This is a genomic window from Emticicia sp. (assembly GCF_043780375.1).
Classification (GTDB): Bacteria; Bacteroidota; Bacteroidia; order Cytophagales; family Spirosomataceae; genus Emticicia.
This window is the reverse complement of the sequence record NZ_JAYWCU010000066.1, coordinates 1-50700: the sequence shown is the minus strand read 5'-3', so window position 1 is coordinate 50700 and position 50700 is coordinate 1. Positions and strand designations below refer to the sequence as shown.

Below are 50700 nucleotides of genomic sequence, written 5' to 3'. Positions count from 1 at the left end.
CTCATTTGAAATTTCAAATGAGGCTTTTTTGTACCAAAAGCCCATGGATGATAGTTTCACTAATTTAATTATAATCTATCATCGACTATATTATTTCTGAACTGAAATTAAATCACACAAAATCCGTTCAGATTCGGTCAATATGATATCTTTTTCTTTAGTATCTTTTTCTCCCGAACTTAGTTTATTTACTGCTTTTCTACGTTTTTCGTTTTCATCACGCTCTTTTTTGCGTTTTTCTTCATTGAGCGAAATAATCGTAACATCTTTGGTTTTTCTATATTCTACCAAATCTTCGGTCAATTGCTTCATTTCGGAGTCTGATTTCAAGCGAGCTTGATATTTTTCTTGTATTTTGCTTAGAATCTTATCTGAAATAGCGGTCGTCTTTTCGTATTCCGATGTTTTTATTTGGTCATAAGGCAATGCACTTGGCTGTGAACTTTCGCCCATTTCTTCAGGGTCAAATGGTGTTGGTAGATTAATATCAGCCAATACCCCTTTGCGTTGTGTGCTATTTCCTGTGATCCGATAAAACTTTTCGGTTGTCAGTTTCAATTGCCCGTATCTTTCTTTTTGGTCGAAGCCAACGGCTGCCCCAGCTTTTTTATCATTTGAAGCTGTGCGAGGAGAAAGCAAAAACTGGTCTAAATCAACTAATTGCTGCACTGTACCTTTACCAAAAGATTGTTCACCAACAATCAAACCACGCTTATAATCTTGAATTGCTCCTGCAAAAATCTCAGAAGCTGAGGCACTGAAACGATTTTGTAGAATAACCAAAGGTCCATTATAAACTAACTCTGGGTCTGTATCGCTTTCTATGTCTACACTTCCATTGTTGTCACGACGTTGCACAACGGGGCCTTTTGTAATGAATAAACCTGTTAAATTAATAGCTTCGGTTAACGAACCACCGCCATTATTTCGCAAGTCTATAACCACTCCATCGACACCTTTTGTTTTAAATTCATTCAAAAAACGCTTTACATCTTTGGTTGTACTCTGAAAATCTCCACCTTTGCGGGCATCTTCAAAATCACGGTAAAACATCGGAATGTCAATTATTCCCAATTTATAATCTTTACCATCTTTTTTCATTGGTACAATTTCGCCTTTAGCTACTGCTTCTTCAAGTTTTACTTTTTCACGAACTAATCTTAATTCTTTAGTCGGCGAACCCGCAGGGGCATCGCCAGGCAGCAAACGTACTCGCACAACGGTTCCTTTTGCACCTCTGATTAGTTTCACAGCATCGTCAGTTAGCCAACCAACAATGTCCTGCCAAGTTCCGTTTTCACCTTGTGCTACGGCTACGATTCTATCATTTTTGGTAGCTTGTCCACCTTTAAACAATGGACCTCCTGGAATAATTTCGGCAATTTTTACATAATCACCTTCGTTTTGTAAAGAAGCTCCTATTCCTTCAACAGACTGACTCATTTCAATGTTGAATTGAGCAGCTGTACTCGGAATCATGTAGCTGGTATGTGGGTCAATTGCTTCGGAAAAAGAGTTCATAAACGACTGAAAAACATCATCAGCTCTCCATTTGGAGATGCGAGTTTCCCAACGTTTATATCGATCCTTTAGAGTAGCTACTGTGGCACTATCTTTACTACCGCTCAATTTAAGGTCAAGCACTTGGCTCTTTACAATTTTACGCCAAATATCGTCTAATTCTTCATCAGATTTTGCCCACTTTACTTTTTCACGGTCAGTTTCATAAATTTCATCTGTCGTAAAATCAAAAGGTTTATCAAGCAATGACATAATAAATTCATGACGTACTTTGTAACGTTTGCGATAAAGATTGAAAACTTCAAATGGAGCTGTTAAATCTCCTTCGAGTAAGTCTTCGTCTATGCCATCACGGTATTTTTCAAAAGCATTTATATCGGCTTCTGTAAAATAGGCGTGACTACCATCAACGTCTTTCAAGAAATTATCCCATACTTTTGATGAAAAAGCATCGTCTAACTTGAATTTTTGATAATGATGATAGCTCAAAAATTGTGTAGCAAATTGCTCCACCTGCTCTTGTGTGCGGTTTGGTTTTAAGTCGTTATAGCCATAAGTGGGCGGCGAACTTTGATTTTGAGCTTTGTTTTCAAAACAGCCAAAAAGTCCAGTTAAGGTGAATAGAACGATGATTCTTTTCATATTTTGTACCATAAAACCCAATTCCTAAAGGGAAGTTCATTAAATATTATATTACATACTTACGAAATAACAACTACTATCTCAAAATCGTTTATTTTCATGATTAGAGATTGAATAAAATTATTTAACAATATCCAGTAATTCTACTTCAAAAATCAATAATTGGTTTGGTCCGATACTTGGTGGACCTTGTGGCCCATAAGCAAGATTTGCAGGAATGAACAATTTCCATTTTGAACCAACAGGCATTAATTGTAAAGCCTCTACCCAACCCGGAATCACTTGCGTAACACCAAATTCGGTGGGTTGCCCTCTATCAACCGAGCTATCAAAAATTGTTCCGTCAATAAGCGTTCCATGATAATGTACTTTTACTTTATCTGTCGAGGCTGGTTTTGTACCTGTCCCTGCTGTCATTATTTGATATTGCAAACCGCTTGGAAGCGTTATTACGCCTACTTTAGTTTTATTTTCTGCTAAAAACTTTTCGCCGACCTTCAAATTAGCACCGCCTTTTTTCATAGACTCATTCTGAAAATAACCTTGAATATAAGCATTTGCTGCGTTAGCTTCCATCCATGTTGGCTGCCCGTTTAGGATTTGGTCAATGGCTTTTGCCATCATTTCAGAATTTACTTTTAGGTTTTGATGTTTCAAATTTCCTGCAATATTCATACCGATTGCATAACTAATCGAATCAATACCATTTTTCATGCCATTACTACTTGTTGCAGTCGGAGAAATAATAGCGGCTTTGTTTGCTGTAACTTGTTTTGTTGCTGGAGCTTTGGGCTTTGCTGGAGCTTTTGACACTTGTGCGTAAGAAAATTGTACAAAAAGAAGACTTGTAGTGAAAGCAATAATTGATTTTTTCATTTTTCCAGAGATACTTAATTTTTATTAAAGTTTTTATGAATAACAAATAAACGTACTTTTAACCTAAAAATTAGTATTTCTATAAAAAAACTACGTAAGTATTGCAACTTTCGATGAAAATCAGCGGTTTTGTTTACAGTATAAGTATTTTCCTAACCAGTCATTGAGAATTAGATAAACTTTAAAATGCTTAATACCGAGGAATATCAGCGATATAACCGCCAAATGCTCATGCCAGAATTTGGTTTGGCAGGACAAGAAAAACTCAAAAAATCAAAGGTTCTGGTTATTGGTTGCGGAGGTCTTGGCAGTCCAATTTTATTGTATTTAACTGCTGCAGGAATTGGTACTTTGGGTATTGTCGAAAATGATGTGGTAGATGTTAGTAATCTTCAAAGACAAATTTTATATAGTTCATTGTCGGTGAATTATGCAAAAGTGGACGAAACCGAAAATCGTTTAAAAGACTTAAATCCTTTTGTCAAAATTAATAAATATCCTACACGCTTGACTTCTAAAAATGCCTTGGAAATCATTAAAGATTATGATATTGTGATTGACGGAACCGATAATTTCCCAACCCGATACTTGGTCAATGATGCATGTGTGCTGCTAAATAAACCCTTTGTTTATGGAGCGATTCACCGTTTTGAGGGGCAAGTTGCAGTTTTCAATTATCAAGGTTCGGCAACTTATCGAGATTTATTTCCAAGCCCGCCACCACCTAAGCAAGCACCCAATTGTGCCGAAGCGGGAGTTTTGGGCGTACTTCCAGGTATTATTGGTTCGATGCAGGCTCTTGAAGCAATTAAAGTAATTGCCGAAATTGGCGAGCCATTGGCAGGAAAACTCTTAGTTTTAGATACACTTTCAATGCAAAGTCGTATTATCAAAATCCCCAAAATGCCAGATACCATAAAAATCACGCAAATGATTGATTATGACGAGTTTTGTTTAGTGCAGAGTGCAGAGTTTAGAGTGAATAGTTTGCCCCCTAAAAATGAAATTACCTTTGATGAACTCAAAAACCTTTCAGATTATCAACTAATAGATGTGCGAGAGACGCATGAATATGCTATCAAAAATTTTGGTGGAGAATTGATGCCACTATCGGAATTGGAAAAATATTTATTTAATATCAGTCGAGAAAAAACAGTAGTTGTTCACTGCCAAAGTGGTGTTCGTAGCATGAAAGCAATAAAACTACTACAAGAAAAATATGGTTTTGACAATTTATTAAACCTAAAAGGGGGAGTGAACGCAATTTTGAAGCGGAACGCCGCCCGTTCAGAGTGATAGAATCTTGCTATTTTATCATAATTTTCATATACACACACACATTTCATTCATTGTATTATTAATCCCTATGAAATCAAAGCTTTTAGAAAAGATAAAATTGCTCATCGAAAAACGAATGGATACTTCGTGGCAGGCGATGGAAGCGGCAAAAAACTCGGCAAATGAAGAGGGTAAAAGTTCGGCAGGAGATAAATATGAAACCGCCAGAGCAATGGGGCAACTTGATCGTGAAATGAACGGCCGAATGTACGAACAAGCACGTCAAGAACGGTTATTACTTGATAAAATTGACCTACAAACGGTTTTCTCAAAAGTTGCTTTTGGGGCATTGGTTGAAACTTCTATGGGGCATTTTTTAGTAACAATTGGCGTAGGAATTGTTGAATTTGAAGGAAAAAATACAATGGCTATTTCTCCTCAATCACCTATTGGTCAGGTAATTGCAGGAAAAGTAGCTGGAGATTCTTTTGATTTTCGAGGAAAAATGCAGAAGATTATTTCTATTAGTTGAATTAAAATTAGAGACTAATCACTCAATGCTTTCAAACAAACCACTGAAAAAGCTTTGAAATTGGCTTGGCATAAAGTGTGTACCAACGAGGTTTTAAGCCATTCATTACCCATGCACGGCGGTCTTCTTTGTTTGCTCTTATGCGGTTTTTTAGTGAGGCATTGCTGTTTCCACCAGTTCGCATTTTCATTAAAACTGCTGGAATATAAAAAGATGAAACATTGTGTTTATACAACATTCTGAGCATTAACTCGTAATCACCAGCACTCTGGTAAGAAGTATCATATAAACCATAGGTATCGTAGGCAGATTTTTTCAAGAAAAAAGCAGTGTGTGGGGGCATCCAACCATTCAAAAATCGCTCACGATTATATTTCCCTGATTTCCAGTTTCTAACAATTTTATTAGTGTCTTTGGCATCAACATAGTACAAGTCGCCATAAATCGAATCTGCTTTTGACACTTCAAATGCTTTAGCAACTTTACTAATTGCTGTATTATCAGGATAAAAATCATCAGAACCCATAATCCCGACTACATCGCCAGTAGCCATTTTTACACCTTTGCTCATGGCTTCATAAATACCACTATCTTTTTCGGAAACCCATTTGATTTTATCTCCGTAGGATTTCAAAATTTCGACAGTGCCATCTTTTGAACCACCATCGGCAACTATATATTCGATGTTGGGATAATCTTGCGAAAGGACACTTTCGATAGTATCTTTAATGGTTGCCGCAGAGTTATATGCAGCAGTAACGATTGATATTTTCATTCTTTTTTAGGCTTCGCTTTCGAGTAGTCGCTTGACTATTTGATTTTTAACGCCTCAAATTTACTAACATCAAGCGTAGGAATAACAGTTTTTAGGAAATTTTTATAATTTTCGTTGATTGATTTTATAATTTCATTGGCAATTACTGCCGAGCCACGTGGCGTTGGATTGATGCCATCTAAGCTAAAAAAATTGCCTGTTAGCAACGAATTACTCAATTTAATTCCATTGCCAGCATTATAATTATTATTTTGAATTTGCTTGTAAATGCTATTTAAATCTACTGATGCAATACCACGTTTTTCGGCTTCCAATTTCAAAATTCCGTTAAAATCAGTCAGGCGAGAAGCTACTGAATTGACTTCATCTTTATCTAAAACTTCTTCATTTGTAAGTGGATACATTGTAGAAGTGCCTTTTTTCTGCCCAGAAGCATTATTTTTTCCTACATTTGGAATTGCATCTAATAAAATTCGGTCATTGGTAGTTGCTAATCTCACGATACCATTGCCAGTGGTAATATAAATGCCTGAAACGCCTATATTTTTTGCCAAATCTTCAAAAGAATAAAAATTGAAATAAGGAAAATCAATTACATTGGGTAGATTTGTGATGATTCCTTTGGCTTTGTTTGCCACCAAAGCATCTAATAACTTTTGACAGTTGAGTGCAAAAACTGAAGTCTCTGTCAGCGAGCTTTTTCCACCTGATGTTGCAAAAGCCAACATATCATACTCACCAATACTTACTGTAAAAAATGTTGGATTACTTTCTTTGACAAAATCTGGATAGGTAATATCTTCTTTTCCAGTAGGCAAAATTCGCTCAAAATAAGGGTTAAAACCCTGCATTTTTACATTTCCTAATCCAGCTTTCCCCATATCCGACATTCGCAAAGTTGCTACACCAAAATTATTTGATTTGCCCGAATATTTAGTTAAAAGTAGGGGAGAAGTGCTAATAATACCTGTTTTTTCAATTATTTTGTCAAATTGGGCAGAGGTATTCCCTGCCGAAGTTACTAAATATCCTGTGCCATTCTCTTGACCCATTGGAAAAAGTGCTTGCTCAAACTTTGCTCCAGTCTGTTGAGCTATTAAGTTAGGATAAGATGCCAACTGACCATCTCGGTATAATCCGCCATTGGTGTAGCCAGCCACCATCGAACTACCAACAGCTATATATTTTGTAAAATCAAGCATTTCGGCTGTAGCTGGTGCGAGTGCTGGATTTTCAATTTGGGTTTCACAGCTTGTAAGCATTGTAAGCCCCGAAAAAACAGATAGAAAAGTTTTTAATGATGGTTTCATACTTAACGCATTTTAGAGAAATTATCTTACCAATACAATGATTCTATTTTGTAGAAAAAGGTTGTAAGTTGCTTAAAATATTAAACTTTGTATGCCGAAAAAACAGATTTGTAAAATTAATAGCCACAAGGCAATGGGGTTATCTTTTCGGAATTTTAGGGAATGAAACAAAGTTAATAAAAAAGCCGAAGTAATAAACCAACCTACGTAATTTTGTAAAGGTGGAAGTGTGTTCTGCCACGACCACATATTTAAACGAATGGCGATGGGTTCTGCTAAAAAATCGAACATAGTCATTAATAATGCCCCATAAATCACTTTAAAGTATATAGGTTTGGTAACTCGACAAAATGAACTCCCTACACAATAAACTAACAGTAACCAATTAAGACCAATCACAGGGGGAACATTCAAAATCTTAAAACCAAGTGTGGTTTCATATTGATATTCTCCGAAAATCATGCCAGTTTTTACGCCGACTACTTCTATGAAATAGCCTATTAGCAAAGTTAATGTAATAAATATTAAGAAATTACGATTCCATTCTTTATGAAAATACAATAAAATACCGCACGAAGCCAAAAGATTGAATGGTGTAAGAAATCGGAAAAATTCGGCAGTGGCATTGATATTTAAGCCAATTATTCCTGCCACATACATTGAAGTCAGGAGATAGAGATAGGGTTTTGGTTTCACTTAGAATGAGCGTTGATGTTTTGCCAAAATTAATGACCTCGTTAATGGTCTAATTAAGCATTGTTTTTCTACCAAATAATTTTTACTAAAGTAAATAATTTTTCTAAATATATTATAGCTATTGGCAATAAAGGCAAGTCTAAATTGTCGATTTTTTTCTGATACGAGGCATGAACCGCCATATTTGCAAACTGATATTTGCGGTTCATTGTTTTTCTGTGGTAATGATGATCGCTCTAATATCCGCTAAATAATTTAGAAACGCTGCTATAGGCAGGCATTTTACTGTCGTCAAGTTGTTTCATCATTTTCTACTTGTGTTTTAAGTGTCAGTTTGAGAAAGATAAATCCAATTGTCCCCGCAAGAATTGAAGCAATAATAATTGCAATTTTTGAATTGTTTACGATGTCTGCATTGTCAAATGCAAGAATCGTAATAAAGATTGACATTGTAAAACCGATACCGCCTAAAAAACCTGCACCAATTATATTTTTCCATTTCAAGTCGGTCGGCAATACACAAAGTCCTAAGCCAACACCGATAAATGAAAAAAGCCAAATGCCCAAAGGTTTTCCGATTACAAGTCCTACAATAATTCCTAAACTGTTTGTTTGTCCTAAACTTTGCCAACTGTCGCCAACTGCAATGCAAGTATTGGCTACTGCAAACAATGGCAGAATAAAAAAAGCAACAGGCTTGTGTAAGATATGTTGAAGAATATATGAAGGTGATTTTTCGCTACCATTGCCAAACGGAATTGCAAATGCTAACAAAACACCTGTTATTGTAGCATGAACACCGGAGTGTAACATAAAATACCACATTGCTACACCACCAATTAAATACGGAATTAAGTTGTGAACTTTCAGTCGGTTTAGAATGAGTAGAACTCCAAAAATGCCTAATGCTATAAATAAATTTACATATGCAATTGAGGCAGTGTAGAAAATTGCAATAACTATGATCGCTCCCAAGTCGTCCAATACAGCCAATGCTGTCAGGAATATTTTGAGTGAGGTAGGAACACGATTACCTAATAGAGATAAAATGCCAATGGCAAAAGCAATGTCTGTCGCCATTGGAATACCGGCACCGGCTTGAGTGTCTGTTTCGAAGTTGAGCAAAAGAAATAGACCTGCCGGAACAAGCATACCGCCTATTGCTCCAAAGATTGGTAATGAAGCATTTTTTATGTCGGACAGTTCTCCGTGATAAATTTCCCGTTCTAATTCCAAACCGATAAGTAGAAAAAAAATGGTCATTAGCCCGTCATTGATCCAATGAACTAAACTGTGCTCGCCCAATTCAAAATGCCAAAAATTGATATAGTCTGCCTGCCAAGCAGAATTGGCAAGAACAAGTGAAATAACTGTCACGAAAACTAAAATTAGTCCGCCTGCTTTTTCACTGTCAAAAAAGTTATTGAAAAGTCTGGTCAATTTCATTTTGTTGTCTGTCGATGTCGAGACTGCAATGCTTTTATCTAACGGTTTGCAGCTTTGTGTTTTGATGGATTATGCATTATACTTTTTGCTCGCACAATGTTTATTAAATAAACAACTGGATTAATCAATAAATCAAACTCGCCAATCAGTTCGTGTTTGATTAGAGCCGAAACAAAACCTGATATCGATATGCAGCCCATTGTTACGACGTCTCCGCCAGCATAGACGCAAACCCAATGTTGGCTGCTGGGCTTCCTCTCGGTCATCATTTCTGTTTCTTGTCAGTCCAATTTTGGTTTACTTTTTTTGGACAGATGTGCTCTTTTTACTTACTTTTTTCTTCGTCAAAATTGTCGAAGTAAGTAAAGTCTTTTGTAATAACTCCTTTTTCAATTGTCAAAATAGTACATATTGCTAATTCAAATTTTGCTTTGTCTGGCCCCGTCCCACTTGATACAAACTCCACAATTATATGCTTGTTTCCCGAAGGATAAGTTTGAATAACTTGGTCGTGAAGGTCTGGGAAAACCTTATTAAGTTCTGAATATTTGTCTATAATTTGTTGTCTGGTCTGTTTTACAATTCCTTGCCCTAATGAAGGGTCTTTAAATTCAGAAATTTCGGCATACATATTCGCCATTTTTGTCCAATCATGGTTATTGAAATGTTCAAAATATAGTTTAACTATTTTTTCATTATCTGATGTTTCTATAGTTTTTTCTTTTGTGTTGTTACAAGCAATTAAAGATAAAATTGTAAAAAATAGTGTCAATAGTTTTTTCATATTTCTCTATTTTAAAATTTGATAATTTTTTTCAATTCGTTCTGTTCAACGTTTGTTTTAGCTTGACGCTAACGGATTGCAGCTACCCGAAGGGCTGGACTTTTACCACAAAACTTGATTTGAAAAACTAATGTTTGATTAACTACAAAACTGTCTTTGGAACACGAAACCCCGCCTTTTGGGTAGGTGCTGTTATAGGGCGTTTTTCTTTCAGTTTTAAGGATATTTTTCATAAGCCAATTTGCTGATTTCAGTTTCTTAAAGTCCTTGCTGTCTGAGTTGTCCGAAGTAGGTTGCTCGAATTCCTGCTAAGTCGTCAAATGGGTGAATTTTTAAAATGCTTTGGTGTTCGGCATTTTCCTTTTGTCTCCAATTGTAGTTAAGCTGTCCAAGTAATTCTTCTTGCTTGTCAAACGTAATTCGTCTGCAATCCTTGTCTTCAATTCTATTTTTTAGTTCATAGTCGGAAGCCATAGAAAAAGTCACATTAGCAAAAATCCAATAAAGTAAATCGTCAATTTTGTCAGTCATTTTCCTTTCATATTCTTGTCCACGTTCTGAGATGATGTAAAACATAAATCCCAAGTTGTCGACTTCAATGTATGGATGTGCGTCCCAAGTTTGCTGTCCGTAACTCGGTAGTAAATTTGTCGGTGCGTTGATTTTTAAAGCCAATTCGTCAATTATTTTCTTAATGTCGTCAAGCGAATATTTCGTCATTTTCAATTGTCGTATGTTGTTTTGTCGTCTTCTAAAATGCCCTACAACGATTGCATAAACGCCATACGCCCTGTTTTTATGATTTATGGCGGTTATATTTCATACTATTTGCACTTAATAGCACACAACGGTTGTATAAACGCAACTAAAAGATAAAAATCACTGATTATCAGTTAATTACAATTGCCTGTTTTGTGTTATTCAATATGTTGATAAATTTCGTATTTTGTATTGGTAAATCATTCAATTTTTCCACAATATCCCAATAAAACTATCCTAAACCTAAGAATCAAAAACAAATTTAGCAAACGGTAATTATTCTCTCAAAAGCCTACGAATTGCCACCAAATGAGCAAATAAAACCAAAGGCACAACTACACTCGGCAGTAAGTTGAATGGAAAATAAAGAACCGCAATATTGGGCTGCTCAAACGCAAATTGTTGGAAAGGTAGTGGGGCTGATAGTAAGGCATTTACCACAATATTGAGCAATAAAGCAAGGCAAGCAAAATTCCACAATAAAAGCATTTTTCTGCTCATGTTATGCCTTACAAATACTAAATAATAGACAATTGGTGCGGTAATTCCTGCCAAAATATCGAAGTTTCTCCCTTCGAAAGTCATAAGTTGAGGAATGGTTTTTTGCAGAAACAACCAAAATAAAACTATCTCAACGGGAACTCTGATGGTATGAAGCAAAGTCAGTTTTTCGATACTTAGGCTATCAATGAAGGCTCTCCCTTTTGAGGTATTGAACAACACAATAATCAGAAGGATGGCAGGGGCTATTAATAATAAAAAGCGTGGAGGAAAAGAATCAAGGTTTGTATAAAACCCCGATAAAGCTACAAAACTCTGAAAAATCGCCCAAATAAAGAGAATAACCAAGGGCATTATTGAATAATTGGTAGCTCTCAGAAATAGCCAAATGGTCAGAAGTGTAGTGCATATAAAAACAATGCCGATGTATGAGGGAAGGTCTTGCATATATCAAAGTAAAGATTATTGAATTAAGAATGTCTTTTTTTTGACACATCAATATGGTCAAAATCACCCAGCAAAAAGCCATAAGGTCTTAAATCTTCAATCGAATCGAAAATAACTTTGATGATAGCAGTCAAAGGCAAAGCCAGTACTAAACCACCGACTCCCCAAAGATTCCCAAAAATGATTAATGCAATAATTGCTGCCATCGAATTGACACTTACTTTCGAGCCAACGATATAGGGCGTAATAAAATTTCCTTCCAACATCTGAATACCAAAGAAAAGGGTAGCAACTCCAAAGGCATACCAAGTCGAATCTTTGGTAATTAAAGCAAAAAGTATGGGCAAAAGTGAACCAATTGCAATGCCAATGTATGGAATCAGGACTAAAAATGAAGCTAAAAAACCGAAAAATATAGCGTGTTCGATGCCTAAAAGGTATAAACCAAGAGTATTTAATGTGCCAATAATACCAATAACCATCCCCAAGCCAGCCACATAGTTGATTACCACATCCTTTACTTTTTTCAAAACTATGTCAATTCGGTGGCTATTTACTGATTTGAATATTTTGTAAAAGAATACCCTAATAAAGTCTCTGTAAAGCAAAAGTAAGAAAACATATAAAGGAATAATTGTCAGATTTCCAAGCAAACCGGTAGTCGTTGAGACCGTATTACCAATCATATCGCTGTTGTTTTTCAAAAATTCGGTCAGATATTTTCGTCCCTCTATTTTTTGCTGTGTACGACTAATATTAAAGTTTTGACGAATAAATATTTGTATTTTTCTGTACCATATTTCGGCTTTCTCGGTGAGTTGTGGCAATACTTCTTCCAAATTCATTACTTGGATATAAACCAAATAAAAAAAGAGCGTCAGAATGCCCACTGTTAACAATATGACTGCCGTAATTGCCAACCATCGAGGCACTTGATGTCGTTCAAGAAACTGGCAAATAGGCATTAAAAGTAAAGCAAATATAACCGCAAATATTAAAGGAATGAGCAAATCACTTAGCATATACATTCCGTATATAACTATCACCAATGAAATCAGGATGTAGGCAAGGCGAGCATTGAATGGCTGTTGATATGGTTTCATGGTTTGGGATAATTGTTTTTACTTTTTCCAAAATTAACTAACTTGTTGCCAAAATTCAAACTTTTCAATAGTGATTTAAAAAATCGCTTCACAAAACTATGTTCCTTTATAAATTTTATATGTTTTTGTTTTCTTTACACATTGCTACTTGTAATTGCCATTCAGAAATTCGGAAAGATGGTTTTCAGCGAGCAAAAGCTGAATATGTGGTTACAAAAACAGGGCGAATGCCCGTTTGCATCAACGAAAACTCAGGGGTTATTCGTGCGTGGCAAGACGATTTCTACTGGACTCACAACGATAGCGGTGGAAATACGGAATTGTATATGATTAATCAAAAAGGAAGGATTTTTGATACATTATTTGTCAATGACTCAAAAAACATTGACTGGGAAGACCTCACCAAAGACGATAAAGGAAATATTTATGTGGGTGATTTTGGTAATAATAATCAATCTCGCAAAGATTTATGCATTTATAAGCACCGAAATGGGAAAACAGAAAAAATCACTTTTCATTATGGCGACCAAGACCGTTTTCCTGCTACACAAAAGATTTTTGACTGTGAAGCCTTCTTTTGGTATGAAGGAAAACTTTACTTGTTTTCAAAAGATTGGTCGAGAAATCACCAAACGCAACTCTACGTTTTATCCGACCAAGCAGGAGATTATATGCTGTTACCCGAACAAAGTATTTTTCTCAAAAGTCCCGTTACAGCTGCCAGTATTAGTCCCAATGGAAAAGAATTTGCTTTACTTTCCTACGGAAAAATCTTTGTTTTTGAAGTTGTTAGTGGCAAAATAGATTTTTCAAAACCGAAATCATGTATAAAAATCGGGAGAAACCAAATGGAAGGTCTGACTTATATAAATGATACCGATTTTATAATCACCAACGAGCAACGGAAGATTTATTCAGTAAAAAGGAAGTAAAAAATACTTAGAATATTCAAGCTCTATAAATGATTTATATAAAATGACTGGAAGCAATACAAAAACAATAAAATGGGGTATCATCGGTGCAGGAGATGTCTGTGAAGTAAAAAGTGGCCCAGCTCTACAAAATGTCGAAGGTTCGGCTTTAGTAGCAGTTATGCGGAGAAACCCCGAATTAGCTCAAGATTTTGCACAAAGACACGGCGTTTCCAAATGGTATAGCGATGCCGATGATTTGATAAATGACCCCGAAGTCAATGCAATTTATATTGCAACGCCTCCAAATACACACCAATATTATGCCTTGAAGGTTGCCGCCGCAGGCAAAATTGTATATGTAGAAAAACCCATGGCTCGTAATTTTGCCGAGGCTCAAACTATGATTGAGGCTTGTAAAAAAGCTGATGTGCCATTATATGTTGCTTTTTATCGAAGAGCATTACCGAATTTTCTAAAAATTAAAGAATTACTTTTAGAAAAGGCAATTGGCGATGTACGCTTCGTAAATATCAGTTTATATAAACCCATAAAACCCGATATTGTAGGAGGCTCTGCCAATGAAAAAAATTGGAGAAACCAACCTGAAATTGCAGGCGGTGGCTATTTTCATGATTTAGCTTGCCATCAATTAGATGCTTTAGATTTTCTTTTTGGACCAATAATCAAGGCGAATGGTATTGCTAAAAATCAAGCAAATGCTTATTTGGCAGATGATATTATTATCGGAAATTTTGAGTTTGAATCGGGAGTTTTGGGAACAGGCACTTGGTGCTTTTCGGTGGCACAAACATTAGAAATCGAAAAAACGACCATAGTTGGTAGTAAAGGTCAGATTTCATTCTCTTATTTTGGAGACCACTCAGTTTTGCTTGAAATTGAAGGAAAAGAATCTCAAAAATTCACTTTTGATATTTCGAAGCATATTCAACAACCATTTGTACAGACCATGATAAACGAGCTCAATGGCGTTGGAGAGTGCCAAAGTAATGGTATTTCGGCTGCACGTACAAGTTGGGTGATGGATAAAATTTGTGGAATTGAGTAAAACCTCGCAAAAATGACCATTAATAGAGGTTTGCCAAATGAAAGAGTGCCCAAGAACTCAATGTTGATTGTCTAAAAACCAAGAAGTAGTCTTGAACTCAAAGCCTTCTTTTTGAAGAAAAGCCATTAGTTTATCGAATCGTTCTTGCATTTTTTTGCCGTTATTTCGGAGTAAATAAAATGGGTATTTTGCTCCATTTGGCAAGTCAGTATAATCAGTAAATTCCCACGGATGAAAGTAAAGATGCAGGTATCCATCAGTTTCTACTACTTTTTTGCATAAATAGAAGAAATATTGTAGCGGGAAATTATGAAAAGCTATCCAAAACAATGGAATTCGGTAAGCGGGCGAAACAGATGCAGGTACATGAGTCAGTCCATTTTGATTGAAAACTGTACGAGGAATATGCCGATAATCGTACCTACCAGGCAAATAAGTTGGGTTATACGAAGCATTATAGGTATAGCCAGCTTCTAATAAATCGAGGTCTGAAACAGGTGCCATGCGAGGCATTCGGAAACCTCTCACTTCTTTTTGTGTAATTTGTTCCAATACTTTTTTTGAGGCAATCAAATCATCTTTTTTATGGGTAGAATGAAAATAATTGTGTGAAGCAATTTCGTGGGACTGACTTAATACTTTTATTTTTTTGGACTGAGCCAAAGCGTAAACACCAGTACAATAAAATGTAGCTTCGGCGTGATATTTTTCTAAAATAGCAGTGAGCGAAGCCAAACCTTTGGTTGAAGTGGCAATTTGTTCTTCCATACTGGGGTTCCCCCCAAACTCAAAAGGCATATCAAACTCTTCTATATCGAAACTAAGTACGGCTATTTTCATTAATATTTTGTTCTTGAATAATGTAGAGCGGGCGTTCTTTATTTTGGATTAAAATATTACCGATATACACACCCAGAATGCCCAAAATTATCAAATTTAACCCTCCAAAAAAAGCAATTGTCAATAAAACCGAACTCCAGCCATTTTCATAACTACCAAAGTATAAGCTGTAAAGTACGTAAGGTAGATATAAAAATGATAAAAAAGCGATGGTAAAGCCCAAGTAAATTGCACCATGCAACGGCTTTACACTAAAAGAAGTAATGCCTGCTAATGCCAATTTAAACATTTTTGAAAAAGTATATTTACTTTCGCCTGCATACCTTTTTTGTGGTGTATATTTCATTTTGGCTTGTTTATAGCCAATCCACTGTATCATTCCTCGTAAAAATACATCATTTTCTTTAGAATTTTTGAGGGTTTGACAAGCCTGTCGGTCTATTAATCTAAAATCGGCTTGTCCAGGTTCTAATTGCAAATCACTAATTTTATTCAAAATTTTATAAAACCATTGACTTGATTTTTTCTTGAACCACGACAATTCTTCGTCTTCTTCTCGTAAGGTATTAACAATATTTACTTTTTCAGTTTGCCAGATATCAATTAGTTTAGGAATTAATTCGGGCGGATGCTGCAAGTCGCAGTCCATCATAATGATAGCGTCGGCATTAATGGCATCAATTCCTGCTTTTAGAGCTATTTGTTGTCCAAAATTCCTTGAAAAAGATATGTATTTTACAGTAGCATCTTTTTCTGCTAAAGATCTAATCACCGAGAAAGTATTGTCTATGCTACCATCATTCACAAAGAAAAATTCACACGAATAAGGTAGATTTTTTATTGCTTTTTTAGTAGTTTCATAGAAAGTATCAATATTATGCTCCTCATTATAGGCTGCCGTAAGAATACAAATTTTTAGTTTTGAAGTGTTCATATATGCCTTAATTTGCTTCTGATTATTAATAGACTTGTTGAAATGGAAGATTATTCGTTTTCACTTGTTTAAATCATAGAAATCTGTCCGATTGCTCTTCGTTTATATTTTCGTCCTTAGCTTCACTACGAACTCAAATTTAAGCCTCAATCAAGCAAAAAATGACTTGATTTTATAAATCGAAACTCCCATTGCAACAAGTCTAATCTTTATTTCTACTTAAAATTGTTATTGCATCTTTTTCGGCATAATCATTTTTTAATAATTGATAAATGCAAACAAACCAAACTAAACAACAAGGGAAAGCCTTGATAGAATATAAAATAAACATCATCCGTATGGCTTTTGGGAAAATATCGGTTGCTGAAAGCGAAGTGCCGACTATGACCAAAATCATTAAAGCCCAAACCCATCGCTCGACGGGGTGTTTTTGCGTGATAAACCAAATGGCAACGCCCGAAGTGGCAATAATAAAAGTAGCAGATTCGGAGGACGAAGAGAAAATGACGACAAAAATTAATAACGAAGCCAAATAACGTAATTGAAAACTTTGCGTTTGATAAAACTTGAAGCGTAACAAAGGTAAGAGTTGCAACAAAAATCCAGGGACAAGAAAAACCAAATTTGAAATATCGGGGTAGCCACTTAGTCGCCTTACTAAACCCATCAACGAAACATCTTGCATGGTACTGATACCGTTAGTTAGGGTTTGATTTGCAATGTTTTTTTCGACCAAACTATTGTACCAATCTTGGTAAGTTTGAAGCACAAAACTTGGCGAACTGATAAACATAGGCAATACCAAAAGCACAGCTGTCCAAAAGAAAGCATAATAGATATATTGTACTTTGTGTTTCGAAAACAACCAAAAAACTAAGCCTACAATGCCGTATAGCTTCACAAAAGTGCCAATCATTACAACTAACACGGCCCAAAAGTCTTTTTCTTTTTTGACAAAATACCAAGATAAAATAATCAAAGCGGCAACACTCGGATTGACTTGAACATTGTGCGAGGAAGTCATCAAGTCAACAATGCAGATTGACAAAACAAACCATTGATTAGAACGCCGCAAAGGCAAAATCATTAAGGCTCTATACAAAACAAAAGCATGAAAAACCACCCATAACACAACACCAATCGAATCGGGAAATGCACAAAAAGGCATGATAATTAGTCCGAATAATGGGCCATAATGGTTGCTATCAATATATTCTTTGGGGTAAAGACTATACAAATTTATTTGCTGAAAAAGATGCCAAAATACACCTTTATAGATAGCATAATTATTGATATCTTTACGTAACACGTGGGCAAATCCTGCTAAAGCGGGCAGCAGGAACCACAAGATACGGGTAATGTCTTTTTTTTCTTTATAAATTGTAAGCATTCTGTAAGTACATTTCCACAAAAATATGCTATTTTTCAAGTAAACACAAAGGTATAAGATTAAAATACAAGATACTGATAGTTAGATAGTTATAAAATATGTTTAAGCATTTTTTATAAGGCCTTAAACGTAAAAAGCGATAGCCTACAAATAGACTATCGCTTTTTATTTGGTAATCAGACATCAATATTTTATATCAATAATCATCTTCAATCAATTCTTCTGATGCTGTTGTTACTTCTTGTTTTTTATGTTCAACTTCATTTTTTTTGTCTTTAAACTTTTTAATCTGAGTTTTGAGAGCTTCGAGAGCAAGGTCGGTCGCTTCTTCAAATGTAGTTCCTTTTTCTTCGGCAAAAATCGTATGACCGGGTACGTTTAGTTTGACTTCAATGTGCTTTTTGTGGATTTTACTATTTTCTCCTTTGTCTAATTTTAGAAAAACTTCACCACTAATAAATTTGTCGTAGAAGGTTTCTAATTTGTTTAACTTGTTTTGAATGAATCCGACCAATTTAGGGTCGATGTCGAAATGGACTGCATGCACATGAATCTTCATAACACACTAATTTAGAGTGAATAATTACGTAAACTGTTGAGATTCAAGATATTAGCATAAAGATTGGAGATTAAAAAAAATCATATCTCGTATCTTATACCTTGTTTCTACTTTTCAAAGAACTTTCATTAATCTAACGTAGTGAAAAAAACAATACAAGTCAAGAACAAATGGAAGAAAATTATCGAATGAGGATAAATGGTAAGGCATTTTTGAGTTTTCTTTTGCGGTGGTACAAAAAATAGTAGATTTGTAGCAAATACTTCATCACTTATTATAGAACTATGAAACGCTACCTTTTACCCTCATTTTTATTAATTTCAATCATCACTTTTGCCCAAAGTCCATTAATTGAGCAAGCACGTAATTACCGAAAAACAAAGGAACACGCCTTGCTCGGAGAATTTATGGGTTTGCTTTCTATTCCAAATGTTGTTTATGATACAGTCGGAATACAAAAAACTGCAGCTTATATCGTAAAAATGATGGAAGCTCGTGGCATAAAGACACAAATGTTAGACGGAAAAACCAAGGGTGTTCCACCAGCAATTTTTGGTGAAGTAAATGTGCCAAATGCAACCAAAACAATAGTTTTTTATGCCCATTACGACGGTCAGCCTGTCAATCCAAACCAATGGGCTGAAGGGATTGAACCTTTCAAATCGGTATTTTTAGATGCTTCACTCGAAAAAGGAGGAAAGATAATTCCTGCTCCGAAAGCTGACGAAAAGATTAATCCTGAATGGCGAATTTATGGCAGAAGTGCCTCAGATGATAAAGCAGGAGTGTTTTCTATACTCTCGGCTTATGAAGTGCTGACAAAATTGGGTATTCAGCCATCGGTCAATATCAAGTTTTTTTTTGAAGGAGAAGAAGAAGCTGGTTCGATACATCTTGCAGAAATTTTAGAGAAACACAAAGACAAGCTCAAGTCTGACCTTTGGATAATTTGTGATGGTCCTGTGCATCAATCGGGTAGAAAACAAGTGGTTTTTGGTGTGCGTGGAGATGTAAATATGGAAGTAAAAGTTTATGCCTCAAAGCGTCCACTTCATAGCGGACATTACGGAAACTGGGCTCCCAATCCTGCCATGCTTTTAGCAAAATTATTAGCTTCGATGAAAGATGATAATGGACGAGTTTTGATTAAAGGTTTTTACGATGATGTGATTCCATTTACTGAAATTGAGAGAAGAGCAATTGCAAAAGTACCTTCGGTTGACGAACAAATGAAAAATGAATTGGGCTTTATGCGTCCAGAAGGTGGTGGAAAATCTTTGGTCGAATTAATTAATTTACCTTCGCTCAATATCAATGGGTTTTCGAGTGCAAATGTTGGAAAAATGGCAGCCAATGTCATTCCAGTTTCGGCAACCGCAGCTTTAGATTTACGTTTGGTTTTAGGGAATGATGCCCAGCGACAAGTTCAAAAAGTAATTGAGCATATCAAAGCACAAGGTTATTATGTTACACAAAATGAAAGCATAACTGACGAAGAACGCATAAAATACCCATTGATTGCTCGTGTGCAAGCTCAAAAAGGCTATAATGCTCAACGAACAAAAATGGATTTGCCGATTGCTCAAAATGTAATTAAGGCTGTGCAGTCGAGCACCAACGAAGAGGTAGTTTTGATGCCAAGTTTGGGTGGAAGTTTGCCTTTGTTTTTATTTGAAAAGTATTTGGCAACGCCCACAATCACAGTTCCAATTGCCAACCATGATAATAATCAACATGCCGAAAACGAAAATATCCGCATCCAAAATATATGGAATGGTATCGAAACTTATGTGGCTTTAATGAAGATGTGAGGATGTTCTCAGTATTTTTTCATTCGGATGGCTTGCCACATTATTTATTGACCGATTGAGTTACTCCGCACTAAAATCCTTAAAAACTTTTTTGATATTGGCATCTGTTGGCTTGTTTTTGGGTTCCCAAGTGGCATCCAAATCAAGTACAACTAAGCCTTTTAGGCTCATTGCATTCATAAAATCATCAACTTTTCTAACAAAATCGGTTCCTCGGCGAGAAGATTTTAAGGCATAGTCACGAGAAAAAATATCACCTTTACTTTGAAGTTCATTCTTTTTTTCAACGATATAATTGAGGCGGTCAATGAGGTCTTTCATGGAGCGACCAATGACTTCGGTAGCTTCCAAAGTACCGATTGTCAGTACGGTTGTTCCTCCCAATGTCGAAATTAAGCGTTGTTGGTCTGGTTTGGTTTTCGGAACAAAAACCGAAGATAAACTGGTAGTTGCTCCCAAAGAAGCATTAAGGATTGAACGATTTTTTTTGCCTTTTTTTGCTTGATTATATGATTTTTTCAACTCTGTTTCTTTCTCTTTCATCTGCTCAAGCAATTCCCAGCCTCGTTGCAGAGTTCCTCGATACAAATTGTATAATTTCAAGTCAGTTTCGGCTTCATTGATGGCATTTTTTACTACAAATCTGATGGTTTTTACATCTCTTTTTTTAGTTTTATCTAATACAAAAAAATCAATATTGAAAGCGACTGAATCGAGGGGGTCTTTCACAAAATCATAACTTGGATGCCAAGTAAATTCGTATTGATTAGAGGTATTTTTTATCAAAGATTTTTTGCTAACTTGTTGATTATCAGTTAAAAAATCGAAATCTTGAATGTCATCATCACCATTTGGGTCGGATAAATAAAAGCGGAGATTAACCGTTTGATTTTCTTTAATTTTAAAAACATTATCTCTCGGTACAACTACTATTTCGGGGGCTAAATCTTGCTGTGTAGCTTCAATTTTCAGTTTTCCTTTGGTTTGAGATTTGTTAGGTTGGTCTTCTACATAAAACTCAATATATAAAGGTTTCTCCTTCAATTGTTTATACTGCGTAAATGATGGCATCCATGAAATTTCGCCTTGAGAAGATACCTTTAGTCCTTCAGGTAGCGATTCAACCGACGGAATAATAACGATAGGGTCATTATCTTCATCAATAACAAAATAGCGGTCGATTTTATAAATATTGGTGGTATTATACTGTACATAAAAAGGCTTCAAATCTCTAACAACTGGACTCCGATTGACGTGCTGGATACGAAACTCAACTTTTGCCGAAAGGGTTTCAGTAGTTGAGTCGCATTTTGCCTCAAATATTACTTGGTGAAATTTATAAGAATCTAATCTGTCAACCAAAGTAAAAGGTGGTGTCCAAGTAAATTTTCCTGACGAATCGAAAGCCATTCCGTCCAATTTGCCTTGTTGAATCGAAAACCGAAATTTCCCACAGTTTTTTCCTTCAACATTTAAGTCAAAATCTACTTCCTCGCCTTCTTTTAATTGACTCCAAACTGTTCCTGAAGGAAGAATTATTTTTGGTGTATCTTGGGCAAAAGAATGTGTTGAAAATAAAACTAATATATTGATAATCAGTAATTTAACTCTCATTTTGTTGTTAATTTTTTTTGCAAAATATATCAATTAATCATTACTTTTAGTAATCGTTAATTGCTTATTGTCAACTGATTTAGGAGAACCATCTACTCCAGGTACTACCACACACGGAAAACCAAATAGACAACGGTCTTTTATCATTTTTATTACCTCATCAGGTACGTTTTCTTCCCAGCCATCTTCGCCTTGTTTAATCAATTCAAGGGTTTTATTGGTGTTGATGTTTAGGTTGGTTTCGTTATAGTGATGAATGTCTTCGATTTTATTATTGGCAATCAAATAGCGGTACAAGTCTATCAGGTGCATGGGTGGGTTGAACCGCATGCAGTTCATTATATTGCTATTTTGGTAAGTTGGATAAACAAAAAGCTTGAGATTTCGACTAAAAAGTGTGGCAAAAGATTCCAAAATCCCACCTGCTAAATCTTTATAATGGCTTTCTTCAAAAATATATTCCAGATTTGGATAGCCAATAATTAGACCCATTTTCAGCTTAGTTAATTTTGAAAGATAGGCTACTAACTTATAATATTCTTGATAATTTGAAATCATTACCATTTGTCCGAGCGAACAAAGAATATCTACTCTATCCAAGAAATCTTTTTCGTCAATTTCAGCATCATCTTGTTGTAATCCTTGAAGTGTTATTTCTGAAAGCACTACTACTTTGTCTTTATCGACATCGGGTTCACGCATAAATTGTTTGCGACCATTGGCAAGCATATCGAGATGAACATTGACCAAAGGACGGAAACGCCCACGAAGCACCAAAGCATGTTTTCTGAAAAGCACTTCTGAAGGTTGCAGGTTTTGGCCATCAGCTCCAAATAAAGCAATATCCGAAAAACCATATTTTACCAAATGTAAACTCATGAGGCGGTTATCGACGTGTTTAAAGTCAGACCCTTCAAAGCGGATCATGTCGATCTGAATGCGGTCTTTTGAGAGGTCGTCCATCAACGATAAAAGTAATGTTTCGGGGTCTTGGTGATAAAAATAACAACCATACATGAGGTTTACACCCAAAGTTCCGAGGGCTTGTTGTTGGAGAATACTATCGTTATCCAGCATTTTTACGTGAATAATAATATCGTTGTAAGCTCCATGAGGTGTTAGCTGAAACCTAATGCCCATCCAACCATGAGCATCATTATTTTTGTGATAATTTAGAGCAGCTACAGTATCAGAAAAAGCAAAAAAAGTAGAATTATCGCCACGTTTTTCGTCTAAACGCTCAATTAGAAGTCCATATTCATGGTCGAGCATACTCATTAAGCGAGGCTCACATACATACCTGCCGTTTTCCATGACTCCATAAATAGCATCAGAAAAAGTCATGTCATAAGCCGACATCGTTTTGGCTATCGTATTTGAAGCACCGCCTGCTTTAAAAAAATTGGCGGCTACATCCTGACCCGCACCAATTTCAGCGAAACAACCATAGATTTGCTTATTCATGTTGATACGTAAAGCCTTTTGTTTTGTTCCGAGGTTTTTTTCGTGTATGATTTCCATTGCACCAGTATTTTTTTGACTTCCAATAAATATCTCTTTTACTCCCTTTTTTTTCAGGAATCTGTGAGCAAATTGTTCACAAATATAAATTCAAAGATATGGATGAATTTGTATTTTTTCAAGTAAATAATTCAAATATACCATACTTTCTGCATAATACATAGGATTTTAAGAAGGCATATATTTAATAGAAAAATATTTTTAATCAGATTTTAACACCTTTTTAATAACGATTAAATTGTAGTACTGCACTTTTGCAGCCTTAGTAAGAGGCTCAATTTTGCAAGACATTAAAAACAATTATACCAATAAATGAGAAAAACACTTAATCAGTGAAGCCAATTTATTTTAGTGCGTTCTCAGATTCTTTTCACATAACTACATTATTGAAAAAATATAAACCAAGTATAGCACAATGAAAGTAAAACATATAGGGCTCGGCGTTATTTTATTTATTTGCCAAATAACTTTTGCACAGAAAAAACTTGATTTGAGTTCCTGTGAACAACAATTTGTGAAAAACAACCTACTGTTACTTGCCCGACACTATAATATAGACGCAACTAAAGCCCTCACTATACAGGCTAAAATTTGGGACTTACCCTACCTTTCCGGTGAGTTCAATGCCATTAATCCACCCAATAGTAAAGTTTTAGATGTTGGAGGAAAAGGGCAAAAAGCACTTGCGATTCAGCAGTTGATCTATTTGGGAGGAAAAAAGAAAAACCAAGTAGCATTGTCTAAAGTCAATGAGCAAATGGCAGACCTTGATTTTCAGGATTTGCTCAGAGTTTTGAAATTTCAACTCCGAAAAAGCTTTTTCACACTTTATTTCAACAACAAAAAAATTGAAACAACCGATGTACAAATTGCTCATATTCTTGATTTAGTGAATGCTTATACCGTTCAAGTTCAAAAAGGCAATGTGCCACTAAAAGAATTAGTTAGGCTACAATCACTTTTGATTTCTTTTCGAAATGAAAGAATCGAAATCATAAATAGCAATATTGAAGAACAAAATAACTTGAAACTACTGCTCAACGAAACTGCGAATATTACGCCAGTTTATGATGAAACTACATTCAATAAATATTTGAAAGAAACCGTGGGTGACACAAAGGTTTTGGAAGGCTTGGCGACTGAAAATCGTGCAGATTATTTGTTAGTAAATAAAAACATTGAAGCCAACCAATGGAATGTAAAGTGGCAACAATCATTAGCAAAACCCGATGTGAATCTTGGTCTTTCTTACGACCAACGTGGCGGTGCTTTTAATAATCAAGTCAATGTAACCTTCGGAATTCCGCTTGCTTTTTGGAATCGTAACCAAGGAAATATAAAGTTTTCACAGGTAATTCTGCAACAAGCGAAAGCCGATAAGGAAACTTTCTCTCAGAAACTACAAACCGAAATTGCAACTAATTTAAGTAAATGGAAAGAAGCTAAAATTAACTATCAGCAATTATCTCCTACCACAATTGCAGATTTTGACGAAGTATATAGGGGAGTTTTACAAAATTTCCAGAAACGAAACGTCAGTATTTTAGAATTTACAGATTTTATGGAAAGTTACAATGTGATGTCTTTACAAATAAACGAATCAAAGAAAAGAGTAGCCCTTACGGCTGAAGAATTGAATAGTGTTTTAAATTATAATGTATTTTAAAAATATGAAAAATAGATTTTATGTATTTTCAGTGCTTTCGTTGTTAGCATTTGCTTGTGCCGAGAAAAAAGAAACTGAGCAAAAGGTAGAGGGTTTTACCTTGACAGAAACAATGGAGAAAACCACCACTCATGCTCCTGCTAAGATGATAGCACTAAAGAATCAGTTGAATTTTTATGGAAAAATTACGGCTGATAATAACAAACTAATAGAGGTTTTTCCTATTGTGGGTGGTAATGTAATTAAAGTAAATGTCGAATTAGGAGACTACGTTACAAAAGGGCAAGTTCTGGCAATTATAAGAAGTACTGAAGTTGCTGACTTTGAAAAACAATTAATTGATGCTAAAAATGACTTGCTCATTGCTAAAAATAGTTTGAAAGTAACACAAGAATTATTCGAAGGAAAACTCAATGCCGAGCGTGATGTAATCGAAGCTAAAGGACTCGTTGATAAAGCTAATTCACAACTCAATCGCATGGATGAAACCTATAAGATTTACAACATCAAGGCGGGTTCTTTATATGAAGTAAAAGCTCCGATTAGTGGTTTTGTAATCGAAAAACACATCAACCAAGACATGCTTTTGAGAAGCGATAAAACCGATAATATCTTCGATATAGCCCAAATTAATGAGGTTTGGGCTATCGCCAATGTCAACGAAAGCGACATTAATCAAGTAAAGTTGGGCGAAAGTGCCTCTATAACTACATTGAGCGACCCCGACAAGATTTATTCAGGAAAAGTAGATAAAATCTTCAACATCATTGACCCCGAAACGAAGGCAATGAAGGTGCGTATCATTCTACAAAATCCAAATTATTTGCTCAAACCCGAAATGAGAGCTACTATCAAGTTGTCATATACCGAAGATAAATCTATGATTGCAATTCCTTCGGAAGCAATCATTTTCGACAAAAGCAAAAACTACGTCATGATTTACCATGATAAAAATAACATCGAAACTCGCCTTGTGGAGGTTTTCCGTCAAGTAGATGACATCACTTACATTTCGAGTGGTTTGAAAGAAAACGAAAAAGTAATAAATCATAATCAATTATTGATTTATGATGCGATTAATGATTGATTTTTAAAAAATATGTAGGGGCGTATCGCATACGCCCACTGTTCGAACATAGGGCATATGTAGTACGCCCTTACCAATTTCCTTAGTTAAAAACACAAAAATCGTGAATAAATTCATTAAAAACATTATTGCCTTTTCCTTAAAAAACAAGGGATTTACCTTCTTTTGGGTCGGTATTTTGGCTGTTTCTGGTTTTATTGCCTTTCGCAATATGCCTATTGAAGCATTTCCTGATGTTACTAATACTCAAATAATTATTGTAACTGAGTGGAATGGACGGAGTGCCGAAGAAATTGAGCGTTTCGTAACAACACCCATCGAAATTTCGATGAATTCAGTTCAAAAGAAAACGAGTGTTCGTAGTATAACCATGTTTGGTTTATCGGTTATCAAAATCATTTTCGATGATGATGTAGAAGACTTTTTTGCTCGCCAACAAGTCAATAATTTATTAAGAAATGTAGCCCTACCCGATGGTGTTGAGCCTGATGTACAGCCACCTTATGGGCCTACGGGAGAGATATTTAGGTATGTATTGAAAAGCAAATCTCGTGATACCCGTGATTTATTGACTATTCAGAATTGGATAATTGACCGCCAATTAAGAGCAGTGCCAGGGGTAGCAGATTTAGTAGCTTTTGGGGGACAAGAAAAAACCTACGAAATAAGTGTAGACCCAAATCGCCTTTCGAAATATAACCTAACACCGCTCCAAGTCTTTGAAGCAACCAGCAAAAGTAACTTAAATGTAGGTGGAGATGTGATTGAAAAAAATGGACAAGCCTACGTAGTTCGTGGCATTGGATTGTTGAGTTCTATTCAAGATATTGAAAATATTATTGTTGATGATGCAGGTGGAAATCCGATTTTAGTCAAAAACTTAGCCGATGTCCATGAAAGCTCAATGCCACGTGTAGGTCAGGTGGGTTTGAATGCAAACGACGACATAGTAGAAGGAATAGTGGTGATGCGAAAAGGCGAAAATCCAAAAGAGGTGCTGGAGAGAGTGAAACTCAAAATTGGTGAGTTGAACGACAAGATTTTGCCGAAAGACGTAAAAATGGAAACATTTTACGACCGTGACAACCTCATGAATTATACGACGGGAACAGTAATGCACAATCTTTTTGAGGGAATAATCTTGGTAACAGTTATCGTATTTTTGTTCATGGCCGACTGGCGAACAACCCTTATTGTATCAATTATTATTCCTTTATCCTTGCTTTTTGCCTTTTTGTGCCTAAAACTGAAAGGAATGAGTGCCAATTTACTAAGTCTTGGAGCAGTTGACTTTGGTATCATCATTGACGGAGCGGTTGTAATGGTCGAAGGGCTTTTTGTGGCGTTAGACCATAAAGCCCACAAAATGGGCATGCCTGCCTTCAATAAAATTGCCAAAGGTAGCATGATTAAGAAAACAGGAACAGAAATGGGTAAAGCCATTTTCTTTTCAAAACTAATCATTATTACGGCTCTACTTCCAATTTTTGCTTTCCAAAAAGTAGAAGGAAAAATGTTTTCGCCTTTGGCCTATACACTCGGTTTTGCCCTCATCGGAGCATTAATTTTTACACTCACTTTCGTGCCTGTGATGTCACATCTTTTACTCAATAAAAATGTAAAAGAAGTAAACAATCCTTTTGTAAATTTTTGGAATAGAATTGTAGAAAAAGGCTTCCGTTGGACATTTAGACATAAAATGATTTCATTGGTAGGGTCGCTTATTATTTTGGCTGGTACGTTTTTTTCTGCAACTTTTCTTGGAACAGAATTTTTGCCTCAACTCAATGAAGGTGCTTTGTGGGTAGAAGCAAAATTGCCAATGAGTACCAGTTTGACCGAAACCGTCAAAACTACGGCTACACTTCGAAAAGAACTTCAAAGTTTTCCAGAAGTAAATGGTGTGCTTTCGCAAGTCGGTAGAAGTAACGATGGTACTGACCCAAGTGGTTTTTATTATGTGCAGATGCAAGTAAATCTTAAACCAAAAGAAGAATGGAAACGTAAAATTTCGATGGATGGTTTGGTTGAGGAAATGGATAAAAAATTGAAGAAATATCAGGGAATAGGTTATAATTATTCACAACCGATTATTGATAATGTGGCAGAATCGGTAGCAGGTATCAATGCTTCCAATGCCGTAAAAATTTACGGTGATAATTTGGATAAATTGGACGAAATAGCCAATAAAGTGCTTGACCAAATCAAAAATGTGGATGGAATCAAAGATGTGGGTATTCTTCGAAATGTAGGGCAACCCGAAATTAGTGTAGTGCTTGACCGTGAAAAAATGGCGGCTTATGGCGTAAATCCTGCCGATGCACAAGCAGTCTTGGAATTGGCTTACGGTGGAAAAACCGCTACACAAAAGTATGAAGGTGAGAAGAAATTTGACATCAGGGTTCGTTATCAAAAAGCGTATAGAAAAGACGAAAACGACATCATTAACTTGAAAGTACCCACCATCAGTGGAGCAAAAATTCCATTGAAAGAAATTGCTGATGTAAAAAAAATAACTGGACCAGCTTTTATTTATCGTGACAATACCAAGAGATTTATCGGGGTGAAATTCTCAGTAAGAGACAGAGATTTGGGAAGTACCATTGCTGATGCACAAGCAAGAGTAGAAAAAAACGTAAAACTCCCAACAGGTTATTCAATTGGCTGGACGGGCGAATTTGAGAACCAAGTGCGAGCCAGTGCTCGTTTGGGGCAAGTCGTTCCCATTAGTTTGATAGGTATTTTTGTTTTGCTTTTTATCATGTTTGGCAACGTTAAAGATTCACTTTTGGTTTTGGCAAATGTGCCTTTTGCCATCATTGGCGGTATTATTGCTCTGCATGTTACTGGCATGAACTTCGGTATTTCGGCGGGCGTTGGTTTCATTGCTCTGCTCGGAATTTGTATCCAAAATGGCGTTATTCTGATTTCTGAATTTCATAATAACATTAAATTCAAAATGACACTCAACGATGCCATTGCCGAAGCAGTAAAAGTGCGAACCCGCCCTGTGGTAATGACTGCTCTCATGGCATCAATCGGACTTTTGCCAGCCGCTATTTCCACAGGTATTGGTTCAGAATCTCAAAAGCCATTAGCCATTGTCATCATTGGTGGACTGATTACTGCTACGATTCTGACTTTGCTCGTTTTTCCAATTATCTTCTGGATTTTTAACCGAACTAAACATGAAGAAATTGTATAGCAGCAAATTGGCAAAAACACTAAAAAAACACTTCTTTTTCTTGGTTTTCTTATTGTTTTTAAGTGAATTAAAAGCACAAAGCCCTTTCACATTTCACTTTCAGCAAACAATTGTTTCGCAGTCAAAACCTAAACTCAATGCACCTTATACAGGCACTAATAGTTTGATTCCACAAAGAGAAACGCAATATTCTATTACTTCAACACTTTTTGCAGGAGCAAAACTTTGGAAAGGTGGCGAAGCATATTTCAACCCCGAATTGTCGGGCGGAAGTGGTTTAAGCGGAGCAAAAGGTATAGCAGGATTTACAAATGGTGAGGCATTTAGAGTGGGAGATGCTGCCCCGAAAATCTATTTGGCACGACTTTATTTGAAACAAACTTTTGCGTTAAGCAATGAATCCGAAGATGTAGAAGAAGGGGTAAATCAAGTAGTAACCAAAGACCCCAAAAAGTATTTAAGGGTAGTTTTGGGAAAGTTTTGTTTATCTGATTTTTTTGATAAAAATGCTTATAGCCACGACCCACGCACCCAATTTCTGAACTGGTCACTGATGAGCCACGGAGCGTGGGATTATGCGGCTAACGTAAGAGGCTATACTTCGGGTTATGTGGTCGAATACGGAAGTGCAACTTTTGGTGCAAGATTTAGCACAACGGCAGTGCCAACAAGTGCCAATGGCCCTTATTTGAACTATAATTTTGCTAAAAACTATTCTCATTCGGCAGAAATTGATAAAACTTTTGGACAATCAGGCAAAGAAACGACTATCCGACTATTAGGGTATTTCACAAAAACCTACATGGGAAGTTATTCTGAAGCTATCAAAAGGACAGATAAAGACATTACTCAAACTCGAATTGACGGAAGAACAAAAAAAGGATTTGGACTAAATATTGAGCAAAAATTGAACGATAATGCAGGTTTGTTTTTCAGAACCAGTTGGAACGATGGCAAAAATGAAACTTGGGCTTTTACCGAAATTGACCGTTCGATAAGTTTAGGGTTTTCAAATGCTGGTAACAAATGGAAAAGACCAAAAGATACTTTTGGCGTAGCAATACTTGCAAACGGACTTTCGACCGAACATCGTAATTATTTAGCCAATGGTGGCTACGGCTTTATTATTGGTGATGGAAAATTGAATTATGGCTTAGAAAAAATATTTGAGACTTACTACGCCATTCATTTATATTCCCACCATTTTTGGGTAACGCCAAACTATCAATTTGTAGTCAATCCTGCATATAACAAAGACCGAGGGCCTGTTCATGTTTTTACTTTACGGGCTCATGCAGAATTTTAATTTTAAGAGTTTTGAATAATATTTTACATTTTCAAGTACAAAACCTCATAGGATTTAAAATCTCATGAGGTTTTTTTATGTACTTTTTAGATTTGATACCAAATGAAAATTGTCTCAAGGTAAGTTTTTTTGAAGCGAACGAAACAAAGCTTACAAAAACGCTATAATAATTACCGAAAATTAACAATAAGTTAATGCGAGTTGGAGGTTTATCAAGATTCAGGCTTGTAATTTTGAGCCAAGTCAATCTTAAAAAAAATGGTCTCTTATAAGTTTAAAATATTACTCTTGTTGTTTCCAAGTTTAGTGTTTTGTCAGTCAAAAGTCATCTTTCCAAAAACACAAAATAACTTCATTGTTATTGCCCATCGAGGTAATCATGTTGATGTGCCTGAAAATACGATAGAATCGCTACAAAAAGCTATTGAGATTGGAGCAGATTATGTGGAAGTTGATGTACGCTCAACCCTCGAAGGCGTGCCAGTGGTGATGCACGATGCCAATGTTGAGCAAACAACCGATGGAAAAGGGAAACTTTCAGAAATGTCAACGATTGATTTCAGAAATTTAAAAATTAAAGGAACAAACATCAATCCGCCTACACTTTCTGCATTTTTGATGGAGGCAAAGGGTAAAATAAATCTGTATTTGAATATCAAAGAAGCTGAACCTACAAAGATTTTCGCTTTGCTTGAAAGATACCAAATGAATAATAACGTGGTTATTTACTGCTCACGAACACAAATTTTTCAATGGAAAAAAGTTGCTCCAACGATTCCGATTGTTACCAGCCCTCCTTTCAATATCAAAACTCCATTTGAATTTGAGGCATTCATTTTGAGCTTTCCAATCTCAGTCTTAGTCGGAACATATAAAATGTATGATACAATAATCACACAAAAATTAACTGAAATTAACATACCAATTTGGTTAAATACGTTGGAAGTAGAAGACAATACCGAAAGTTGGAATTTAGCTATTAAGCTGGTTATTAAGGCTTTACAAACTGACAGACCACAAGAATTGATAACTTTTCTACAAAAAAACAAACTTAGGTAAAAGACTAAGTATTTCTAATCATAACCAACTCGTAACATTGACTTAACATTAAGTTAATATTGGATGCCGACCTTTGCACTCAAAATCAAAAACACCAATATTAGTTATGAAAATTAAATCAAAAATTTTACTTACCTTCTTTTTTGCAATTCTCTCAATCATTTCTTTCGCTCAAACAGGTGTCGTTCGTGGCACAATTAAAGATGCCGCAACCGACGAAGACATTATAGGTGCTACAGTAAGAATAGATGGCACTACTTTAGGAGTATCAACCGATATTAATGGTTTCTTCTCTATTTCAAAAGTTCCTGTCGGAAAAAGAAAAGTTATTATCTCTTATGTTTCATACAAACAAAAAGAAATAGAAGTAACAGCAGAAATTGATAAAGTTATAGAAATAAATACTACACTTCAAGAAGACAAAGTGGTTTTGCAAGAAGTAAAAGTAGTTGCCAATAGAATTACAGGCACAGAAGTTTCGGTTATTTCTGAAATCAAGGCTTCTCAAATGATTGTAAGTGGTATTTCATCAGCACAAATTGGTAAAACGCTTGATAGAAATGCTGCTGAAGTAGTAAAAAGAGTTCCAGGCGTAACCATCTTCGGTAATCGCTTTATCAATATTAGGGGTTTGAATGAGCGTTATAATACTGTAATGCTGAACAATGTGTTTACGCCAAGTATGGAAACCGATGTTCGTTCATTTTCATTCGATATTATCCCAAGTAATCAAATCGACCGCATTCTAATTTTCAAAAGCCCAGCTGCCGAATTACCAGGTGAGTTTTCGGGTGGTGTTGTGAAAATTTTCACAAAAAGTATTCCTGACCAAAATTTCTTGACCATTGATTTGGGTGGTTCATATCGTGAAGGAACAACGAATAAAGATTTTTTTGAGCCACAACATGGCAACAATTATTTTTTAGGCTTTAACGATGGATACAGCGATTTACCAAAGTTCTTTCCAGCTACCAAAAATGAAATTAATAGTGCTGGCTCTGAGCGTTTAGCTCAAATCGGACAATCATTGAAAAACAATTGGACTCCCCTGCAATCGACTGCTATGCCAGATTTGCGTTTATCGTTGACGGGTGGTTTTAAAATTCAAAAAGGTGGTTTAAGAATTGGTAACTTTTCAGCAATAAATTACAGCAATGCTTATACTAATTTTGATATGCAACGCAATGACTTTGAGTTTAGTCAAATTGCAAAAAATGGTGAAGCTGGTGAGGTATTCAACTTTTCAGATAAGCAATATACACATGCTATACGTTTAGGTGTTTTGCACAACTGGGCATTTAGACTGAATGATAATAATACAATTGAACTGAAAAACTTGTTTAACCAAATGAGTAATGGACAGTTTGTTAATCGTACAGGTTTTGATAGCGGTAACAAATGGAATATTCGCTCGTTTGACCAAGTGTATCGCGGAATTTATTCGGGTCAATTAGTTGGAAAACATACTTTAATAAAAGACAAAACTACTTTGGATTGGGTTTTAGGATATAATAACTCCTACCGTGACCAGCCCGACTACAAACGTTTCAGATACAATATTGATGGAACTACTCCTACTTTATTAGTACCCCAAGGTTCGGCTCAGACATTTAACTTAGGTAGAACAAATATTCAAATGATTGAAAATTCTTATACCGGTGGTGTTAATTTGACTCAAAAAATAGTTGTTAAAAAAGCTGCACAAAAAGAAGATAATAAAGAGTTAGAGTTAAAAATGGGTGTTTTTTACGAAATGAAAAACAGACAATTCGATGCTCGTAACTTAGGCTATGTTCAAGCAAGTAGTGCTAATTTTAACACAGGTAGTTTGCCAATCGAACAAATATTTGCTTCGGCAAATATAAATAATACAACTGGTGTAAAAATTGATGAACAAACTAATCCGAATGATTCGTATTCTGCCAAAAACAATTTGATGGCATATTACGTATCAGGAAATTATTCTTTGACAAAAAAACTAAATGCAATAATAGGAGTAAGAGTTGAAAACAATAGTCAAAAATTAGATAGTTATGATTTAATTAACAATCCTTTAAATTATAATAATACAAAAACTAATTTGTTGCCTTCAGCTAACATTACTTATAACCTTTCCGAAAAATCATTGTTTCGTGTAGCCTACGGTCGAACATTAAATCGCCCTGAGTTTCGAGAAATTGCTCCATTCTCATTCTATGATTTTGTCAATAACCGAAATATTACTGGAAATCCAAAATTACAAAATGCTCAAGTACAGAACCTCGACTTTCGTTATGAGTTTTACCCAACTCCCTCCGAAATTGTGAGTATTGCAGGATTCTACAAGAAGTTTACTAATCCAATTGAGGTTGTTTTTGCGAGTGGGTCGAACCCCAATTTGAGTTTTGAAAATGCTGAAAGTGCATATAGTTCAGGTATCGAATTAGAAACTCGTAAATCGCTCGAAAATATTACAAAGTCTTCATTTATAAGTAAGTTGAATTTGACTTTCAATGCAGCCTTTATTTATAGCCGTGTAAAACTTAATTCATCAATAGCAGCCAATCAGTCTAATAATCGTCCGTTGCAAGGGCAATCTCCTTATGTTATTAATGGTGGCTTAGGATATAGCGACTCCAAGAAACAATTACAAATCAATATATTGTATAATGTAATCGGTAAGCGTATCTATGCAGTAGGTAACAATTACGGTTTTCAGTATCCAGATTGGTACGAAATGCCAAGAAACGTAATTGATGTTACATTTTCGAAGGGAATAGGCAAAAGTTTGCTTTTGAAAGGTGGCGTTACTGACATCCTAAACTCAAGAAATTTAGTTCTTCAAGATGGTAATCAAGATAGAAACTTTGATATAGACACCGACCAAATCATTCAATCATACAGGTCTGGTAGAGTTTATTCATTGGGTTTATCATACACATTCAACAAAAAATAATTCCAATAAAGCTCCAATAAATAACCAAAATTCAAGAAGACAATGAAATTAATGCAAACAAAAATTACAAAGGCTTTAATGATAATGCTTTCTATGGCGTTGATTTTTAGTGCTTGTAAAAAAGAAGACGAAATAGCTCCTGCTCCAACAGTTTCTACTGGAACAGCACTTTCGGGAGTTCCTAATGCAAAAGTAATCCTTACGGCAGCTATCTCTGCCCCAGGTGGTATCAAATCTATAACTGTTTTGAAAAATGGTGCTGCTTTTGATTCAAAAACTTATGCTGGCGAAACTTCGACAACTTATACAAAAGAATATACCGTTGAAAACTTAGCAGCGGGTACAGTTGTTAACTTTACTATTCAAGTATTAGATAATAGCAACCAATCTTCGGGCTTAACAACTATTCCAGTAACCGTTACAGCTGTTCCTCCAACGCCTATTGTAGAAATTAAAGGAAACTTAGAAGGAAATATAACTTGGACGGCCGACAAAATCTACAAGTTAGTTGGCTTTGTACGTGTCGGACAAGAAGATGTTTTTGGAACAACTACTAAAACGGGTGTTCTAACAATTGAAGCTGGTACACTTATTATTGGCGACCGTGCTACAAAAGGTACTTTGGTAATACAACGTGGTAGCAAAATTAATGCTAACGGAACTGTTGATAAACCAATCGTTATGACTTCAGAAAGAAATCCAGGTGAAAAAGAAGCTGGTGACTGGGGTGGCTTGGTAATCTGTGGTAAAGCTCCAAATAACTTACCAGACGATAAAACTAACCGTGAATTAGAAGGTGGATATGGTGCGTTTCATGGTGGTACTGATGCTGCTGATAACTCAGGTTCATTAAAATATTTACGTGTTGAGTATGCTGGTATTCCAGTAAATCCAAACCAAGAAATTAACTCATTTACTTTTGGTTCGGTTGGCAATGGTACTACAATTGACTACGTGCAAGCAACTTATGGCTTAGATGATTCATTCGAGTGGTTTGGTGGAACTGTAAACGCAAAACATTTGATTGCTTATCGTGGCTTAGACGATGATTTTGATGTAGATAATGGTTTTATTGGAAACATTCAGTATGGTGTTGGTATTCGTGGAACTACACAAGCCGACCAATCTGGCTCAAATGGCTTTGAAGTTGATAACGATGCCAATGGTTCTTCAAATACACCATTTACAGCAGCTACTTTTGCTAATATGTCAATCATCGGTGCAAAAGGCAAAGCCGAAACTTCAATCAATATTCAGTTCCAAAATGGTGCTCAATTGAGAAGAAATAACAAACTGAAAATTTATAATACATTCATCACAGGCTATCCAAATGGTGTGTATATTGATAGCCAAAGAGGTAGTGCAAAAGTGAATGCAGAAAAAGGAGAAATCGTTTTAGAAAACATTGTTTTGGCAGGTGTTGATGCTTGGGGAACAAATGGTTGGGGACAAGGCTTTGCTACTAATCCTAAAGGTTTTGCCGTATCAGATGTTGAGCAAAATGCCGCTTTAACTCCAATTCTAATTGGTACACAAACACCAACTGCTTGGTTTAGTGCTTTGAAAGGAAATAAAATTTTGGCAAATACAAGCAAAACAGGTTTAAGTGCAACTCTTTGGGGAGCTGGTACACCAACTTTTACTTTGACTGCAGGTGCTGCTGAATCTTTAATCGGTGCTGCATTACCAACTACTTTACCAGCATTTTTTGACAAAACTGATTTCGTAGGTGCATTCAAAGATACAGACTGGACCAAAACTTGGGCAGAATTTAACCCACAGTCTATTAAATATGTAAAATAGTCGGTAGGCAATCGATTAAATTTAAACTCTCCGAAAATTAGGCTTTCGGAGAGTTTATCTACAAAGTTTCATCAACAACTACACCAATATGAAAAAAAGTGCCTTTCTCTTATTAATTCCATTGTTTATATTTTCCTGCAAAAGCAATACAAATACAGCTACGGAACGCCGTCCGAGCCAATATTTTAATAAAAGCGAACAAGATACTTTATTGACAAATATCATTACATATATTTATATAAAGCCAACTTACGCCAACAACGCTACACGAACCCAAGCACAATTTAGACAGTATTACGTACAAAGTTTACCAAAGTTTTCACTCGAAAACTATTATATATCAGCCGATAGTACTCATTATTTTTTCTTGATTCGCCCCGTGGGAAATACACTTAAATACCGTCGAGGAGTTTTGGGGAAATTTAAGTTAAAACAGGCGACCGTCGCTGCGGGCTCATTGATGCCAACTGATTTTGAAGAAATAGTCAATACACCTCATTTGGAGGAAGCAATAGTGAAGGAAAGAGGTGCTTTTTTGTTTCAAGAATTAGTAAAAAATGGCAATCTTGATAAGTATTTGGGTATGAAACATTATATCGAATGGCCAGATTTTATGCTGGTTTACGACAAAAAAGTAAACGAATGGGTGGGAAAATCCACAGTCCATCAAGAATAGAAGTTTAGCTAAAAAGAGTTATTCTGTCGTCTATAGTCTACGGAATAAAAAAGATATTTGTGCAAACAAAAAAATTATCAGCTTATGGCTGAGACTTGAATCAACTACTTCGGTAGTTAAATTGATTCATATTGGTGTTAAAAATCAGAAAAATCGGTGGCTATGCTTCCGATTTTTTCTTTTTTGATAATTATCCTCATTTATTCGACTAAAAAAAGCAAAAAATGAGCCGAATAGCCAATTTATTCGGCTCATTAATCATTGACTATTCAGAATTAAGCATTCGCCATCACTTCTGCCAATGGCTTAAAATTGCCACTTTTCAATATTTTTTCTTCGGGTTTTTCGTAAGGAATTACCTCCAAAATATTAGTGATATTGATGTCTGTAATTTGATAATCCTCTACCGTTCCGAGTCTTTCTGCCAATAAATTGTATGCTTCTAAAGGGTTTTCGGCATTGATGAGCATATTGAAAGGGGTGCGTTTCTCTTTTTGAGCTTTTTCATCGAAACTAATGAAGTTTACTTTCAATTTATACCAGGTTTCAGAACCACCATCAACAAAAAACACTTCGCTGAGCTTCATTCTTGAAAGCCCAAATAACTGAAAATCAGGTGTATTGGAAGCAACCGTTTCGTAAATTCGTGCCTCGGCATCGGTGTATGAAACTGCATCTACCAAATAAACTTCTGTAATTTTGATTGTTCTATCATTTTCATCTACCTTCTGGTAGCGAATCTTTCCTTGATACCAATTCGACATCTGTAATGGATTATTTTTAGTAAGCAAAAAATTTAACCCAACAAAGGTAAGGGCATTAAACGGAAATAGAAAAACTAATTATCCACGACTTTTGCACCAATACAATGCGTTTTCAGGCATTTACTAATGATAATTGAGGAAAAACATCTTCATAAATGGGTTCATTAACATAGAAAACATCATCGATTTCTCGTAAGAAAACTCTTGAAACCTGCCCTTGCCAAGCCTGAAAATCTGGTCTAATATCTTGATAATGAGGTAGATAGTTAATGAAATTGCTCAAATCGAATTTTGTTCCTGTAATGCCCGCACCTGCACGTTTTGCATCAAGAGCATTGCAGGATTGTTCATAATGCTTCGGCACAGGAATCATCAAAGTTGGTTTACCCAAGTACATGGCTTCACAAACTGACTCAAAACCTGCAGTTGTTACCAAACCTTTGCAGTTTTGCATCATTTCCAGAAATTTTTTGGCATTTATTTTGTGAAAATGCAGGTTACGAGAATATTTATAGACTTCTGTATTTTGAGGTTTCTCCCAAAAGCAATGAACTTTTACTTTCGAGTTTTTGGCGTGCCATTTGACGAGTTCTTCGGCGAGCGAATGTTGCGTTACATAAGCTAAAATATAATCTTCACGAGTGGTTTTAAGGGCATGAATTTCGGAGCGAAGCAGGGGGGGAGCAACAAAGATTCCTCTTTTTTTGTCGTTAGAGAATGGAGTAAATGACAATGCTATTTTTTTGGCTGCTCCTAAAGCTGTGATTCGAGTATTGGTATTGACCAAAAACTTATCAAACCAGTGGTTTTTTGGATGCTCAAAGTCTTGATGGAGCAATAAATATTGATGAGCTACACAAACCATTGGTACTTTTGGACGAAATAAAAATTGATGAATTCCACCCAAAATGTCATAGAAATTAATGATTATATCTGGACGTAAATCATTAATAGTGTCTTGGATTTTTCGAAGACTATGAATGTATTTGCTTATGTTTAAAATGCTGTTAGACAAGGTTTTACGAATATCTAATGCTTTTGTTTCTTTACAATAAGTCAAGCAAGGGCTTCTGAAGGAGATAGTGATTTTTTTGAAATTATCGGTAAAGAACTTTGGTGCATTTTTCCCATCGGCACTACCTACTAAAGCACCTACAACCTCGTGTTGCTTGCTTTCGAGCATTTCGGCAAGAGCAATTGCTTGAGTCAAATGCCCACGCCCTTCACCTTGAATAATAAATAGATATTTCATAAGTCGAGCGATATTTATCCTCAGGCCTTTAAGGGTTTTTATTTGTAAAGTGGTGATAGTGTAGATTACCGAAAACTGTTTGTTGACTATTGTATATTTACAAAGAAGCGGCAATTCTGAGCAATACAAATTTTTCTTTTGTTACTTCGTCTTCATCGTCATTGTCTAGCAAGTCAGCATTGTTAGCCTCAATAGAATCGCTTGTTGAATAGTAAGCCAAACTCCAATTTCCATCAAAATCTTCTACTAAAGCTGACATGGTTTCTACCCAATCGCCTGAGTTTAGGTATAAAATTCCATCTATTTCTCTGATAGCTGGTTGATGAATATGCCCGCAAATAATACCATCGCAACCTTTGGCTTTTGCCAATTCTGCGAGTTTATCTTCAAAATCATTTATATAATTGACAGCCATTTTTACTTTTTGCTTTATTACTTGCGACAAAGAATAATAAGGCAAACCTTTCCATTCACGGTATTTATTATAGTTTTTGTTGAGCCAAAGCAAAAAAGTATAACCCAAGTCGCCCAAATGAGCAAGCCATTTCATATTGGTTGTAACGCTATCGAAAATATCGCCATGAGTCACGTAAAATCGCTTATTGCCCGATGTTAAGATATAATCTCGCCTGATTTGGAATTGTTTACCTACGACAAGAGGTAAAATTTGGTCAAGAAAATCGTCGTGGTTTCCTCGTAGATAGATTACTTTGGTATCATATTTATCCATCATTTTCAAAACTACTCTGAAGAACGTAGTATGTTTTTTCTTCCAGTTACCATATTTTTTCAAAGCCCAACCGTCAATGATATCGCCATTTAAGATGAGGCGTTCGCAGCGGTATTGTTTCAAAAATTCGGTAACTTCTTTTGCTTTTGAGCCGCTTGTGCCTAAATGGATGTCGGAAAGTACTATGGTTCGGAAATGCTTGTGTTTTTTCATGCACACAAATTACCGAAATTAATGTAAAGTGTTAATTAAGAGGATGTTATGAAAATGTAAAGAAAGCTATTTGAACTTTTAGAAGAGAAAAACAAATAAAAAAAATAAAGCAGAGAAAACTTCCTCTGCTAATTCTTTGATTACTAACCTAAACAAAACTATATGATAAAATTTACTTAATCCGAAGGAAATTAAGCGGCAATTGATAAATTTTCGGCGAAATTATCGTCGAAGTTTTCATCAAAATCGTCACTTTCAAAAGCATCACCGTATGAATCTTCATCGGTGTCATCATACAAACGTTCTTCACTAAGTCCGTTTGTGATTTTCACTGTGTATCTCCAGTGAGTTTGGCTTAATTTAAAATTACTCTTAATCATCGTACTATATTTATTTTAATGCCACAAAGTTCGGCAAATGATATGAACTAAATATTGTGCCAATGTTAAGAAATGGAGAAGTATTTTTGTAAGTTAAAGTTTGAAAAATACTTAATGAGAAAGTAAAATTTCATCTTTTCTTAATATTGCGATAAACCTCAATTTACATTAAATGCTCTATTTTGTAGAAAAAACACTCGCAATGCAAGCAACAATTTCTCGACAAAATTACGCCCAAAATCTTTTATCCATAGCAATTTTTATGCTTATTATTTGTTATTATGCCTTCAACGGTATTCCAAAAGATACTTTTGAAACAAAGCATTTTTTGATAGAAAACTCACCCGAACAGAATAAGATTGTTGAATTTGAGAAGAATATTAGTCAATTGCGAGCAGCCGTTTTGATGGATACTGATAATGTGCAGATAAATGGTCTATTGTATGAAGTAGAAAATTCTTTAGGAAACTTTCTTTCGAAGAAAAAAGCTAAAATTGAAGTGCAACAAATTTATAATGCAATATTGACTGGCAATCGCAAAAATACCATTAAACTCATCAATCAACTGCCAACTCTACCACTTTTGCCGTAACCAATAACTGCCCTAAATGACGGGTAGTATGTTCGGTAGCGTGAATCAAAAGCCCAATCACGGTTGAAGGAAGTTTCCCTCGACCGACTTCCCTTACTTCGGTCAATGTTTCAGAATTGGTTATTTGCAGTTGGGCAAGTGCCATAATAATTTGTGTGTTGAATGCTTCAACTAAATCTTTTACCAGAATAGTTTGATTTTCTTTTCCTTCAGAAGTAAGTGCCGTCAACTGAGTTTGTGAAAGCGATTCGCCACGGGCGTAAGTAAATAGACGGTCGAGTACGCCTGTGAGGTGCTGCAAATGAAACCCAACCGACGCTACATTTGCAGGTCTTTTCCAAAGGTTTTCTTCCGAAAAACTTTGCATAATTTCGGCAACTTCTTCTTGAGTTTGTAGCAAAGCATGAGCCACAGGCTGCAAAAGTGGCGAAATATTGGGCAAAGAACCTCGCAACCAAGCTTCGAGTTTATTAGGCATATTTTAGAATTTAAATTCAAATATAGGCTACTTTACCTTTATGCCAAAAATAAAGTTAATTCCTACGATATTTTTGGTGTCAGGGTATTTTTTATTGACATCAGGTTGCCAAATATAGAACAGATTAACACTTTTTCTTTTCATGTATTCGTAGGTGATTCCTGCCCTATTTCGCCAAAAATCAGTTTCAAAAACACCATCTTTTTTGTGCATAAATGGCTCAGTTGAAAGGGAAAAATCTAACCTTTTACTGATACTATATTTTACGCCAAAGCGACTTCTCAGGTAGTTTTCGGCTGTTCCCTCGTCATCATCACTAATTATTTGTTGTTGAGTTTGATATAATTCTCGCAACGAGAATGTCAATTTTTTATATTTATACTTTCCTTCTATACTTCCCGAAAAACGGTTAAACTTTTCTCCTCCAACGAGTCCAAAACGATAACCAACTCCTGCATAAAGGTATTTATTAAGTTTTTTTTCAACATCTAAATAAAGATATGAACCTCTATAATTACTCGAATTTTGATTGAACTTTGCTCGATATTGTGTACTTACTTCCCAGCCTTTTTTCAAATCAAGGTTTAAGGTTATAGCAGGACGAGTCTGAAAATCAACTTCAGATTTTTTTTGAGCTTGAATAGCAGATGAAACGAGTAGAAATAAGAGAATTTTATAGTATTTTTTCATAAAAGAGTGATTCGTTTTTATACATATACGTTTGTTTTTTTTGTCGAGTCGAAATTGTTACTCGTAATAATATACCGTCATTCGAGTGCCATCTTTCAGGAAATCAATTTCTTGAATCTCTACTCGATGAATATTTAAACCCGTACGTTTTTTTAAATCTTGAATTAATTCTTGCCTTTTTTCGGGGAGAATTAACTCGATTTTTTCGTAATGAATCATTTTCGTAAACTCTTTTTTGATAAGCCAATTGCTCTCTAACAAAAACGTTGCCGATAGAATAATGCCATTCAAAAGAGCCAGTTCGTCCCAACCACCCTTGCTGATTGCCGAAAGTAAGCCAATAGCAATTACCAAAAACAAATAGGTCATGTCTTTGGTTGAAATAATTTCTGTGCGATACCTAAGCATCGAAAAAACAGCAAACAAGCCAAAAGCAGCCCCCATCGACATTTCTACTTTGTTGAGTAGGTAGGTGATGAGAAAAATAACTAAGTTGAAGGCAAAAAATGTTAGATACTGGTCAGCTTTTTTATAATTTCGGTAGTAAATAAGTCTGATAAGTACAAAAACCGAAGTTAAGTCAATTAATAATCGGATGAAAAATTTACTTGAAAGTTTATCAAATAATTCGAAAGAGGCGGCTTGAGCAGTTTGTAAAGTATCAGGCGAAAGCATTTGTTGCAATAGAGTCATATTGGTGTAGTGTTTTGGAAATTCTTCTGAGGTGTTTCTTAAAATTGTTTTGTTTAATGCCTTCAAAAAGACTAATAATACCGAAGCAATATTTACTTATCGAACCTTCTTTTAAATGATGCTTCTTGAAAACATCTACAATCGGTGATGCTCCGATTTTCTCTTGTTTTATTTCGGCAATCGCTATTTGTGCATACTTAATTTCCTTGGTATCATTCTTGAAAGTCAATTCTAAATCAATTGTGAGGCGTTCGGGACTATTTTTATTGACGAGTGTTAGTCGAGTATAATTTACCCACATAATTCCTTGCAAATTATCGGGTTCTAAGTTACTGATTTTTGACAAAAATTCCGAACTTTTATCTTCCAAATGAGGCTCATTGATACCATCGGTTTTAATGCGTTTTTTGATTGTTCTGCCACGATTATTCTTAAATTTTACTTCAAAAAACTGTAAATTCGAGCCTACATAATTTCGTGAACGTACTTTATAACGATTTTCTTTCCCTACTTGATGGAGGTGATAAAGTGCTAAGTTTTCGGTGTCATAATAAAGGGTTTGATAGGAACAAAGTCGCTCATTATTTGTCTCTAAAAGGTAGTAATATTGCTTTGCATCAGCCAAAATTGAAGGGAGCAAATTCATTGGAATTATGTATTTTGTATCCATTCTATCCATGAGTTTTACACCATCCATTTCGGCTAAGGTAATTGGCTCAAACAATTCACACTCCTGCTTTATTCGGTTGAAAAAAAACTCAGTATTCATAGATATATTTCTTGATTTGAATTAATTTGCCTTTGGCATCATACGTTTTTTTCTCAGCTTTTAATCCTTTGCTATTATTCACATAAACAGATTTTGTGAGTACCGCATTTTTAGCATCATACTGTATTTCCTCTGTTTTTTCACCGAAATTATTATATTTGTATATATATCGCAAGCTTTGCTTACTATTAGCATCGTAAATAATTTCTTCGATTTTATCGCCATCTTTATTATTTTTGGTCAAAATCTTTTCCTTCAAAACGCCATTTTTATCATAATTGATTTCCTGAATAACCTCGCCCTCTTTATCGAACTTTTTAGAAACGTCGTTATGCGTACTTTCTTTCCCATTTTCGTATTCGGTAATAACTTCCGAAATACCTTTGATGTTATTTTTACGAATTTCTTTTTTGCTTTGGGCAAAAGATTCCATCCCTATAAAAGGGAGTACAATCATTAATAAATATTTCATTAGTATCAATTTTTAAAGACTATTTCAAAAACGTAGCAACTGCCTGATTTCTTGTTACAACATTAAGCTTTCAGTTGCGTAACAGCAGTGGTAAATGCCGCTGTATTCGATAAATAAGAATAAGAGGCTACTTTTTGCATCACCGGCTACGAAATCAAATTGTAATTTTTGTCGAAAATAGCATTCATTTTGGCAGAAGTAAAGCTATTTTCGGTAAAATCTTTTACATACGCCTTGTATTTGGCAAAATACGTAGCCTTTAACCAATTAGTGTCAAAGTGTAGAAAGGTTTTAGGTTTGTATATTAACCTGTTTAAACGTTTAATTTCGACTGCAAACAGGTTCAATATAAATGGGCATATCTATATTCAGACCTCGAAATCTTTTGTAATTTAGCAATGTAATTTGAGTTTTATTTTTTTTGAATATTAAATTAATTGATGCCGTGAAAACAACATTTATTCAAAAAACAATAAAAGACTGCATTAGAATAAGCTCGTTTTTATTACTTATGTTAATTTTTGGTTGCGATTGCCTTCAAAAAGTTGAAGGCAGTTTATATGATGCCCAATCTATGCAAACGCTGTCGGATGTTCTGATTTATAAAAAAACAGAATCGTACCGCACTATAAAAAGTGATGCCAATGGACATTTTCAGTTTACAGATGTTGAAAGTGGCACAAAATGTCCTGATGTAATTTTAGTTTTTGAGAAAACAGGTTACAAATCTGATACCATTATTTTTTCGCCCAATGCCTTAAATGTTATTGTTAAACTCAAAAAATAAAAAATTACCTCAAAAAAGCACTCACCGCCTGATTTCGACTCATTACGTGTTGTTTCAATATTGGCAAGGCCGATGTAAAACTTGAAATATTTGTAAGGTTCGAATATGGTTTCTCTTCTTTTTCTGTGCCATTTACATAAGGTGTAATCAAGGTCGTGGCTTTATCAAAAATAGCATTCATTTTAGTTGCAGTGAAAATATTGTCGTTAAAATCCTTCACATACGCCTTGTATTTGGCATAATAAACAGGATCATTGGCAACATAATTGATTAATGGCCAGTTGTTGGCAACACCCGATAAAGACAGTTGCACTCTTGCATTACTCGTAAGAGCTTCGTTATTGTCCCATGGAATCCACATAAATTTTTTAGAAGAATGATTGTAGAGATAATGGTTATGTGCCATTGCTCCATAAGTATCCCAGCTCACCAAAGTTGTATTAATGGCAAGCCATTTAATAAAATGGTCGGCATTAAAAGTTTTTTCGAGGTTTTCACGCCAAATTGTAGGATTTGAGGTGCGAGTTGTGGCATTTAATGCCGTAATTGTCGCCTGAATATCGCTCCAGTCCGCTAAATCTTCGTTGCTTTTTTTCTCAAACTGGGTTTGCGAAAAAGTCTGAAAAGTAGATTCTGGCTTATATAAGTTCCCTTTTTTTTCGCCAAATTGAGATTTTAGCATAGTATCATCAATAGCTTCAATCATCGTATAAACACCACAATACTTTAGTCCATCACCAAAATTGATATATACTTTATAGAAAGCTGTTTGTGCTACAGGAATGCCCGCCATTCTGAAAATATCAGAAGCCACTTTCTCACGAATCAATGAATTGTCTTTGAAAGCGGGCGACATCGAAACGTCTTTAAAGCCATAAAAACGCTGGTCTTTAATGTCGGGGTATTGTTCTTCAAATTCGTCAAATTGCATTCTGAAAGGCAATTTATAAATTCCTCCTCGCCAAATCGACGAAAGGCTCGAATTGCCTTTTAGTCGAAATCCAACCTTTTGCCATTCTTTTCCATTGAATTTTATTGAAACAGCAGCATATTTTGGTTCCGTCGAGCTATTTACGCCACCAACTCCACCAACGGGTTGAGTTCCACCCACACCAAAGTCACCTCCTTTCACCGAAATCATATCTGTTCTGATTGCCTGCCAAGTTTCTTTGGTCATCGTAATTTCGAGACTATTGACTTTATCTTGCGGGAAAACCATTGTATAGTTTGGGTCAGCTTCATTGCTATGGCTTTCGGTCGTCCAATCTGGATTCGAATTGGAGGGAGTAACCGTATCGGTGTTTTTGCTACACGCAATAAATAGCCACAGACCCATTGCTGTGAATAATAATCTTGACTTTTTCATAAATGGTGTTGAGAATTGAAGTTCGCTTTTATAGACGTTGATTTATTAATAATAGTTGTTTTGATGTGTTTTTGCTGAGAAACTTGCGTTTATGCTAATGTCGGTGGACTGTCGCTTGTAAAATGGCTGTATTCTAATTTGTTCTCTGTAATTTTGCAACGCAAATTTTATTTCGCCAAAACCGAAAATCTTCGCTTGAAAGCGGAAATCTTATTACCCAAATTGCCAATGACTATTCTTTTGGTAGAAAAAGATGAAACTCATGCAAGGCTAATTACGCAAGTTTTAGCCGAATATTACCCTTTGGCGATTATTGAGTATTTGAAAACTAACCAAGCAGTAAAAATGTGGCTTACTACCGCAGGTTTACCAGATTTAGCTTTGTGCGAGGTAGAATTGCCAGATGGGCTGATATTTGAAGTATTTCAAGAATTTAGCTCAACATTTCCTGTCATATTTATGTCGTCTTATGATAAATATTGGTCGCAATCTATGGTTTTTAGTGCGATTGATTACCTCAGAAAGCCAATTGAAAAAGATGAAATAAATCGAGTTTTAGATAAATACGAATCGCTTAAAACGCACTTTTTAAAGCAATATTCTTTAAAAAATGGTTCAGACAATACAAAAAATATTTTTCAGAAAGATAGAGTTATTGCCAAGAAAGGAACGAATTATTATGTAATATTTACCAACCAAATTGCCTTTATTTATACAGAATCAAGAATTGTATTTTTAATAGACCGAACAGGTGAGCGATATACAGTTGAGCGAAGTTTAAGCGAACTGGAAATAGAATTGCCAAATAGAGAATTCTTTCGAGTAAACCGCAAGTTTATTGTACATATCAATGCCATTTTGAGTTTCAAACCCTCATTTAAAGGCAAAATCGCCCTTGAACTCTTGCACCTCGCTAAAGCAGAAGTAAGTATCAGTCAAGAAAACGCCACCCAGTTTAAGAAGTGGATTGAGGAGTAATTAGTCGTTTGTCCACAGACAATGGTCGATAGATAGAAATTAATTGTTGATTATCATCAATTGACTGTGGCTAAAAATTTAAACCAAAGAAAAAAAATGAAGAAAGTCGTTTACGTATTTTTAAATTTAGTAACCAATTATGTCTATGGACAAACCATCACTCAAGATAGTGCAAAAACCTTAAATGAAGTTATAGTTTCGGCTTCCCGAATTGAAGAAAGTATTTTTAAAGCCCCTATTTCGGTTACGAAAATAACCGCTTTGCAATTGCAAAACTCGCCAAGTATCGAATTGATTTCGTCGTTGGCACGCTATAAAGGCATTGATGTGAGTCAGTCGAGTTGGTTTGTAACGAGCCTCAGTACACGAGGATTTAATAGTGCAAAAGCCGAAAGATTACTGCAACTGGCTGATAATGTGGAATTTATGTCGCCAACATCATCGCTTTATGGCGGAAATTGGATGGGAACGCCTGACTTGGATATTGACAATATCGAAGTTATTTACGGAGCAAACTCTGCCCTTTATGGCTCTGGAGCCTTGAATGGCGTGGTGCTAATGACGAGCAAAGACCCGTTCAAAAACCAAGGAATTACGGCTTCGGTGCGTGGTGGTTCGAGGTCATTGTTTGATACCCAAATTCGTTATGCACAAGTGTTTGCCAAACGTTTTGCGTTTAAACTCAATGCCAATTTTATTACTGGAAATGAGTTTTTGGGTGAATCTGATGCCGCAATTAAATCTGTTACCGAAGGTGGTTTGGTTGGCTCGGATGCGGCAAATAATGCCTACGGTTCACCTTTTGGCTGGAATAAAATCAACTATTTTGGTGATATTGGTTCAACTATAACGAACCCTGATTTTACTAAATATAATGACGGAAAGCCTTATCGAATTTATATGCCAGGTTTCAAAGAAAGTGAAATTTTGTCGGCAAATAGTGGTTCAAAATTTGGCTTTTTTGGAGATTCATTTAAAGCTGGAAATTTACGATTAAATCCTTCGTTGCATTTCAAAATTAATAAAAAGACCAAGGCTTCATATGAATACCGAAAATCAATTGGAAATGGTGTTTTTCAAAGCACAAGTCGCTTTGCTTGGCGAGAAATGCAGTATGATTTGCACAAATTTGAGATTAAAAATGACCGTTGGTTTGTGCGTGCCTACTCAATGTACGATTATGGAGGAAAGGCATACGAACTCGGTGGCGTAGCAAATGCCCTGCAAAATATGCGAATGACCGACCCTGCGAATGGTACTTTTCCTACAATTGCTGCTAATTATTTCAATGCGTGGAATCAGATTTTTTCGGCGGCTCGTAGTAATGGTTTTGGTGGCGGAAACTTAGCAGGAGTTTTTATGCCCGATGCGGTCAATGGCGGCGTGCCGACTGCCTTTACTTTACCTAATATTCAAGGTGGACAAAGTATTGAAAATGCGGCAAAATTAGCTTTTGATCTGACCCAAAATTTGCAAATAAAGCAAATTCAAGGGGCATCAGTACCCACAGTTTTTGAACGAGTAACGCAGCAAGTTGCCAACAGTATTGGCGATTTGAAAGTAAATGGTACAAACATAAAAGGAGCGGCTTTTGCTAATACGGCTCGCAATGTAGATTTCTCGGCACAACGTGAGTTTCGTTTCAAAACTACCAATGTAGTGGTGGGTGGAGCTTACCGAACTTATTTGTTAAAATCTAATGGAACTTTGTTTTCGGACGGCATTTATTCGCCGCTAAATACCGAACAAAGAAATGCGATAACTAATTGGGAATCAGGAGTTTATGGGCAAGTTCAACAAAAAGTATGGAACGAAAAATTAACTTTGGCAGCAGCAGCAAGATTAGATGCATTCAAGAATTTTGATGCCAAACTTTCGCCACGCATATCGGCTGTTTATTCATCAGGAAATCATAACTTCCGAGCCAATTATTCAACAGCTTACCGAGCTCCAGCTCAACTCGACCAATACATTTATTTAGATTATGGCAGTATTTTGCTTATTGGCAATACCCAAAATGGTTTTAAAGGACTTAATTCGGCAGGAACAGCACCTTACGAAGTGAAGAAACTCGCTCCAGAAAAAATGAATTCTTGGGAGTTAGGCTATAAAGCATTGCTTACCAAAGATTTACAGATTGATTTGAGTTATTATAGAAGTTTGTACAATGGTTTTATCGGAATTGTTCGTTTCCAAGGGCGTGAAGATGGCGTGATGCCCGAAGGAAATTTTACAGGAATAAAAACGGGTGATTGGGCAAAACCAAGTACCGACCGCACTCGTGGAAGATTTATTCAGACTTGGGCAAATTTCGACAAGCCAGTAACTACGCAAGGAGCGTTTATAAGTGCTGATTATCGTTTAAATATAAATATTAGCCTTTACGGAAACTATACTTGGTCGAAAATCTCGGACATAAAAGGCTTGATTGCGGGTTTCAATACGCCAAAGCACAAATTTAATTTAGGAGCTAATGGATTGATAATGAAAGATTTAGCGTACTCAATTAACTATCGTTGGAGCGATACTTATACTTATTTTATGCCTTTCGATGAAGGTAAAATTATGGCTTTTGGTACGCTTGATGCTCAGGTAAATTATCATGCAAAACCGCTAAAAACTACTTTTAAATTGGGTGGAATGAACCTGACAAATTCCAACGCAATTACAGTTTATGGTTCCGCACCGATTAGTAGAATTGTGTATGTTGGGGCGGTTTTTGATTTAAAGTATTAGAATGAACAAAAACTAAATAAACCTCTCTGGAAAAGCCTTTACGGAGAGGTTTATTTTTTGTCTAATTATTTGAAAAAATGTACTTTCCAACAAGTCAAACATCAACCCCCAACCTCAGTTAATCAGGTCAAAAGCTTAATTAATCTCATTATTTTGAATTCGTGGCTACGAATTTCTATCTTTAGCAGAAACAAACCAAAAACAGCTATAATGAGAAAACTACTACCTACAATTGCACTTAGCGTGTTTTCTTTTGGAGCAATGGCTCAAGAAGAAAAAGTTGACTTAGAAATGGTCAAAAAAATTCGACAAGAAGGACTACAAAATTCAAAAGTAATGGACATCGCTTTTAACTTAACCGATGCCAATGGACCACGTCTCCAAGGTTCGCCAGGATTTATGCGTGCTGCCAATTATTCAAAAAATAAACTAATAGAATGGGGCTTGGAAGATGCCAAATTGGAAGCGTGGGGCGATTTTGGTAAAGGTTGGGAGTTGAAAAAAAGCTACATTGCTATGACCGCACCTTACTATAAACCATTAATAGCCGCTCCAAAAACTTGGAGTGCAGGCACAAAAGGAAAACTAAAATCGGCTGAAATTTTGTTAATTGACGAAACCGATACTCTAGGATTAGAAAATTACTTTAAAACCGTACACAAATAATAATACTTGGAGAAATTAGACGAGTAAAAGACAAACTCGCCTAATTTTGTAAAAATATATAATTATAATATGTACAAA

At 35.6% G+C, this 50700-nt stretch carries 47 protein-coding genes; 18 read left to right on the top strand and 29 right to left on the bottom strand.

Annotated features, from left to right (window positions below):
* Nucleotides 1–90: 90 nt before the first annotated feature.
* Together ACH2CJ_RS05080 and ACH2CJ_RS05075 are read right to left on the bottom strand one after the other, a co-directional pair.
* Nucleotides 91–2163, bottom strand: coding sequence for a carboxy terminal-processing peptidase (locus tag ACH2CJ_RS05080; protein WP_394991159.1), 2073 nt, complete (start codon nucleotides 2161–2163; stop codon nucleotides 91–93).
* Between the two features lie 120 nt (nucleotides 2164–2283).
* The gene (locus ACH2CJ_RS05075) at nucleotides 2284–3039 is read right to left on the bottom strand and encodes an FKBP-type peptidyl-prolyl cis-trans isomerase (RefSeq protein WP_394991157.1); all 756 of its coding nucleotides are present in this window, start codon (nucleotides 3037–3039) and stop codon (nucleotides 2284–2286) included.
* A gap of 186 nt (nucleotides 3040–3225) precedes the next feature.
* Here ACH2CJ_RS05075 and moeB point away from each other — a divergent pair, with 186 nt between their 5' ends.
* Together moeB and ACH2CJ_RS05065 are read left to right on the top strand one after the other, a co-directional pair.
* On the top strand, nucleotides 3226–4335 hold the full coding sequence (gene moeB / locus ACH2CJ_RS05070; RefSeq protein ID WP_394991156.1) for a molybdopterin-synthase adenylyltransferase MoeB: 1110 nt from the start codon (nucleotides 3226–3228) through the stop codon (nucleotides 4333–4335).
* Nucleotides 4336–4405: 70 nt separating this feature from the next.
* Nucleotides 4406–4849, top strand: a complete 444-nt coding sequence (locus ACH2CJ_RS05065; RefSeq protein WP_394991155.1) for a transcription elongation factor — start codon at nucleotides 4406–4408, stop codon at nucleotides 4847–4849.
* A 31-nt stretch (nucleotides 4850–4880) separates the two neighbouring features.
* On the opposite strand, the gene ACH2CJ_RS05060 is transcribed toward ACH2CJ_RS05065, so the two are convergent.
* The 11 genes from ACH2CJ_RS05060 to ACH2CJ_RS05010 all read right to left on the bottom strand — a co-directional run bounded on the left by ACH2CJ_RS05060 (nucleotide 4881) and on the right by ACH2CJ_RS05010 (nucleotide 12670).
* Nucleotides 4881–5624 carry a glycosyltransferase family 2 protein gene (locus tag ACH2CJ_RS05060; protein WP_394991154.1) on the bottom strand — a complete coding sequence of 248 codons (744 nt, stop codon included), beginning with the start codon at nucleotides 5622–5624 and terminating at the stop codon, nucleotides 4881–4883.
* 35 nt (nucleotides 5625–5659) lie between these two features.
* Nucleotides 5660–6934 carry an SGNH/GDSL hydrolase family protein gene (locus tag ACH2CJ_RS05055; protein WP_394991153.1) on the bottom strand — a complete coding sequence of 425 codons (1275 nt, stop codon included), beginning with the start codon at nucleotides 6932–6934 and terminating at the stop codon, nucleotides 5660–5662.
* A 72-nt stretch (nucleotides 6935–7006) separates the two neighbouring features.
* Nucleotides 7007–7630 carry a carotenoid biosynthesis protein gene (locus ACH2CJ_RS05050; protein ID WP_394991152.1) on the bottom strand — a complete coding sequence of 208 codons (624 nt, stop codon included), beginning with the start codon at nucleotides 7628–7630 and terminating at the stop codon, nucleotides 7007–7009.
* Between the two features lie 68 nt (nucleotides 7631–7698).
* Nucleotides 7699–7839 carry a hypothetical protein gene (locus tag ACH2CJ_RS05045; protein ID WP_394991151.1) on the bottom strand — a complete coding sequence of 47 codons (141 nt, stop codon included), beginning with the start codon at nucleotides 7837–7839 and terminating at the stop codon, nucleotides 7699–7701.
* Nucleotides 7840–7921: 82 nt separating this feature from the next.
* Nucleotides 7922–9076: a Na+/H+ antiporter NhaA gene (gene nhaA / locus ACH2CJ_RS05040; protein ID WP_394991150.1), complete on the bottom strand. Its 1155-nt coding sequence runs from the start codon at nucleotides 9074–9076 to the stop codon at nucleotides 7922–7924.
* Nucleotides 9077–9114: 38 nt separating this feature from the next.
* Nucleotides 9115–9345, bottom strand: coding sequence for a hypothetical protein (locus tag ACH2CJ_RS05035; RefSeq protein WP_394991149.1), 231 nt, complete (start codon nucleotides 9343–9345; stop codon nucleotides 9115–9117).
* Between the two features lie 56 nt (nucleotides 9346–9401).
* The gene (locus tag ACH2CJ_RS05030) at nucleotides 9402–9860 is read right to left on the bottom strand and encodes a nuclear transport factor 2 family protein (protein ID WP_394991148.1); all 459 of its coding nucleotides are present in this window, start codon (nucleotides 9858–9860) and stop codon (nucleotides 9402–9404) included.
* 68 nt (nucleotides 9861–9928) lie between these two features.
* The gene (locus tag ACH2CJ_RS05025) at nucleotides 9929–10093 is read right to left on the bottom strand and encodes a hypothetical protein (RefSeq protein WP_394991147.1); all 165 of its coding nucleotides are present in this window, start codon (nucleotides 10091–10093) and stop codon (nucleotides 9929–9931) included.
* Between the two features lie 25 nt (nucleotides 10094–10118).
* Nucleotides 10119–10580, bottom strand: coding sequence for an Imm63 family immunity protein (locus ACH2CJ_RS05020; RefSeq protein ID WP_394991146.1), 462 nt, complete (start codon nucleotides 10578–10580; stop codon nucleotides 10119–10121).
* A 315-nt stretch (nucleotides 10581–10895) separates the two neighbouring features.
* The gene (locus ACH2CJ_RS05015) at nucleotides 10896–11567 is read right to left on the bottom strand and encodes a hypothetical protein (protein WP_394991145.1); all 672 of its coding nucleotides are present in this window, start codon (nucleotides 11565–11567) and stop codon (nucleotides 10896–10898) included.
* A gap of 23 nt (nucleotides 11568–11590) precedes the next feature.
* The gene (locus ACH2CJ_RS05010; RefSeq protein ID WP_394991144.1) at nucleotides 11591–12670 is read right to left on the bottom strand and encodes an AI-2E family transporter; all 1080 of its coding nucleotides are present in this window, start codon (nucleotides 12668–12670) and stop codon (nucleotides 11591–11593) included.
* A gap of 98 nt (nucleotides 12671–12768) precedes the next feature.
* Here ACH2CJ_RS05010 and ACH2CJ_RS05005 point away from each other — a divergent pair, with 98 nt between their 5' ends.
* Nucleotides 12769–13602 (top strand): hypothetical protein, encoded by an 834-nt coding sequence (locus ACH2CJ_RS05005; protein WP_394991143.1) that lies wholly within the window; start codon nucleotides 12769–12771, stop codon nucleotides 13600–13602.
* A gap of 43 nt (nucleotides 13603–13645) precedes the next feature.
* Nucleotides 13646–14650 (top strand): Gfo/Idh/MocA family protein, encoded by a 1005-nt coding sequence (locus ACH2CJ_RS05000; protein ID WP_394991142.1) that lies wholly within the window; start codon nucleotides 13646–13648, stop codon nucleotides 14648–14650.
* A gap of 57 nt (nucleotides 14651–14707) precedes the next feature.
* On the opposite strand, the gene ACH2CJ_RS04995 is transcribed toward ACH2CJ_RS05000, so the two are convergent.
* The 4 genes from ACH2CJ_RS04995 to hpf all read right to left on the bottom strand — a co-directional run bounded on the left by ACH2CJ_RS04995 (nucleotide 14708) and on the right by hpf (nucleotide 18373).
* Complete coding sequence (locus tag ACH2CJ_RS04995; RefSeq protein WP_394991141.1) at nucleotides 14708–15490, bottom strand: polysaccharide deacetylase family protein; 783 nt, start codon at nucleotides 15488–15490, stop codon at nucleotides 14708–14710.
* Nucleotides 15471–16424, bottom strand: coding sequence for a glycosyltransferase family 2 protein (locus tag ACH2CJ_RS04990; protein ID WP_394991140.1), 954 nt, complete (start codon nucleotides 16422–16424; stop codon nucleotides 15471–15473). Before ACH2CJ_RS04990 ends, ACH2CJ_RS04995 begins: the two co-directional genes overlap by 20 nt.
* 202 nt (nucleotides 16425–16626) lie before the next feature.
* The gene (locus ACH2CJ_RS04985; RefSeq protein WP_394991139.1) at nucleotides 16627–17814 is read right to left on the bottom strand and encodes a glycosyltransferase family 87 protein; all 1188 of its coding nucleotides are present in this window, start codon (nucleotides 17812–17814) and stop codon (nucleotides 16627–16629) included.
* Nucleotides 17815–18010: 196 nt separating this feature from the next.
* Nucleotides 18011–18373, bottom strand: a complete 363-nt coding sequence (gene hpf / locus ACH2CJ_RS04980; protein ID WP_394991138.1) for a ribosome hibernation-promoting factor, HPF/YfiA family — start codon at nucleotides 18371–18373, stop codon at nucleotides 18011–18013.
* Nucleotides 18374–18657: 284 nt separating this feature from the next.
* On the opposite strand from hpf, the gene ACH2CJ_RS04975 reads away from it, so the two are divergent.
* Nucleotides 18658–20184, top strand: a complete 1527-nt coding sequence (locus ACH2CJ_RS04975) for a M20/M25/M40 family metallo-hydrolase (protein WP_394991137.1) — start codon at nucleotides 18658–18660, stop codon at nucleotides 20182–20184.
* A 60-nt stretch (nucleotides 20185–20244) separates the two neighbouring features.
* On the opposite strand, the gene ACH2CJ_RS04970 is transcribed toward ACH2CJ_RS04975, so the two are convergent.
* Nucleotides 20245–21798: a hypothetical protein gene (locus tag ACH2CJ_RS04970; protein ID WP_394991136.1), complete on the bottom strand. Its 1554-nt coding sequence runs from the start codon at nucleotides 21796–21798 to the stop codon at nucleotides 20245–20247.
* Between the two features lie 33 nt (nucleotides 21799–21831).
* Entirely contained in the window at nucleotides 21832–23319 is a 1488-nt protein-coding gene (locus ACH2CJ_RS04965) for a TonB-dependent receptor (RefSeq protein WP_394991135.1), read from the bottom strand.
* Between the two features lie 415 nt (nucleotides 23320–23734).
* On the opposite strand from ACH2CJ_RS04965, the gene ACH2CJ_RS04960 reads away from it, so the two are divergent.
* The 8 genes from ACH2CJ_RS04960 to ACH2CJ_RS04925 all read left to right on the top strand — a co-directional run bounded on the left by ACH2CJ_RS04960 (nucleotide 23735) and on the right by ACH2CJ_RS04925 (nucleotide 37056).
* Entirely contained in the window at nucleotides 23735–24985 is a 1251-nt protein-coding gene (locus ACH2CJ_RS04960) for a TolC family protein (protein WP_394991134.1), read from the top strand.
* A 4-nt stretch (nucleotides 24986–24989) separates the two neighbouring features.
* Nucleotides 24990–26072 carry an efflux RND transporter periplasmic adaptor subunit gene (locus ACH2CJ_RS04955; RefSeq protein WP_394991133.1) on the top strand — a complete coding sequence of 361 codons (1083 nt, stop codon included), beginning with the start codon at nucleotides 24990–24992 and terminating at the stop codon, nucleotides 26070–26072.
* A gap of 103 nt (nucleotides 26073–26175) precedes the next feature.
* Nucleotides 26176–29277 (top strand): efflux RND transporter permease subunit, encoded by a 3102-nt coding sequence (locus ACH2CJ_RS04950; RefSeq protein ID WP_394991132.1) that lies wholly within the window; start codon nucleotides 26176–26178, stop codon nucleotides 29275–29277.
* Nucleotides 29261–30583: a carbohydrate porin gene (locus ACH2CJ_RS04945; protein ID WP_394991131.1), complete on the top strand. Its 1323-nt coding sequence runs from the start codon at nucleotides 29261–29263 to the stop codon at nucleotides 30581–30583. Before ACH2CJ_RS04950 ends, ACH2CJ_RS04945 begins: the two co-directional genes overlap by 17 nt.
* A 258-nt stretch (nucleotides 30584–30841) precedes the next feature.
* Nucleotides 30842–31642, top strand: coding sequence for a glycerophosphodiester phosphodiesterase family protein (locus tag ACH2CJ_RS04940; RefSeq protein ID WP_394991130.1), 801 nt, complete (start codon nucleotides 30842–30844; stop codon nucleotides 31640–31642).
* A 106-nt stretch (nucleotides 31643–31748) separates the two neighbouring features.
* A complete protein-coding gene (locus ACH2CJ_RS04935) occupies nucleotides 31749–34577 on the top strand; it encodes a TonB-dependent receptor domain-containing protein (RefSeq protein ID WP_394991129.1) in 2829 nt (942 codons plus the stop codon).
* A gap of 42 nt (nucleotides 34578–34619) precedes the next feature.
* Nucleotides 34620–36380 carry an Ig-like domain repeat protein gene (locus tag ACH2CJ_RS04930; protein ID WP_394991128.1) on the top strand — a complete coding sequence of 587 codons (1761 nt, stop codon included), beginning with the start codon at nucleotides 34620–34622 and terminating at the stop codon, nucleotides 36378–36380.
* 88 nt (nucleotides 36381–36468) lie between these two features.
* Nucleotides 36469–37056, top strand: coding sequence for a hypothetical protein (locus tag ACH2CJ_RS04925; RefSeq protein ID WP_394991127.1), 588 nt, complete (start codon nucleotides 36469–36471; stop codon nucleotides 37054–37056).
* A 275-nt stretch (nucleotides 37057–37331) separates the two neighbouring features.
* Here ACH2CJ_RS04925 and ACH2CJ_RS04920 read toward each other — a convergent pair whose 3' ends face one another.
* The 4 genes from ACH2CJ_RS04920 to ACH2CJ_RS04905 form a co-directional block, all read right to left on the bottom strand.
* Nucleotides 37332–37820, bottom strand: coding sequence for a DUF4494 domain-containing protein (locus ACH2CJ_RS04920; RefSeq protein WP_394991126.1), 489 nt, complete (start codon nucleotides 37818–37820; stop codon nucleotides 37332–37334).
* A gap of 112 nt (nucleotides 37821–37932) precedes the next feature.
* On the bottom strand, nucleotides 37933–39072 hold the full coding sequence (locus tag ACH2CJ_RS04915) for a glycosyltransferase family protein (protein ID WP_394991125.1): 1140 nt from the start codon (nucleotides 39070–39072) through the stop codon (nucleotides 37933–37935).
* A 97-nt stretch (nucleotides 39073–39169) separates the two neighbouring features.
* Nucleotides 39170–40015, bottom strand: a complete 846-nt coding sequence (locus tag ACH2CJ_RS04910; RefSeq protein ID WP_394991123.1) for a UDP-2,3-diacylglucosamine diphosphatase — start codon at nucleotides 40013–40015, stop codon at nucleotides 39170–39172.
* 191 nt (nucleotides 40016–40206) lie between these two features.
* A complete protein-coding gene (locus ACH2CJ_RS04905) occupies nucleotides 40207–40347 on the bottom strand; it encodes a hypothetical protein (RefSeq protein WP_394991122.1) in 141 nt (46 codons plus the stop codon).
* 220 nt (nucleotides 40348–40567) lie between these two features.
* Between ACH2CJ_RS04905 and ACH2CJ_RS04900 the strand changes: the two genes are divergently transcribed.
* Nucleotides 40568–40987, top strand: coding sequence for a hypothetical protein (locus ACH2CJ_RS04900; protein WP_394991121.1), 420 nt, complete (start codon nucleotides 40568–40570; stop codon nucleotides 40985–40987).
* Here the strand turns inward: ACH2CJ_RS04900 and ACH2CJ_RS04895 are convergent.
* From ACH2CJ_RS04895 to ACH2CJ_RS04875, 5 genes are read right to left on the bottom strand one after another with little or no spacing between them, the layout of a single operon-like run.
* Nucleotides 40953–41465 (bottom strand): DinB family protein, encoded by a 513-nt coding sequence (locus tag ACH2CJ_RS04895; RefSeq protein ID WP_394991120.1) that lies wholly within the window; start codon nucleotides 41463–41465, stop codon nucleotides 40953–40955. The two genes, ACH2CJ_RS04900 and ACH2CJ_RS04895, sit on opposite strands and share 35 nt — an antisense overlap.
* Before the next feature lie 27 nt (nucleotides 41466–41492).
* The gene (locus ACH2CJ_RS04890) at nucleotides 41493–42155 is read right to left on the bottom strand and encodes a DUF2490 domain-containing protein (RefSeq protein ID WP_394991119.1); all 663 of its coding nucleotides are present in this window, start codon (nucleotides 42153–42155) and stop codon (nucleotides 41493–41495) included.
* Between the two features lie 57 nt (nucleotides 42156–42212).
* Nucleotides 42213–42848 carry a DUF4956 domain-containing protein gene (locus tag ACH2CJ_RS04885; RefSeq protein ID WP_394991118.1) on the bottom strand — a complete coding sequence of 212 codons (636 nt, stop codon included), beginning with the start codon at nucleotides 42846–42848 and terminating at the stop codon, nucleotides 42213–42215.
* The gene (locus ACH2CJ_RS04880) at nucleotides 42817–43617 is read right to left on the bottom strand and encodes a polyphosphate polymerase domain-containing protein (RefSeq protein ID WP_394991117.1); all 801 of its coding nucleotides are present in this window, start codon (nucleotides 43615–43617) and stop codon (nucleotides 42817–42819) included. The genes ACH2CJ_RS04885 and ACH2CJ_RS04880 overlap by 32 nt, the downstream gene beginning before the upstream one ends.
* Nucleotides 43607–44089 (bottom strand): hypothetical protein, encoded by a 483-nt coding sequence (locus ACH2CJ_RS04875; protein ID WP_394991116.1) that lies wholly within the window; start codon nucleotides 44087–44089, stop codon nucleotides 43607–43609. Before ACH2CJ_RS04875 ends, ACH2CJ_RS04880 begins: the two co-directional genes overlap by 11 nt.
* Before the next feature lie 511 nt (nucleotides 44090–44600).
* Here ACH2CJ_RS04875 and ACH2CJ_RS04870 point away from each other — a divergent pair.
* Nucleotides 44601–44876 (top strand): hypothetical protein, encoded by a 276-nt coding sequence (locus ACH2CJ_RS04870; RefSeq protein WP_394991115.1) that lies wholly within the window; start codon nucleotides 44601–44603, stop codon nucleotides 44874–44876.
* Nucleotides 44877–44880: 4 nt separating this feature from the next.
* Here the strand turns inward: ACH2CJ_RS04870 and ACH2CJ_RS04865 are convergent, their stop codons facing one another.
* Entirely contained in the window at nucleotides 44881–46242 is a 1362-nt protein-coding gene (locus ACH2CJ_RS04865; protein WP_394991114.1) for a CotH kinase family protein, read from the bottom strand.
* A gap of 153 nt (nucleotides 46243–46395) precedes the next feature.
* On the opposite strand from ACH2CJ_RS04865, the gene ACH2CJ_RS04860 reads away from it, so the two are divergent.
* From ACH2CJ_RS04860 to ACH2CJ_RS04850, 3 genes are all read left to right on the top strand, one after another.
* The gene (locus tag ACH2CJ_RS04860) at nucleotides 46396–47220 is read left to right on the top strand and encodes a LytR/AlgR family response regulator transcription factor (protein WP_394991113.1); all 825 of its coding nucleotides are present in this window, start codon (nucleotides 46396–46398) and stop codon (nucleotides 47218–47220) included.
* A gap of 96 nt (nucleotides 47221–47316) precedes the next feature.
* Nucleotides 47317–49956, top strand: coding sequence for a TonB-dependent receptor (locus ACH2CJ_RS04855; protein ID WP_394991112.1), 2640 nt, complete (start codon nucleotides 47317–47319; stop codon nucleotides 49954–49956).
* A gap of 210 nt (nucleotides 49957–50166) precedes the next feature.
* Nucleotides 50167–50622 carry a hypothetical protein gene (locus ACH2CJ_RS04850; protein ID WP_394991111.1) on the top strand — a complete coding sequence of 152 codons (456 nt, stop codon included), beginning with the start codon at nucleotides 50167–50169 and terminating at the stop codon, nucleotides 50620–50622.
* The last annotated feature ends 78 nt before the right edge of the window (nucleotides 50623–50700 follow it).

What these genes read in the sequence shown, in the direction of transcription:
- ACH2CJ_RS05080 (WP_394991159.1), bottom strand. Translation starts at nt 2,163, where the DNA reads ATGAAAAGAATCATCGTTCTATTCACCTTAACTGGACTTTTTGGCTGT.
- ACH2CJ_RS05075 (WP_394991157.1), bottom strand. Translation starts at nt 3,039, where the DNA reads ATGAAAAAATCAATTATTGCTTTCACTACAAGTCTTCTTTTTGTACAA.
- moeB (WP_394991156.1), top strand. Translation starts at nt 3,226, where the DNA reads ATGCTTAATACCGAGGAATATCAGCGATATAACCGCCAAATGCTCATG.
- ACH2CJ_RS05065 (WP_394991155.1), top strand. Translation starts at nt 4,406, where the DNA reads ATGAAATCAAAGCTTTTAGAAAAGATAAAATTGCTCATCGAAAAACGA.
- ACH2CJ_RS05060 (WP_394991154.1), bottom strand. Translation starts at nt 5,624, where the DNA reads ATGAAAATATCAATCGTTACTGCTGCATATAACTCTGCGGCAACCATT.
- ACH2CJ_RS05055 (WP_394991153.1), bottom strand. Translation starts at nt 6,934, where the DNA reads ATGAAACCATCATTAAAAACTTTTCTATCTGTTTTTTCGGGGCTTACA.
- ACH2CJ_RS05045 (WP_394991151.1), bottom strand. Translation starts at nt 7,839, where the DNA reads ATGAACCGCAAATATCAGTTTGCAAATATGGCGGTTCATGCCTCGTAT.
- nhaA (WP_394991150.1), bottom strand. Translation starts at nt 9,076, where the DNA reads ATGAAATTGACCAGACTTTTCAATAACTTTTTTGACAGTGAAAAAGCA.
- ACH2CJ_RS05035 (WP_394991149.1), bottom strand. Translation starts at nt 9,345, where the DNA reads ATGATGACCGAGAGGAAGCCCAGCAGCCAACATTGGGTTTGCGTCTAT.
- ACH2CJ_RS05030 (WP_394991148.1), bottom strand. Translation starts at nt 9,860, where the DNA reads ATGAAAAAACTATTGACACTATTTTTTACAATTTTATCTTTAATTGCT.
- ACH2CJ_RS05025 (WP_394991147.1), bottom strand. Translation starts at nt 10,093, where the DNA reads ATGAAAAATATCCTTAAAACTGAAAGAAAAACGCCCTATAACAGCACC.
- ACH2CJ_RS05020 (WP_394991146.1), bottom strand. Translation starts at nt 10,580, where the DNA reads ATGACGAAATATTCGCTTGACGACATTAAGAAAATAATTGACGAATTG.
- ACH2CJ_RS05015 (WP_394991145.1), bottom strand. Translation starts at nt 11,567, where the DNA reads ATGCAAGACCTTCCCTCATACATCGGCATTGTTTTTATATGCACTACA.
- ACH2CJ_RS05010 (WP_394991144.1), bottom strand. Translation starts at nt 12,670, where the DNA reads ATGAAACCATATCAACAGCCATTCAATGCTCGCCTTGCCTACATCCTG.
- ACH2CJ_RS05005 (WP_394991143.1), top strand. Translation starts at nt 12,769, where the DNA reads ATGTTCCTTTATAAATTTTATATGTTTTTGTTTTCTTTACACATTGCT.
- ACH2CJ_RS05000 (WP_394991142.1), top strand. Translation starts at nt 13,646, where the DNA reads ATGACTGGAAGCAATACAAAAACAATAAAATGGGGTATCATCGGTGCA.
- ACH2CJ_RS04995 (WP_394991141.1), bottom strand. Translation starts at nt 15,490, where the DNA reads ATGAAAATAGCCGTACTTAGTTTCGATATAGAAGAGTTTGATATGCCT.
- ACH2CJ_RS04990 (WP_394991140.1), bottom strand. Translation starts at nt 16,424, where the DNA reads ATGAACACTTCAAAACTAAAAATTTGTATTCTTACGGCAGCCTATAAT.
- ACH2CJ_RS04985 (WP_394991139.1), bottom strand. Translation starts at nt 17,814, where the DNA reads ATGCTTACAATTTATAAAGAAAAAAAAGACATTACCCGTATCTTGTGG.
- hpf (WP_394991138.1), bottom strand. Translation starts at nt 18,373, where the DNA reads ATGAAGATTCATGTGCATGCAGTCCATTTCGACATCGACCCTAAATTG.
- ACH2CJ_RS04975 (WP_394991137.1), top strand. Translation starts at nt 18,658, where the DNA reads ATGAAACGCTACCTTTTACCCTCATTTTTATTAATTTCAATCATCACT.
- ACH2CJ_RS04970 (WP_394991136.1), bottom strand. Translation starts at nt 21,798, where the DNA reads ATGAGAGTTAAATTACTGATTATCAATATATTAGTTTTATTTTCAACA.
- ACH2CJ_RS04965 (WP_394991135.1), bottom strand. Translation starts at nt 23,319, where the DNA reads ATGGAAATCATACACGAAAAAAACCTCGGAACAAAACAAAAGGCTTTA.
- ACH2CJ_RS04960 (WP_394991134.1), top strand. Translation starts at nt 23,735, where the DNA reads ATGAAAGTAAAACATATAGGGCTCGGCGTTATTTTATTTATTTGCCAA.
- ACH2CJ_RS04955 (WP_394991133.1), top strand. Translation starts at nt 24,990, where the DNA reads ATGAAAAATAGATTTTATGTATTTTCAGTGCTTTCGTTGTTAGCATTT.
- ACH2CJ_RS04945 (WP_394991131.1), top strand. Translation starts at nt 29,261, where the DNA reads ATGAAGAAATTGTATAGCAGCAAATTGGCAAAAACACTAAAAAAACAC.
- ACH2CJ_RS04940 (WP_394991130.1), top strand. Translation starts at nt 30,842, where the DNA reads ATGGTCTCTTATAAGTTTAAAATATTACTCTTGTTGTTTCCAAGTTTA.
- ACH2CJ_RS04935 (WP_394991129.1), top strand. Translation starts at nt 31,749, where the DNA reads ATGAAAATTAAATCAAAAATTTTACTTACCTTCTTTTTTGCAATTCTC.
- ACH2CJ_RS04930 (WP_394991128.1), top strand. Translation starts at nt 34,620, where the DNA reads ATGAAATTAATGCAAACAAAAATTACAAAGGCTTTAATGATAATGCTT.
- ACH2CJ_RS04925 (WP_394991127.1), top strand. Translation starts at nt 36,469, where the DNA reads ATGAAAAAAAGTGCCTTTCTCTTATTAATTCCATTGTTTATATTTTCC.
- ACH2CJ_RS04920 (WP_394991126.1), bottom strand. Translation starts at nt 37,820, where the DNA reads ATGTCGAATTGGTATCAAGGAAAGATTCGCTACCAGAAGGTAGATGAA.
- ACH2CJ_RS04915 (WP_394991125.1), bottom strand. Translation starts at nt 39,072, where the DNA reads ATGAAATATCTATTTATTATTCAAGGTGAAGGGCGTGGGCATTTGACT.
- ACH2CJ_RS04910 (WP_394991123.1), bottom strand. Translation starts at nt 40,015, where the DNA reads ATGAAAAAACACAAGCATTTCCGAACCATAGTACTTTCCGACATCCAT.
- ACH2CJ_RS04900 (WP_394991121.1), top strand. Translation starts at nt 40,568, where the DNA reads ATGCTCTATTTTGTAGAAAAAACACTCGCAATGCAAGCAACAATTTCT.
- ACH2CJ_RS04895 (WP_394991120.1), bottom strand. Translation starts at nt 41,465, where the DNA reads ATGCCTAATAAACTCGAAGCTTGGTTGCGAGGTTCTTTGCCCAATATT.
- ACH2CJ_RS04890 (WP_394991119.1), bottom strand. Translation starts at nt 42,155, where the DNA reads ATGAAAAAATACTATAAAATTCTCTTATTTCTACTCGTTTCATCTGCT.
- ACH2CJ_RS04885 (WP_394991118.1), bottom strand. Translation starts at nt 42,848, where the DNA reads ATGACTCTATTGCAACAAATGCTTTCGCCTGATACTTTACAAACTGCT.
- ACH2CJ_RS04880 (WP_394991117.1), bottom strand. Translation starts at nt 43,617, where the DNA reads ATGAATACTGAGTTTTTTTTCAACCGAATAAAGCAGGAGTGTGAATTG.
- ACH2CJ_RS04875 (WP_394991116.1), bottom strand. Translation starts at nt 44,089, where the DNA reads ATGAAATATTTATTAATGATTGTACTCCCTTTTATAGGGATGGAATCT.
- ACH2CJ_RS04870 (WP_394991115.1), top strand. Translation starts at nt 44,601, where the DNA reads ATGTTAATTTTTGGTTGCGATTGCCTTCAAAAAGTTGAAGGCAGTTTA.
- ACH2CJ_RS04865 (WP_394991114.1), bottom strand. Translation starts at nt 46,242, where the DNA reads ATGAAAAAGTCAAGATTATTATTCACAGCAATGGGTCTGTGGCTATTT.
- ACH2CJ_RS04855 (WP_394991112.1), top strand. Translation starts at nt 47,317, where the DNA reads ATGAAGAAAGTCGTTTACGTATTTTTAAATTTAGTAACCAATTATGTC.
- ACH2CJ_RS04850 (WP_394991111.1), top strand. Translation starts at nt 50,167, where the DNA reads ATGAGAAAACTACTACCTACAATTGCACTTAGCGTGTTTTCTTTTGGA.